Source organism: Acinetobacter sp. AC1-2 (genome assembly GCF_016124155.1).
Lineage (GTDB): Bacteria > Pseudomonadota > Gammaproteobacteria > Pseudomonadales > Moraxellaceae > Acinetobacter > Acinetobacter calcoaceticus.
Window position 1 is genome coordinate 1,384,114 of sequence record NZ_JABFFO010000001.1, and the last position, 57,671, is coordinate 1,441,784.

The window sequence follows — 57,671 nt, forward strand, 5'->3', positions numbered from 1 at the left end:
CTGTAATCAATATGATTGGTAAACAATCACCAGAGATTGCACAAGGTGTAGACCGTCAAAAACCTGAAGATCAAGGTGCCGGTGACCAAGGTTTGATGTTCGGTTATGCAAGCCGTGAAACAGATGTGTTAATGCCTGCTCCGATTTCTTATGCTCATCGTTTAATGGAACGTCAGGCTGAACTTCGTCGCTCAGGCGCACTTCCATGGTTACGCCCAGATGCAAAAAGCCAAGTTACTTTTGCATATGAAAATGGCAAACCTGTACGTCTAGATGCAGTTGTTTTGTCTACTCAACATGATCCTGAAATTACTCAAAGCCAGCTTAAAGAAGCTGTTATTGAAGAAATTATCAAGCCGATCATTCCTGCTGAAATGTTCCACGCTGCTACTAAGTTCCACATTAACCCAACAGGTATGTTCGTTATTGGCGGCCCTGTAGGTGACTGTGGCTTAACAGGTCGTAAAATTATTGTTGATACATACGGTGGTATGGCTCGTCACGGCGGTGGTGCTTTCTCTGGTAAAGATCCATCTAAAGTTGACCGTTCTGCTGCATATGCAGGCCGTTATGTTGCAAAAAATATTGTAGCAGCTGGTCTTGCTGACAAATGTGAAATTCAGGTGAGTTACGCAATTGGTGTAGCAGAACCTACTTCAATTTCAATTAATACCTTTGGTACAGCTAAAGTTTCTGATGAGTTGATTATTCAACTTGTACGTGATCATTTCGATTTAAGACCGTTTGGTATTACTCGTATGCTGGATCTTATTCAGCCAATGTATAAACAAACTGCGGCTTATGGTCACTTTGGTCGCGAAGGATCAGATACTGCATTTACATGGGAAAAAACTGATAAAGTTGAAGCTCTTAAAGATGCTGCTGGCCTCTAATACAAAGTCATAAAAAAGCCCGCCAATGAGCGGGCTTTTTTACAGTTCAAATTTCATAATATGTAGGGTTTACTCTTCTAGCAACCATCCTTGATGCCATATCATTTGTAGCTCTGATCAAAATTTATTGTCTTGTGGTTTTATCATCCTGATTTAATACATCAAGTAATGTTGACTGCGTCGGAGTATCTTGATGGTTCTGTACATATATATGGACAACTTTAAATACAATGACAACTGCTAGACAAGCCATCACACAAAACATCCACAAACCATACGGGCTTCGAATATGTTGCGAACCACAATATGGACATGATTTATCAGTTGATGCCACAACTTTGTCGCAACACGCACAATGGTATTGATATAGCATAGGTAACCCTCCTTCCCTCATTTCAACCGTTGTTTTTTTAATAGGTTTGCTGCATTTTTAATTTATACATCCTTTATATTTATCCTATGTGAAATGAAAAGATAATTCAATCTGAATGAACAATTGAGTCAATTAAAAAATATTTTTAAAATACAAAAAGATAAGTTAAATATTATTTTTTTGGCACTATTTTTCTTATTTTGATATTTTGTCAAATTTGTTAAAATAAGCGAATAATCTCACATTTTAGGTCAATGCATGTCAGATACACAGCTCATTAATAAAGGTGGCTTTCGCGAAAGAGCCAACCGAAGTCGAGGTTATCAACAATCTGAAAACAAGCAAACCGCTCTACCTTCAAATAAATATCAACCACAGTCGAAACCACAAGAAAAAACTAGATTAGAAATGGATGATATTGATTCATCGAATTCGGATTGCCAAAATAAATAATTATTTAAAAATAAAAAAAGCTTAAACCCATGAGGTTTAAGCTTTTTCATATTCAGAACACACTTATTAATCTTTATTTTTATGCTCTATTTTTTTGTGGTCTGGGGTAACGTCTCGCGCTTCACCATCAATAATGTTTGAATCATGGTATTGGCCTTGACCACCACCCTGCTGGTTCTGCATATCTTGCATTTGACGCATTAAATCAGCAAATGGGTTTTGTCCCGAAGCATTACCGCCCATACCACCCATCATTTTATTCATCATGGCTTGTTGGCGTTTTGCAAGAGTTCTCATCGCTACATTACGAAATGCGGTTTGAACACCAGGAATCAAAATTAAAACAGCCAAAACATCAGATACAAGACCTGGCAACATTAATAAGAAACCTGCAAAAGCGTAAGCAAGTTTTTTAGTTACAGTTGGGTCACTACCTAGCTGGCCTGTCATCTGCATTTGCTGTAATTGAGGCATAATACCGGCAGTACTTCTGCGAATAAGCCCCAAACCAATAAAGAAAGCAATAATGAACCAAAAGAACACATACCATCCACTGATGAACTGTGCTACGCCAATCCATACGGCAATTTCAACAATCGCGCCCAGAACTACAATAAGAAGTAAATTCATGTAAAACTTTATCTATCTCAAAAAGAAAATTCATTGCAGTTTGATTTGACCTAATCTTATCTAAGTTGCAAATAAGGATTAAGCATTCCTCTTAGCTCGGATTGTTCTGCATAATTTCTAAAAATTAACAAAAACTATCGCACCGGCAAGAGTCTGCAATACTGGAGTACATTTGATTTTAACTCGATAAAAACAAACATGCTTTATTATTAATGAGTGCTGTATCAACTTTATCAAGTGTCACTTCAATCAGATTTTAATTTTTTTACTTTATTTAAGTGAGAATTCGTTCAAAAAAGAACTTCTTTAGTCAAATAAAGTCTTATTTGCTTAGCAAAGTTAGGAGCATTCCTTTGTTTATGCTTTCCTTTTAGAGGACTTTAAAAGCAATACCTACATATAAACCTTTTTAGATAGCTTACATTTCACCTATCTAAAGACAATTCTATTCAAGTTAAATTAATTAGTAATACTTCAAATTAAACTTAGTCAGATTATGTATAAAAAAGCCCTTATCGCTGCAACAGCTACTCTATTTTTATCCGCCTGTTCTTCTAATTCAGTAAAACAACATCAAATACATACTATTTCTGCCAATAAAAATTCAGAAGAAATTAAATCACTGTTTGATCAAGCACAGACCACGGGTGTTTTGGTGATTAAGCGAGGGCAAACAGAAGAAATTTATGGAAATGATCTTAAAAGAGCATCAACCGACTATGTTCCCGCCTCTACCTTTAAAATGTTAAATGCTTTAATTGGACTTGAACATCATAAGGCAACTACAACTGAAGTATTTAAATGGGATGGGCAAAAACGTTTATTTCCTGATTGGGAAAAGGACATGACACTGGGTGATGCCATGAAAGCTTCTGCAATTCCAGTTTACCAAGAATTAGCCCGACGAATTGGACTTGACCTTATGTCCAAAGAGGTGAAAAGAATTGGTTTCGGTAATGCTAACATTGGTTCAAAAGTAGATAATTTTTGGCTCGTTGGCCCTCTAAAAATTACACCTCAACAAGAAACCCAATTTGCTTATCAATTAGCCCATAAAACGCTTCCATTTAGCAAAGATGTACAAGAACAAGTTCAATCAATGGTGTTCATAGAGGAAAAAAATGGAAGTAAAATTTATGCCAAAAGTGGTTGGGGATGGGATGTTGAACCACAAGTTGGTTGGCTAACAGGCTGGGTCGTTCAACCACAAGGAGAAATTGTGGCATTCTCACTTAATTTAGAAATGAAAAAAGGAACTCCTAGCTCTATTCGCAAAGAAATTGCTTATAAAGGCTTAGAACAACTGGGTATCTTATAAGTTGAAGCCTATAGCCCAAGCATAGACTGGGCTATTATTCTGTTTTTTAGAATGTGATGTTTTTATTTATCCATCGATTGGATGAAATGGTGTGCTCAAATTTAACTGATAAAAAGCAGCATCAAGCCATTCACCAAACTTAAAACCGACTTGTTTAAAAGTGCCTGCATGAATAAAGCCCATTTTTTCATGTAAACCGATGCTTGCCTGATTGGTCGCATCAATACAACCAATCAATACATGTAACTCGGCCTCTTGAGCTCGCTGAATCAGCTCTTGCATTAAAATTTTGCTTAGTCCGCTACCACGATGTTCATGATGAATATAAATACTATGTTCAACGGTATATTTATAGGCAGGAAAAGCCCTAAAGGTTCCCCAGCTCGCAAAACCCAATAACTTGTCAGTCTCATCAACAATACCAATTACGGGAAAACCATTTTGTCTTTTAACCGAGAACCAATTTTTCATCGACTCTTCAGAGCGCGGTAAATAGTCATATAGAGCGGTAGAATTGATAATTGCTTCATTCAAAATCTCTAAAATAGCCACTGAATGTTCTGCTTCATTACAATCAATTAAACGAAAATTAGAATCGAGGGCATAGGTCATAAAGATTCCTTAACGGCAGAGACAAGTTGACTAGAGACGACTAAGATATATCGAGCGACTTGAGATGAATTATTACTGTATATAACGGGCTGGTTTAGTTGCATTGCCAAACAATCCCCTGTGCTTAAAGCATAAGAAGATTCACCTAATTGAATATCAATTTTCCCTTCAACTACCCAAAGTTGCTGTTGTACCACCTTAGAGGTTTCACTAATTTCATAAGTAATTCGTGAGTGAGGGGGAAATTCAATTTCAACAATTTGAAATGAAGACTTCCAATTTGGAGGTGAAATTTGACGGCGAATATAACCTGTTTCCGGGTCTTTCCATTCTGATTGTTGACTACGCCGAACAATGGGCTGAGGTGCTTGATTACCTTGCTGGCTAGCGAAAAGTTGAGTCAAAGGCACATCTAAACCATTTGCTAGCTTTTCAAGAACAACCGCTGTTGGGCTGGCCTCACCTCTTTCAATTAACGAAATAGCAGAACGGCTCACCTGACATCGTATAGCAAGAACATCAAGTGTATATCCACGAGCTAAACGCAATTCACGTACTTGCTGTGCAATGCGAATATTAATATCTTCCATACACCCAAAAATTCCAATTCCAAAATTATAGATAAATATTCCACTAAACTAGAATCCTGTCAATTATTAAAGAATTTTATCTTTTTTAGAAATCTTGAAAACTCTTCTTTGTAGTAACCAAAATAGAATCTATTAAAAAACGAAAAATAACCATTCATAAGTGACTTGCTTAAATAACTCATGCAGATCATATTTTGGTATGTAACAATAGCTTTAAATTATTTATGTAAGCCTTCGCATGTCTTTGATTATTGGGATTGACCCTGGTTCACGCTTAACAGGTTATGGAATCATAGAAAAAGATGGTAGCAAACTACGTTTTATCGATGCAGGTACTATTCGAACAGAAACTAAGGAAATGCCCGAACGCTTAAAACGTATCTTTGCTGGTATTGAACGTATTGTTAAATTTCATGGTCCAACTGAAGCTGCCGTTGAGCAAGTGTTTATGGCCCAAAACCCCGATTCGGCTCTAAAACTTGGACAAGCACGTGGTGCAGCAATAGCCGCTTTGGTCAATTTAGATTTACAAGTTGCAGAATATACTGCCCGTCAAATTAAACAGTCTGTAGTTGGTTATGGTGCCGCGGATAAAGAACAAGTACAAATGATGGTCATGCGATTACTTAACTTGACCATTAAGCCTCAAGCAGATGCGGCAGATGCACTAGCAGCAGCAATTTGCCATGCTCATGCATCTGGAAGTATGAGCAAACTGTCTGTCCTTAATGCCTTAGGTGGCATGGCACGTGGACGAAGCCGCTCTAGCAGTCGTAGACGTTAAAGATTAGTTCACGACTTGTGTAATTACCTGATTCATCTTAAAGGCCTGTAAGCCCCGCATACCTTGTTTTGCAAGTTGGTCGCCAGCTTGAGCATGAAGGGTAACAATTTCATGTAATGCAATTGCTTTATGGAGTTGTGCTTTTAGACTTGCAATCATTCCTGCTAGTACATCGCCCATTCCTCCAGTTCCCATACCAGCATTACCTTGGGTACAAATATAAAGAGCATCTTCTAAAATTAGACTACCCGCTCCTTTAAGCACCCACTGCCCTGCATATTTTTGTTGTAAGGCATAAATCGCAGAGATTCGGTCATTCTCAATCTGAGTAGTAGAACACTCAAGCAATGTTGCAGCTTCTCCAGGGTGAGGTGTTAAATAAATATGTGCATTCAATTTTTGAGGTTGCGTTGCTAGGAACCATAAAGCATCTGCATCTAAAACAATTTCCAGATGTTCACTCTGATTTAATAAATTAAACCATTGTCGGTAGATCTGCTGTGCCCAATCATCACGCCCCAACCCCATTCCAAAACATACTGCATCAACCTGAGATAAAATATCTTTAATAGACTTTCCATTTAGGGCATTAATATCACGGAGCATAATATTTGGTGAACGAGCCAAAATAGCCTGATGATGGTTTTGGTGACAAACCACCGTGACTTTACCTGCTCCTGCATGAAAAGCAGCCTCGGCAGCCATAATTACAGCACCGCCCATTTGTTCATGCCCACCAACGACTAAAACATGTCCATAACTCCCTTTATGACCAAATGCCATACGCTTAGGAAGTTTAATATTTGTTGATGTTAAATAGGCTAACGGTTTCAGCTCTTGGTCTATAGGAATTAAATCAATTAAATGAAGCTCGCCTACGTATTCTTTGCCTTGACCTGTAAATAATCCAGCTTTAAGCCCTAAAACTGTAAATGTATGATCAGCCCTTATTGCACAAGGTAAAGTACATCCTGTATTTGCCTGCAAACCGCTGGGTATATCAACAGAAATTTTTAGGCCAGTTTGTTCATTAAATTGTTGAATAGCCTGTTGCCAATTAGTGTTTAATTCTCGATTTAAACCGATACCACATAAAGCATCAATATGACAATCAAAATGCTTTGCAAGTTCAAAACCTTGATGAATTTGCACCAGTTGATCTGTTGCAAATTGCACAGCTTGATGTAAATCTGCTGAAGCCCCTACTTCGGATGCAAAGATTTCAACATTCCAACCTGCTTGCTTTAAATAAGCTGCTATAAAATAACCATCACCAGCATTGTTGCCTTGCCCACACCAAACAGCAATATTTTTAATAGACTGCTCTTTAAAAAGTTCAATTAACTGTTGAGCAATTGACCAAGCCGCTTGTTGCATTAAACCTAATGATGAGTTTTGCGCAGCAAACCAGCGTTGCTCCCATGCTTGAATATCATCGCTATGGTAAACTAACGTCTGCATATTATTATCCTCTTCTGTTTTGGTTTATGACATCTTCCGATACATCACGCATTACGGTGCAACAACTTGATCTTCATGAATTAAAAGCATGGATCAAGGCTCAAGCTTTAGACTTGGGTTTTGCTGATTGTGTCATTGCAAAACCAGATGCTCAAGATCAAATGCCACGTTTTTTAGAGTATCTTGAACGTGGCTATCATGCAGATATGACCTATTTAGAGGAAAATCTAGAAAAGCGGGCTGATCCAACATTATTAGTTCCTGGCACAAAAAGTATTATCTGCGTTCGCATGAACTATCTGGTCGAATCACCAAAGCCACGTTATATACCTTTTGAACCGAACTCTGCCATTATCGCCCGTTATGCACGTGGTCGAGACTACCATAAGGTCATGCGTGGTAGATTGAAGACATTAGCCACACGAATTCGTGAAAAAGTTGGTGATTTTGAATCACGTCCTTTCGCTGATTCAGCCCCTATTTTTGAAAAATCATTGGCTGAAAGTGCTGGAATGGGTTGGACGGGTAAACATACTTTGCTCATTCACAAAAAGTCAGGTTCTTTTTTTGTATTGGGTGAACTATTTACATCACTCGATTTACCTTTTGATGGCCCAACGACCTCTCACTGTGGTTCGTGTAGTGCTTGTATTGATATTTGTCCCACACAAGCAATTGTAGAACCTTATATGCTCGATGCACGGCGTTGTATCGCATATTTAACCATCGAATATAAAGGAATTATTGCTGAAGAATTACGCGCAGGTATTGGTAATCGAGTTTTTGGTTGTGATGACTGTCAATTAATTTGCCCTTGGAACAGTTTTGCCAAAACTGCGTCCATTAGTGATTTCAATCCTAGAAATGGTTTAGACAGCATCAGCCTACTCGATATCTGGCAATGGGATGAAGCTACGTTTTTGGCTAATACAGAAGGCAGCCCAATCCGCCGGACAGGTTATCAATCTTTTAAACGTAATATTGCTATCGGTTTAGGAAATGCTCCTTATTCAAAGGAAATTGTAGCTCAACTACAAAATGGCAAGATTTTGCATGATGATATTGTCAACGTGCATATTGATTGGGCAATTGAACAACAACTTAATCAACTTCAGTCATGAAATTAAAAAAATGATGTTTTTTGCCCTATAGCTTTAATACGAATTCTGTATGATTATGTGTAGTGAATTAATGCCATCATCATGGATATGACAATGACTCTACGTAATGATTGGAATCGTGAAGAAATCCAAGCTTTATATGAACAACCCTTTTTGGATTTAGTTTTCAAGGCTCAGCAAGTACATCGCGAGCACTTCACTGCCAATGCGATTCAGGTCAGCACCCTTTTATCGATTAAAACTGGTAAATGCCCTGAAGATTGCAAGTACTGCTCACAATCAGCACATTACGAATCAAAATTAGAAGCAGAAAAACGTATTGCTGTAGAAAAAGTGATTAGCGAAGCAAAAGCTGCAAAAGATTCAGGTTCTTCTCGTTTTTGTATGGGTGCAGCTTGGCGTAACCCACATGAACGCGATATGCCTTATGTTTTAGAAATGGTACGTGAAGTAAAAGCTTTAGGTTTAGAAACCTGTATGACTTTAGGCATGCTTAACCAATCTCAAGCAGAGCGCCTACAAGTTGCTGGTTTAGATTATTACAATCACAACCTAGATACATCTCGTGAGTACTACTCACACATCATTAGCACTCGTACTTTTGATGATCGTTTAAATACCCTGGATTATGTTCGCCAAGCTGGAATGAAAGTTTGTAGTGGTGGCATTGTAGGTTTAGGCGAAAGCCGTGATGACCGTGTTGGTTTATTACATGAATTAGCTACCCTACCAATTCATCCTGAATCTGTACCAATTAACATGCTTGTTCCAATTGAAGGAACGCCGTTAGCAGATGTTGAGAAGCTTGATGTAATTGAATGGATCCGCACTATTGCTGTTGCGCGCATTATTATGCCGCATAGCTATATTCGTTTATCTGCTGGTCGTGAGTCCTTAAGTGATTCAGATCAAGCATTAGCATTTATGGCAGGCGCAAACTCATTATTCTCTGGTGATAAGTTACTCACTACACCAAATGCAGGTGAAGGTAAAGACCAAGCGTTGTTTAACAAACTCGGCTTAACCGCAGAAAAACCAAAACCAACAGTTGCTGACTTATCAGTAAATGCCATGAGCGCATAACTCAAGGCAGTAAAATAAAAAAGCCCTGATTCTTCAGGGCTTTTTTATTTAAACAGAAGTAACTAAAATTCCATAAGTGGCATTAAGAAATGTCCCGACTCGAATAATGTCTTTTCCTGCTGCATGTGTTACCGACAACTCTTGGCTCAATACATCAAAATTAAAAGAATCAAAAACATCTTGATGGTGTAAGAGCCAAGTCACTGTATCTGCTACATTATCATCCACAATATAAGTTAAGGCCTTAAAGTCTTTACTCATAAATCACTCTTAAAAATAAATTTTATGAATTTTATATGAGTTAACTCTACCTTAAAAGAGAATCTAAGCTGCTTTAGGGTTCACTAAAGAACGACCCGACAATAAGCTTGTCAAAGCTTGTGGTGAAAATTCCAATGAAAGCACATGATTCTTGAGATTAACAGAGTGTTTACTGATCAATGGAAGTAAACCTTCTTCTGTTTCAAAGACGTATTCATCTGCAATATTTAAGATACCCTCAAGATTAGTTGTACTCGAAGCAAGATCATGACTAAAGATGTCATAAATCGTTTGCAAGTTAAACGTTGTCTGCTGCTCCGTTGGGTGCTTAATGAGATAATCCTTTAAAAACAAAACTAGCTTATGAGCAAAGAAAAAGTAATTAGGTTTATAGCTATACTTCATACTATTCATGGAACGGAACTCCAGATTATCTTTTATTAAATTACAACTAAAACAGTAGGAATTGAATCTTAAAAAATTCTTAAAAAATAAATATATTCACAAGATAAATTAAAAAAATAATTTTATGATTAAAAAACAATAATTTACATCATGCATATGGGCAACTTTTATCTTAAATGTCTTAAAATTAGATTAATTTAATAAAATACAATTACTTAAATATTACGAATTTTTTATTTTATTTTAAATAATAAATCACACATTATTTTACCAAATGATAAAAACATATCTTCAAAATATTTATTAATAAAACAACTGATCAAAATATATATAAATATAATGTTTTTCTTGTTTTTTGGTTGAAAAGTGATATATTTCCTTCGCCTTACTTAAGCAGAATAAACTTGCTAAAAAGTAATGGATTTTATTTTAAAAGGCTATTCTGGGGATTTTATGAAAAGATTTATTTTTATGGCGGCGGTTTCTCTCTTAAATATAACAAATGCACAAGCTGCAGATGGCACAATTACTATTAATGGTCTTGTCACGGATAATACTTGTACGATTGATACTGGAGATAAAAATCTAACAATTAACCTACCTACAGTTTCATCTCAAACCTTAAAAAATACAGGTGATGTAGCTGGTCGCACCCCATTTCAAATTAATTTAACGAACTGTGCTTCGGCTGGTAAAGTAGCCACCTATTTTGAGCCTGGTGCTACCGTTGATTTTAATACTGGTCGTTTATTAAACCAAGCAACCTCGGGCGGGGCAACAAACGTGAATATCCAGTTGCTAGGCAGTAATAATGCTGTAATCCCTGTACTCGCTACAGGCACGAATGCGACTCAGGCCAACTCACAATGGGTGAATGTTTCGGCAGGTGGTGATGCTGACCTTAACTATTATGCTGAATACTATGCTACAGGTGCTTCAACTGCGGGTACGGTAACATCGCAAGTAAAATACACCATTATTTATCAATAAAATTAAAATTGAAGCTTCTATTTAAAGATAGAAGCTATCTCCTATCTATTATTCATTATTGAGAATATGACTCATGCTTTTTCGTGGTCGTAAGTTTTTCTGGGGATTAGTTTGTCTACAGGTAGCACTGACTACCACAGGCCATACTGAAATTGTTTTACATGGAACTCGTGTCATTTATCCTTCAAATGCACGTGAGATCACTTTGCAACTGAGTAATAACGGTACAGCTCCCTCTCTTGTTCAAGCTTGGATCGATGATGGAAATGCAAAGTCGACTCCCGATGAAGCAAATGTGCCCTTCATTATTACCCCCCCGATTTCACGAGTAGAAGCGACTAAAGGCCAGACCTTAAGAATTACAGCTCTGCCTAATACGTCTCAATTAAATCAGCAACAAGAATCTATTTTTTGGCTTAATGTTTTAGATATACCTCCTAAACCGGAAGGAAAAACTCAACAAGACCAAAACACCTCTATTTCTAATAATTTTTTACAGCTTGCTGTTCGTTCGCGCATTAAATTTTTTTATCGCCCTATAAATCTAAACGAAAATATTGAGCAACTAAGTGAGAAAGTTCAATGGAAAATGAATGATCAATATCTAGTAGTGAAGAACCCGACACCCTTTTTCCTGACTATTAGCTCCATTTTTCAAGGAAGTGAAGGCCATAAAACAGACTTATTACAGCAAGGATTAATGGTTGCCCCTTTTTCCGAAGATAAAATAAAACTAAAAAATAAAAATTTAGCAGACATGAGCTTTGTATATATCAATGATTATGGTGGAAGAGTTGAGCACCCAATAAAGTTCTAACCTTACTGTATTACTTAAGAAAACCTAAATACCTATCATGAATAGGCTCTAAAACTATGTCTAAATGGTTTATACCTTATATATGTTTAAAAAGCCCTTTTACTTGTTATGTGGCCTCAAGTATTGCGGTATTTATGCCTTTGGCTGCATATGCCGAAAATAGTACCGATGTTTCAGGTTTCTCAAAAGCAGAGTTTGATAGTAATTTTTTAGTAGGTAATGCGCAAAAAATTGATATTGGTCGTTTCAAATATGGAAACCCCATCTTAGCTGGTGAATATAGCTTAGATGTCTATATTAATGGTCAATGGCTGGGTAAACGACGTATGCGCTTTAATGCACACACTCCCAATGCAAATGCCGAAACCTGTTTCACAGAAGCCATGTTACTAGAATATGGCGTAAAAGCTGAGGTGCTTAGCCAACATTCTCATGCATCATCTCTTTCATGTGACGCACTAGGGGCTTGGATAGATAATGCTTTTTATTTATTTGATAGCTCCCGTTTAAGAATTGATATTTCTATCCCCCAAGCCACATTAGAAAAAAATGCACAGGGCTATATCGATCCACATTTTTGGGATCGAGGTATTAATGCAGCTTTTTTGACATATAACGCGACTGCTTATCGAATAATTAACGAACAACATGAAAGTGCATATGCTTTTATGGGGACTAATGTTGGAGCAAATTTAGCGAGTTGGCAATTTCGCCATAATGGACAATGGAAATGGCAAGACCATACTGATTTTCAAACTGATAATTCTTCTTATACTTCAACGAATACATATATACAAAAAGCATTTCCGAAAATTCACGGAGTTGTGACTTTAGGCGATTATTTTACTAATAGTGATTTTATCGACTCTTTACCGTATCGGGGCGTAAATATTTCAAGTGATGACCGAATGCTTCCAAACAGTATGCTCGGTTACGCTCCCAGAGTGAAAGGTTATGCAAAAACCAATGCGAAAGTCGAGGTTAGGCAACAAGGCAATTTAATTTATCAGACAACGGTACCACCTGGAAACTTTGAAATTAATGATCTTTACCCAACGGGGTTTGGAGGCGAGCTACAAGTTTCGGTAATTGAATCTAATGGAATAATTCAAAAATTCTCTATTCCCTATGCTTCTGTCGTCGAAATGCTACGCCCTCAAATGAGTCGATACTCTTTTACTTTAGGGCAGTTTCGAGATTCAAACCTTAGCCTAACTCCATGGCTAATACAGGGTAAATATCAACGGGGAATTAATAATTACCTCACAACTTACAGTGCGGTTCAAGCAACCCAGCAGTATCTCTCCTTCTTACTAGGCACAGCTTTTTCAACACCAATTGGAGCCGTCTCTTTTGATGCCACTCAGTCAAAAGCTGAGTTTGATCATCAATCTAAAATGACAGGGCAAAGTTATCGTTTAAGTTACAGTCGACTATTTTCTCCAACAAATACTAATTTAACATTAGCTACTTATCGCTATTCAACAGAGAACTACCTCAAATTGCGTGATGCAATTTTAATTCAAGATTTACAACAACAAAATATTGATAGCTTTTCCGTAGGAAAACAAAAAAGTGAATTCCAGATTACTTTAAATCAAGTTCTTCCAAAGCAATGGGGAAATTTTTATTTAGTGGGTTCATGGACAAACTATTGGAATCAACCCACGACCAATAAACAGTTCCAATTAGGTTATAGCAATCAATTTAAAGATTTAACTTATAGTTTATCCGCAATTAGCAGCGAGATTAATGAAGGTAGCAATCGTACAGGTCAAGATACGCAGTACCTTGCTTCTTTATCTTTTCCATTAGATTTTAAGAAAAATTCTCTGACTTTTAATAGTGTTATTGTTGAGGACAGCCAGACTTTAAGTTTCAGTGGCTTTACAGGAAATCGCTTAAACTACGGCGCATCAATTTCTAATCAGGATCATGGTCAAACCAACCTGAATATTAATGGTACCTATAAAACAAACTATACAACACTAGGTGCTTCATTAAGTCACGCAGATTCATACCAACAAGAAATGCTTAACTTCAGTGGCAATGTTGTTGCACATTCCCAAGGAATTCTGTTTGGGCCAGATCAGGCTCAAACCATGGTGCTGGTCTATGCACCAGATGCTACGGGAGCACAAGTCGGCAATACACCAGGGCTCAGTATTAACAAAAAGGGATATGCCGTTATTCCGTATGTTACGCCTTACCGTATGAATGACATCAGTCTTGATCCACAAGATATGTCCACACAAGTTGAACTTGGTGAGAGCAGTTTACGGATTGCTCCCTATGCAGGCTCGATCACTAAAGTTCAATTCTCAACAAAAAAAGGTTATGCACTTTTTATTAGTACAACAACATTAGATAGCTCATATCTACCTTTTGCCGCACAAGTTTACAACCAGAATAACGAAGTAATAGGTATTGTCGCGCAAGGCAGTCGCATTTATTTACGAACACCCTTAACCCATGACCGTTTATATGTGAAATGGGGAAATACGAGTACTGAAAAATGTGAAATTGAATACGATATAGCGGATCAAATAAAGCATAACAACCAACCAATTATTATGACAAAGGCAGTCTGTAAATGAATAATATTTTAAAAAAAATTGGATTTTTGGCAGTGAGTATATTTGCTTATAGCCATACAAATGCAAATTGTAATTTAAGTAAAGGATTTACTACCGTCGATATTCCGATGAATATAGGTAAAATCGTAGTAAAACCAAATGATCCAATAGGAACGATCTTACAAAAGAATACTTTTACAGTATCTCCTAATAATTCGACTGCAACTTGTAATCGAGCGAGTGATCAAATTATTGCAGCTCTCCCCTTAAATTATCCAATTAGTCCTATAGGGAATAATGTTTATGCTACCAATATTCCAGGTATTGGTATTCGACTTTATCGCGAAGCTGCCGATGCTTCAGATTTTTCAGGATATTATCCCTATAGACGTACATTAACACCCAATCAAACATATACACTTTCCCCTGGGTATTTTGTTATGGAAGTTATTAAAACTGCCATGACAACAGGCTCCGGAGCACTAGTCGCAGGCCGTTACAGTACCTATTACGTATCAGGACAACAGAACCGCCCATTTTTAACCACTACCGTATTAAGTAATGCCCCTATTCTTATTGCGTCTTCATCTTGTGAAATTCAAAATGGTGTAGATTCACCCGTTCAACTTCCAACCGTGATGAAATCTGGCTTTAGAGCGATTGGGTCAACCCAAGGGGAACAGAATTTTAATTTATCCATCTTATGTAATGGTGGCGAAAACAACTCTGGTATCGCTACGAGCAATACGATCAGCTTAAGTTTTGATTATAATTCTGATACCTCCAATAATCAGGTGATTAACAACAGTGCCGCGAATTCAATCAAAGCCAACGGTGTGGGTGTCGAACTGTTATGGAATATGAATGGAGCAAATCAGCCGATTCAAAAAGCAAGCAAACTAAATATAGGTATGGTGAGTTCCAACCAAACTGTTGAATATGATATACCTTTAACTGCTCGTTACTATCAGACTGCCACCAATGTAACCGCAGGTGAGGTTAAAGCCACAGCGACGGTGACGATTCAATATGATTAACTATTCTCTATAAAATTACTAAAAACAAATAAGCTCAATGCTACCAAGAGAACTCAAAAAACTAATTTTTCAAACTTTGTAGTTCTATTAAAAAATCACATAAAAAAATGCTCATAAGCAAAAATAGCAAATGAGCATTAGTGATAACCACTTAACCTGAAATACAAATTGTGGGAAATAGATCACAATTTGCATGGGTATAATTTCAAAATTCGGCTTAAAGATCAAGTATTTTTTTTAACAAAAATTTAAAAAACCATCATAACATATTGTTTTAAATAAATTAAATAAATAAATTTAATTTATAATCGCTATTTTATAGTGTTTCTAAAGAATTATCATTCTATTAATTAATAAAAACTTAATTTTAAGAATAATTAAAAAGACACCCATCAAGTTGAATAAATTAAAAATCAATTTAATTTCATGTAGTTATATTAAAATCATCAAAAAATTAAATTTTACAGAATTACATAATTTATAATAAAAAAAACATAAATAAATTTAGAAATCTCCTTCAATTGCCAATAATATCTTTAGACTTTTTATCAGAACGTAACATGCTCATTTTTTGGAAAATATTATGTATCTTATTACTAAGTCTAGGCGCTACAAGTATAGGTTTTGCGATTAGTAACATCGATCTTTTTCTTTTTTTTATAGGTTTGCTTTTATTAACCTCTTTTATCTTAGCTTTAAAACAAGCACGTGAAGATGCGGGTTTCTTTCCTGATCATTAAACTAATATAAGTTTCTGAGATATAGGATCAGCAATAAAATCATGATTGAATATGCGCTGTAGTTTATAGGGTAGTCATCAAATTATGTCTAAAAATTCTTCAGACGCTGGAATTTTTTTATGGATGACTTACGAGACTATGCAAAAGATGGGCTTAGATGCAGCATCTATTTTTGCAAGTGTAAATTTGCCTAATCAACCACCCGATAAAAATATTCGTAGAGATAATTCTACCCAACATCGTTTTTGGACAGCTGCTGAAGAAATCAGCCAAGATCCTGATATTGGCTTACACATAGGTAAGCAAATGCCGCCTTTCCGGGGTTTGGTCATTGAATATCTATTTTTGAGCAGCTCTACATTTGGTGAAGGATTGCAGCGCGCTATAAGATATCAAGCCCTACTTACAGATGTATTTAGCCTTTCCTTAACCATTAATGAAGATCAAGCAATATTATCGGGTTTTGAGCATCCCGTAAGACATTATCTAGAATGTGGGATTGGTATTTTCCTTAATTTTTTTAAATATATTACTAATAATGAGTTCAGACCTAGTCATATTACTCTACCTTATCAACAAGGTGCCTCGGCTGAAACTTATCAAGAGATGTGGGAATGCCCTGTCATTTTAGGCCAAACAAAAGGTGCTATAGTTTTTCCTAGTGTACTATTAAACAAGACCTCGCCAGCTGCTGAGCCAGAATTATTAAAAATCCATGAAACTCTTGCGGAACAACAGCTATTAACATTAGAAAAGCACCAACTCATTCATGCAATTGAACGTTTGCTTAGTAATGGATTACTTGAATCTGGGCAATTTGATCAAAAATTGATTGCAGAACAATTAAACCGCAACCCTCGTACTCTTCGCGCTGATTTACAAGCTATTAATACAAATTATGAAAAGATTCTAAATCAACATCGAGAAAAACTTGCCAGACGTTTGCTTGCTAATACACAAGAAACTATTGATCAAATTGTTTATTTAACCGGTTTTTCAGAGCCCTCTGCGTTCACACGTGCATTCAAACGATGGACCAATGAAACTCCAAGTGCTTATCGACAACGTAAACAAAAACAATCAAATTGATTCTAAAGGCAATTGTTCTACTGCCTATTAGGTCAAAGGGATAAAACGTTCTTCTTTTATAATGGCTTTAAATTGTAATTAAGAAGAAGTGACCAATATGCTTGGATTCCCTGTAGGTGTTTTTGTAGCAAATGGCTTGGAATGGTACTTTCATAAAGTTTGGCTGCATGAGTTTCCAAGCCAGTATCGTAATAGCCCATTTTTCACCCATATTGCACATCATAAACGTGCCCGTTTAAATGGCTTCCATGACGAAGGCTATGCCGAATCTATGCTTAAAAATGCTGAAATTTATAATGAAAAAACAGCCTTAATTGGATTAGCAGGTGCTGCTACCATTTTTTTACCTGTAGCTCCTTTTTTTACAGCTGGACTCTATTATGGTTTATGGAATTATTGGCGTGTGCATGCCAAGTCTCATTTAGACCCAGAATATGCAAAAAAACGTATTCCTTGGCATTATGATCACCATATGACAAGTAATCAGAATGCTAATTGGTGCGTTACCAGACCTTGGTTTGACTATATTATGGGAACAAGAGTAACTACTGAAGTATCTAAAACTGAAACTAATCCTTTAGGGATAAAATTACCTAAATGGGTAGAAAAACCTATTAATTCAGCTGCTAGACGTTTACTTGCTAAGTCTTTTGCCAAAATTGATTTAAACTCTCGTCAAGATCAATCTAATTTATGTGAAGGCATAGAAATTAGTTTGACCTAGCGTATTGATCTAACCAAACTCAAAAGAAGCTGCGGAAAAATGGCAGCTTCTTTAAACAGACGTCTAAGAGTTAGTATTTAACTAACCAAGTTTAAGTTCTAAAAGACTCGAAACAACTCACCAGAAAATCCATTACTACACGTATTGCAGGACTATGTCGTAGATCTTCGTGGGTTACCAACCAGATTTCAGCACTCATGGGATGATCATCTTGCAATCTGACCAAGTTACTCAGTGTTCCTAAAAAATCAGGTAACACAGCTAACCCAGCTTCGCCACATGCTGCTCTCCACTGAAGTTCAGGATGATTTGTAACCATTACAGGTTCTTTATTGCCTAATCTTTCTTTTAACTTCTGCTGTTTTTGACCATGTACCCCCCCGACCTCTACGCTGATCCATTCATAACTTTCAGAATCAGTTGAAGCTAAATAATTTGGAGCAGCATATATTCCAAAAGGAATTTCGCCTACTTTACGAGCAACTAAGTTTTCATCTTTAGGACGTCCAAATCGTACAGCAATATCAGCCTCACTATGCTGCAAAGAAACATAATGAACATCGCCGAGTACACGTAATTTTAATTGGGGATAATGTCGATAAAACCTTCCCAGATGAGGCATGATAAGATGCGCAGCCGTTAAAGGAGGCATACTAATAGAAACACTACCCATCACTTCTTGCTGACCAGCCTGAGTTAAACGTTCAATAGAAAACGTTTCTTCCATCATACGAGTAACTACTTGTGCAAGACGTTCCCCATCCGGGGTAAGTATGTATGTGCGTGGTCTACGATCCACTAATTTAAGTTTTAAGTTTTGTTCTAGCTGGGCAATTCTTCTGGATACAGTTGCATGGTCTACCCCCAACTTTCTTGCGGCAGCTGACAGTGACTTCTCTTCGGTAAAAACTGAAAAGTAATGTAAATTTTCCCAATCAATCATTGTGCAAATTTTCACATTAGAAGTGTATTAATACGGAATTGTACACCTTTATATAATTGCCCAGAATAAAACCTTTCTTAGTGGGAGCCTGTCGATGAACAGAACGGTGGTTTATGCCTATGCTGGTGTTGTATTAACGATGTTTTTTTGGGGATCGGCATTTAATGCAATGTCTTATATTATTCAACATATGCCTCCACTATCTGCCGCATCTGAACGGTTTTCAATTGCAAGCCTAAGCTTACTTCTGATCTTTTCAATAACAGGAAAACTAAGATGGGCAGCCTTAAGTCAAAATTTATTTATCTATCTTATTATTGGGGTTGTCGGCATTGCAGGATTCAACGTAGGTTGTTTTTATGGCTTACAGACTACATCTGCCGTGAATGGTGCTTTAATTATGGCAACCACACCGTTGATGACCTTATTAATGACAATTATTTTGGACGGTGAAAAACTTACCCCTAGTAAATTTTTAGGTGTTTTATTCGGCTTAAGTGGTGTATTACTCGTCATTAGTCAGGGGCATATAACAACTTTACTTCACCTGAAAATAGACATTGGAGATCTATTTATATTATTAGGGGCTTTTGGATTTTGCTTAGCAAATGTTCTATCTCGCCGCTATGTAAAAAATGCCACGCCTTTAGAAACAACGACTTTTTCTATGATGTTCGGGGCAATAACACTTGGCGTGTTAAGTATGATATTTGAAGATCCTCTTACAGCCATCACTTCTGCGCCTGTAAATGCACATCTGGCCATGGGTTATGTCATTATCTGCTCTACAATGATTGCTTATCTATTCTGGTTTAATGGCATACAAAAGTTAGGAGCCGGACGTGCTTCCGTCTTTTTTAACTTTGTACCTGTATTTAGTATGCTCATCGCTCTACTTACAGGACAGTCTCTCAATATCTGGCAATTAATAGGAACAGCTTTAGTGATGTTTGGTGTAATGAGTAGCGGAGGTTTTTTTAAAATTAAAGGCACGCCACTTATAGTAAAACATTGTACAAAATAGGAAATATGCTGCTACATTAAAAATCATATGTTTATCATGTAGCAGCATTTTCAAATAAAAAATAGAAAAAATATTTACTTAAAAAACTCTTTAATTTTATAAGTTTTATTTTTAAAAATATATTTTTACATTTTCAATTATTTATCACAAAAGCTCATCTTAATTATTGCGTTGTAACAAATAATATATGTTTCTTTAAAACTTAATAAAAGATTGCCATATATAGTTTTAAAACAACCTAAGGAGATATTAAAATGAAGCTGGATTTCACTACCATTGAAAAGCAAGCCCAATTGCTGCAAGAAGAGCAAGAAAAAATTGGACAACAAGATCATGATTTTCAGATCGCTTTAGATAAGCATAGAGAATCTTTAAAGAATTTATTTAAAGAGCTTTTTCATGATCAAGAAATTAAAACAGAAAATGGAGGCCATTGTTGCGTAACATTCGGAAATTTTAAAATTTCTTTATTAATTGAAACTGCTAAATTTGAGAATGGTGTTCCGGTAAAATTAAATTCAGTAAATCCTATTATTGTGAAATTTAAAAAAGATAAACCAGTTGCAAAAGCACAATTTACCGATGCAACTCAATATCTCGATAATCATTCAGAAGCTCCAAACTATCAGTATTATTATAAACAAGAAGATAAAACCCAACTCGTCCAATTTTCTGAACTTCCAACTTTTTTTCAAGCTATCTTAGACACTAATGTATAAAGTCAGGCCCTCAATAGAGGGCTTTTTTATATATTATTTTTCTATCATTTAAATCTATTAAAAATAATATCAGTCTAATTATTTTTCTATTTATCTATGAAATATTTAAGCCACTTTTAGGTTCTACAGCCTTAAAAAGTATTTGATTCTTTTTAAAATTACTTGTATATACATGTTTGTATTTGTTTGTACAAATGCAGACTTAATAAAAAATAGAGTGGACTCTTAAAGGACAAGGAGTAAGTGTAATGGACTCATCGGTTGAGAAACCAAATAGTAGTTTTATTGAAAACCGAAGCATTGATTTTATTCCAGAGAATGAAAGACATGGCGGAGTGTTTGCTCAATTCACCCTCTGGTTTGGTGCCAATTTACAAATCACGGCTATTGTGACGGGTGCTCTAGCAGTTGTATTAGGTGGGGATGTTTTTTGGTCGATTATTGGTTTATTTGTGGGACAGTGTTTTGGTGCTGCTGTCATGGCTCTACACGCCGCTCAAGGTCCAAAACTTGGGCTTCCCCAAATGATTTCAAGTCGTGTCCAATTTGGGGTATATGGTGCATGTATTCCAATCATACTCGTTTGTCTAATGTATCTAGGGTTTACTGCAACTGGTGAGGTACTCGCGGGTAAAGCTATTGCACATCTAGCACATGTCAGCAATACAACTGGCATCTTAATTTATGCTTGCTTTATTATCTTATTTGCAACGATTGGATATCGTTTAATTCATGTTGTAGGCAAAGTAGCTAGTATTATTGGCTTGATTGCTTTTGTTATTATTCTGACTCAAATTTTAGCTCTTTCTGATTTCTCAGAACTCTTAGCAGTACGTCATTTTAGTTGGTCTTCATTTTTGTTAGCAGTTTCACTTTCTGCTTCTTGGCAAATCTCTTTTGGACCTTATGTTGCAGACTACTCTCGTTATCTTCCAACTAAAACGTCTTCATCTCGCGTTTTCTGGGCCGTTGGCTTAGGTTCTTTAGTGGGTTCACAAATTTCTATGAGCTTAGGCGTTTTGATTGCCCAAGTTGCAAACGGGAATTTTGTTGGAAATGAGGTTCAATATGTGGTTGGAATGAACCCCATCGCCTTAGTTGTTACCTTCTTATATTTTAGTATTGCTTTTGGCAAAGTTACTCTGACGACCTTAAATGCTTACGGCAGTTTTATGTGTGTTGCTACGGTTTGGAACAGTTTCAAATCGACAAATCAAATCTCAAAAATAACAAGATTGCTCATTGTCCTTGCTATGGTCGTGATCTCGACCTTTATAGCAATTATTGGCGAGCACACTTTCTTAAGTGCTTTTAAAGCATTTATTTTGTTTTTACTTACTTTTTTTATTCCATGGAGCGCAATTAATCTGGTTGATTACTACTTTATCTCCAAAGAAGAATGTGATGTAGATGCACTCTATGATCCAAATGGCAAGTATGGTCGCTGGAATCGAATTGGTATTACTTGCTACTTTTTAGGTATTTTGATTCAACTGCCATTTATTGATAGTAAATTCTATACGGGGCAAATTGCTGCAATGTTAGGAGGGATCGATTTATCATGGCTAGTAGGACTTATCTCTACAGCACTGATTTATTATATTTTCGCAAAAAAAGCTCAACTAAAGTTTGTAAAACAGTTACCTCTCGAACAAGTTAAGTAAAGCCCAAACATAAGATATCAAAGTATGACTTTGATATCTTATTGAAATTGATAAAAAGCTATTCTTGTAATGCTTTAACCTGTGCTGAAGCAGGAAGCCCAAACAACTTATCAAAACTCCAATTAAAGATAAAAGTGTAGATGGGAATAATGATAATAAAAGCTACATCTAGCCAAAAAGCAGCGATTAGAGAAATATCCATCCACCATGCAATAAGAGGAATCAAAAATAAAACTAAGGTAAGCTGAAAACCAATTGCATGCCCAACCCTACGTTTGACTGTACGGATATTACTGCTTTGCCTAGCTTCCCACTTCTCATATAAAACATTGTAAATAAAATTCCAAGTTACAGCGATGGTCGTAATCATGACAGATAGAGGCCCAGTATGTTCCACACTATCACCTGCCAAAATAGCTAACCCTACTGATGAAATAATCATTCCAATCACTTCATAAGAAGAAACATATACGATTCGACGCTTTACACCTTGCATAATCAATGAACTCTGCTTAATTCTTTATATTTTAATTTCAGTTAAAATCATATATAAAGTTAATAGCTTTCAGTTTGACTGATATCAAAATGAATTTTAACAGTGAAAATATTGAACTCTTCATTACCGTACTAGATACGGGATCTTTCTCTGCGGCTGCTCGTAAACTAAATCGGGTCCCCTCAGCAGTCAGCATGGCCATTGCTAATTTGGAAGCCGAATTAGGTTATATCTTATTTGAACGAACCCATCGTAAGGTCATTCCAACCCCTACAGCATTAGCTTTAGAACCACAGGCTCGCATTATTTCTGAACAGCTTAGGCTATTTAGTACTCATGCCCATGAACTTTCTTTAGGGCTTGAAAGTAAATTACGTATTGGTGTTGTCTCTGATGTAAATACCAAATTATTATTCTATTCAATAAAAAAATTAGCCGATAAATTCCCATTACTTAATATAGAAGTTATTACTGCCCCTCAAGATGACATCGTCAATTTACTTTATAAGGAAGAAATTAGTCTTTGCTTAGCAGGTTCAGACCTAAATATAAAAATGCGTGAAAATCTACAATTGGTAATGACTGAAACAGTAGTTGCCACTATTTCGTCTAGTCATAGTCTTCTACAAGAAAAAACAAAGCCGTTTTCTATTGAAGAGTTAATCAATATTAGGCAAATTGTAGTAGCGAGTAGTGACCATGAAATGACAGATTCTCGTTCAATTATTGGTGCAATGTACTGGAAAACGAATAGTCTACAAACAGCAATTAATATGGTTGAAGCAGGACTCGGTTGGGGAAATTTCCCTTTATCATTAGTACAAGAAAAAATCGATCAAGGTCATTTAGTTCTTTTAAATTTTAAAAATACCAAAAATCATTTACCTCTATCCATTTATTTAATTTGGCTTCAAGACCGCCCATTATCTAAAGCGGCTCGAGAACTCATCCAAATTATTCAAGAAAATTTATAATTTTTTATACTTTAATTCCGAGTACATCTGATCTCTTTTTATAGTTTTACTTCAAATTAAATATGCTTGCTTTAAAGATTTACCCTATTGTTCAGCCCCGATTTCCGTCAATATTATACAAAGCAAGAAGCCTACTTAAAAAGCAGGCTTCTTACTGTATTTCAGGACTAAGCAATAGTTTTTTATTTTGGATAAAATACATTTATACTTTATTAAAACCTAGCATTTTAGTCAAGAATAAAATTAATAAAATACAATCATTTGTATTCCATGTGAAAGCAATCACACTTTAAGTTTTATATAGAAAACACATCAGGAAAAGAAAGAAATTTCAATGATAAAAATTTCTAACTTTTCCACTTAAAAGTTCTATGTTTTGAATAAAATGAGATAAAGCCCTTAATTTTAAAATAAGCTCACTTTTATTCATCTCTTTTTGTTTTTCATCTTTAAAGCTTTATTCATCCTATATATTAGATTATTTATTTTAAAAACTTTGACTCTCAATATTTTATAAGTAATTTTTCGATTATATCCAAACTTCCAAAAATTGAAGGAAAAGTCCTTTATAGGTTCTAAAAATAATTAATCCTAAATTTATAAATTGCATACGATACATACATGCACAAATCAGCTTGTGCTCTACTATTTTTCGGTAAACCGATCTAACTTAATCTTGTCAGTATTATTCAAATAATCTCCCACAACTTGGTTGTATTTTAAACAATATATATTTTAAAAGAATTAATAATTTGAATCGAAAAGACAATTAAGCCTCTACCACTATAAGTTTCTGGCTGGAATAAGTTCTAATTGATCGATAAATAACTTAGTTCACTTTACTCGCGAAGTACTCATACGCTAGAATCACTATCGCTTGTAATATTTAACCAAAACAACACAATATTTTTTGGGCTACGATGTGCCTACTTTAGAAAATGACTTGTGTTTAATTAAAAAATTGATTAGTATTGCACGCACTGAAAAGCCTTGAGATTAAAAGCTTTTCTTGCTTATAGGGCCTATAGCTCAGTTGGTTAGAGCAGCGGACTCATAATCCGTTGGTCCCGTGTTCAAGTCACGGTGGGCCCACCAAATACCAAACCTCATAAATTAAAAGTTTATGGGGTTTTTTAATATGTATTCAAATAGAATTTGGTTCACCGTTATAAACAATACTTAAAATTTAATTATCAAATTTTTCAGCTTTTTTAAAATAAATTTTCTTTGTGCACTGAATATTTGTACTTCATCTATTAAGCTAAGATTTGTTTCCGCATAGGTTCGGAATGTTCTAATTGAACATCCCAGAACTTTCCCCATAAATCACAATACTCTAAGCATATCTTTTCAATATAGTTATAATCTTCTTCTGTACAAGCTTGCATCAAGACATACCATAAGTCTTCTTCATGATCATCATCCGCGGCTTCGGCACTCTCATCCTCAGAAATACCATGTACATGATAATAACCACCACCCTCCACCTCCAAACCGACGGCTTTAGTTGCTTTACGTAAAGGTGGACTGTAAAGGATGACTTCTTCTTCCGCGACTGCTAATAAGGCTGAAACAGCTTTATAGTCATGATAAGCATTTTCTAAAAATACTCTAACTTGATCTGCAATATCACTTGGTTGATAAGTCAGACGATCTTCTTCCGTAATACCGAAATCATTTAATACATCTTCAAATAAAGGATAGTGAGCATATTCTGGGTTTCCCTGATAATAACCATCTTTGTCTAAACCGGGTCGAAATCCAAACTCATCGAAAATATTTAGGCTTAAAAGAAAACGTGGAAACATTTTTGCGCCAGCATGCAATCTTGGCTCTAATTGTTTAGTTTGAAATTGGGCCATGAGCAGTGCATCAGTAAAAGTTTGTACAATTGCGTGACGATATTCTAAGTGAATTTTTTTTAAATTTTCTTTATTAATTTTTCCGTTATTTAAAATATCAATTGCTCGATGATTTGACACGGCATGGTTAGCGATTTTTACTCTTAAACGGGACAAAAAGTCTGAATTTTTTTCCCATAGTTCAGCTGAAATGCTTTGCTTCATCCCTGCGAGTGCTTTCTTTCTAGGATTATTAAAATTCTCAAATTTCTTAGGCATATCCACTCTCATTAAACTTATTGAAGCCTGATCGATTTTTACATATTTTATTATAAAAACAATGACTTAAATTGATATTTAAATATGTTCCTTTATCAATCAATATTAGAATTAAAATCGTACGAAATCAAATAGAAATTTTCAAAAAAAACCCAGGTAATGATAATCATTATCACAATATAAACTTGTATCTAATCCCTTTTTTTATTATGATAATTCATATTAAAATTTTAATTTTTTAGATTAAGTTATAATTAGTTCTAACTATATGGAATAGTAATGTCAAAAAAAGAAGATATTATAAATACTGCTTTAAATTTATTTAATCAGATTGGATACAATGCTACTGGTGTTGACCGTATTATTGCTGAATCTAACGTTGCAAAGATGACATTTTATAAATATTTTCCTTCGAAAGAAAATTTAATTATGGAATGTTTGCAACATCGAAATTTAAATATTCAAAATTCAATTAATGAACAACTAAGTTTACGTCAAGATGCTAACCCGCTTGAGAAAATTCATATTATTTTTAATTGGTATATTGAATGGATCAATAGTGAAACATTTAATGGATGTTTATTTAAAAAAGCATTTATTGAAGTATCTAAACAATATACTTCAATTCGTGAACCATTTTATGAATATACGAAGTGGTTGACTCATTTATTACAAGAACAGCTCACTCAATTAGGGATAGAAAACCCTACTCCACTTACTCACATCATTATTTCTATTATTGATGGGATGATTATTGATGGAACAACAGATAAAGCGCTTATTAACTCTGAAAAAATTTGGCAATATATTGAATATTTAATTAATGAAGAGATACCTCAGCAGGTCTCTTAATTTTAAAATTATCTAAGTTTATTAAATTTAAAAGAAAAATAAAAAGAACTTTTTAAATCTTCTACAGCTTAGATAATCTTCATTTTTGATGCCACACTTTAGCTTTCATAATTTTTCTAGGCTTTTTTACAAACTCATATTAGAATCCTGAAAATTTATCACCTTGCACTGATCTATGAAAAAATTTCTAGGTAACTCTATCTTTAAAGCTGCTGGTTGGACCTATAATGTAGATCCCGAAATTCTTGAGAAAAAACAAGTTATTATTGGCTTTGAACATACATCAAATCTAGATGCAGTGCTATCTATTGCTCTCTTCCAAATTTTAGACATTAAGATTCATACTTTAATAAAGAAAGAACTTTTTAAGGGTCCTCTTAAACCAATTCTAGAAAAGCTTGGTGGCATTCCCGTTGACCGCAAAGCGAGTAAAGATATTGTTTCTCAAATGGTTGAACAATTTCAAAATCATGAAACTTTTAACTTGGTGATTGCTCCTGAAGCTACTCGTGCCAAAGATGGCTCTGAACGTAAACCTATCCGTACAGGTTTTTGGCATATTGCAAAAGCAGCTAATGTTCCTATTGTACTCATGTATGCCAACGCCCGAAGCAAACAAGGCGGAATCCTAGGAAAAATTTCCCCAACAGACTTACAAAAAGATTTGGAAACAATTAAAGAGCTATATGCGAAATTTGACATAGACGTCAAAATTAACTAAATCAAATTGGACTTGATTCGGCCTAATCTTACTCATTAGGTCTTAAGTTTATTATTCTTATTCAATTGGCTAACAAAACGCAGGGCAACAGTTTTCAACAAAACCAAGCCTATGCTAATATTCCAGCACTTTTGCATTTTCTTTTTTGGAGTTCACGTCCATGGCGGGTCATTCTAAATGGGCCAATATTAAGCATCGTAAAGCGAAACAAGATGCAAGTCGCGGTAAAGTTTTTACTAAATATATTCGTGAAATTGTGACTGCTGCCAGACTTGGCGGTGGAGATGCTGCTAGCAACCCTCGTCTGCGTGCAGTAGTTGAAAAAGCTCTTTCAGTTAATATGACACGTGACACCATCAACCGTGCAATCCAACGTGGTGCCGGTGGTGAAGATAATGATGATTTAAAAGAAGTAACTTACGAAGGTTATGGTGTTGGCGGTGTTGCTGTTCTTGTTGAAACAATGACAGATAACTTAAACCGTACAGTACCGGATGTACGTCACTGTTTTAGTAAAACAAATGGTAACCTAGGAACTGCGGGTTCTGTAGCTTATCTATTTACTAAACGTGGTGAAATTACTTTTGAAGATGTGTCTTTAGAAGACAAAATCATGGAAGTTGCTTTAGAAGCTGGCGCTGAAGATATTGAAGTTTCAGAAGATGAAATTTTGGTAATCACATCACCAGAAACTTTTGGTGAAGTTCAAGATGCTCTGACTGCTGCTGGTTTAAAATCTGACAATGCAGAAGTGGTTATGAGTCCATCAACAAAAGCTGAAATTACTGATGTCGACCAAGCAAAACAAATTCTTAAAATGATTGATATGTTTGAAGATCTCGATGATGTGCAAAACGTTTATACTAACGTTGAGTTCACAGATGAGGTTTTGGCTCAACTTGATGCCTAAATCAAACATTTGAATTAAAAAAACGCACCATTGGGTGCGTTTTTTTATAGTTTATTTAATAAGTTATAGCAGTTAAAAACATTATATTTTTTAATAACAAAACTGGAATGCAAAGCAACCACATTGTCAATTTTTCCAATACGTCTTAATAAAATTTCACTGTAGTCATCCATGTTGCGTGCTACAAGTTCCAAAATAAAATCGGCACTTTGCCCTGTCACTAGAAATGCATTGGTCACTTCTGGAATTGCTTCTATTTCAGAAAGAAACTTGTCAAATGTTTCAGTGTCATGCTTACTCAATGAAACTTGCAATAAGATGTGCAAGGTAAAGCCGAGTTTACTAAAATTAATTTCCCTTTTGAGCTGCCCCATAACGTTGGCTTCAATCAGGTGTTTAATCCGGCGATGCACAGAACTGACTGACAGATTGATCCGTTCTGAAAGTTCATTCAAATTTAAGTCTTCATGAGACAAAATTTCTAGAATTTGTTTATCAAAACGATCTAACTCCATTCCTATCTCCAGCCAGAATTTACAATGAGGACAGTATACCCTATACAACTCCGACGCATTGAAAAATACAAAGGTTTAAAAATAGCTAAAACATTTATTTCTTTTACATATTTTATTGCAGTTATGCATTTTAACCGTGCAAATAGTAGAGCACATGACTCATTTTAGAGAATCAATTTCATGCTCTCATTTATTTTTTTCAATGAAAGGTCTTATTTACACTTCTATTTTGACATAAATCAATGATAAAAATAGAAATTTGTCTATTTTTCTAAATTCTTAAAGTTGGCATTATTATTGTTATGTATTTGCAGGAAAATTTTTATCCATGTCGGGGAATGCCTGTGAATAAGATCAAAACACTAGTGCTAGCAATGAGTTCTTTAGGTGTAATTAGCGTGACAATGCCTGTGCATGCAGCTACAGATGCTGAAGTTAATGCGTTACGTGATGAGGTAAAGGAATTAAAACAACTTGTTCAGAAACTATCTGATCAACAAAAAACAGCTTTATCGGTCAGTGCTCCACCAGCACCTCCCGCAACACCTGCGGCTTCTACCTCTCCTGTATCAAAACCAGGTTGGATGGCAATGGCGGATGGCCAAACCCAAGTCAAGCTTTATGGTAGTGTCCGCGCAGATGCAACCTATGACTTTAAAGGTTCAAATGGTAGCATTTCAAATGGCGCTAACTACCCTTTAAATAAAGATGATCCAAAACAAGACTCACTAAATGTATCTGCTGCAACCTCAAGAATTGGTCTAGACATTACTCGACCTACCCAATACGGAGATTTGAACGGCAAAATTGAAGCCGATTTCATGGGTGGAAATGGTGATAATGGCAATGGAACCTTCCGTGTTCGTCATGCTTATATGTCTTTAGGTAAATGGCTAGCTGGTCAAACTACTTCACCTTTTGTGAACACCGATACATCGCCAGAAACAGTAGATTTTAATGGAGCAATTGGTACAGGTACTACGCGTACAGTACAGGTTAGGTACACTCAGCCAATTAATGCCCAACAGAAAATACTAGTTGCCTTAGAAGGCGGTGATGTTGAAAAAGCTGGTAATGCTGCCGGCGGAAGCCGCTTTCCTGCTTTAACGGCACGATATGATTTCAAAACTGCAGATAATAAAGGCCTATTACAGTTACATGGTCTTGCCCATGAAAACCGTGTAGCTCCAAAAGATAGCGCTTCTGAAGAAAAATTTGGTTGGGGTGTTGGGGTTGGTGGTAAATATGATTTAACTCCTCAAGATAGCTTAGTTGCTAATTACTATCACGTTAAAGGAGATGGCCGCTATTTACTTTATAGCAATTCTGCTTATGCCTATGACACAACAACACAAGATATTAATTTAGGTGAATTTGATAGTGCCGTTATTGGCTATCAACGGAAATGGAGCCCTATCCTCCGCTCTACTTTTGCAATAGGCGGTATTCAATATAAAGATGATAGCGTTTACGCAGATAGCAATTTAACCAGTACCAGTTATAACAAAGAAATTTATAATGCCTTGGTCAATTTAATCTGGAATCCAGTTAAAAGTATTGATTTAGGTGCAGAATATACTTATGGCCAACGAGAAACTTTCGCAGGCGATAAGGGTGATTACTCTCGTATTAATTTATTAGCAAAATATAGTTTCTAAAAATTGGATGTAAAAAAAGAGCCTTTCAAAAGGCTCTTTTTTATTACCGGTATTAGTGCATGGCTTGAATTTTTTCTAAGAAAAGCTTCGCACGTTCGTGGCGAGCATCTAAGTTATCAAAGAATTCATGCGTTGGGCAGTCTTCTAAAATCTTACCTTCATCCATAAAAATTAAACGGTTAGATACTCTTTTAGCAAAACCCATTTCATGTGTAACACACATCATGGTCATACCTTCATGTGCAAGTTGCACCATCACTTCAAGTACTTCACCGACCATTTCAGGGTCAAGTGCAGAAGTTGGTTCATCAAACAACATACAGATTGGGTCCATGGACAAGCCACGTGCAATCGCTACACGTTGCTGCTGTCCACCAGACAATTGACCCGGAAACTTATCTTTATGCGCAAGCAAACCTACACGCTCTAAATATTTCAGACCTTTTGCACGAGCATCAGCAACTGAACGCTTTAACACTTTGACTTGAGCAATTGTTAAATTTTCCAAGACAGTCATATGTGGGAAAAGTTCAAAGTGCTGAAAGACCATTCCCACTCGTGAACGGAATTTAGCAAGATCCGTTTTGGGATCTTTCAGAGAAACGCCATCAACAATAATGTCGCCTTGTTGAAATGGTTCTAACGCATTTACTGTTTTAATGAGTGTTGATTTTCCTGAACCAGACGGCCCGCAAACAACAACGACATCACCTTTTTCAATACTCGTCGTGCAATCTGTTAAAACCTGAAAATCACCATACCATTTAGAGATATGTTGGATGTCTATCATTGGCATTTAAAATCTCCAATTAGCGAATGATGGCAATTTTTTGCTGTAAGCGTTTGACTAATTGCGATAGCACAAACGAGCTACAGAAGTACACTACAGCGACGATTAAATAGAATGTTGCTTTCGTTTCAGGACCATAAGTATTAGCCAATGTATCTGCACGACCTAAAAAGTCTGGTGCACTAATCACATACACTAATGAGATATCCTGAAATAAAATAATTGTTTGAGTTAACAATACTGGGAGCATGTTACGAAAGGCTTGAGGTAAAACCACATAGCGCATTGATTGACCATAGGTAAAACCTAGCGCGTAACCTGCATTTACCTGACCTCTTGAAATAGACTGAATTCCGGAACGTACAATTTCCGAGAAAAATGCAGCCTCAAAAATAGCAAAAGTCACAACACTCGAAAACAACGGTCCCCAATATGTATCAGATTGAAACTCAAATATTTTTGGCAACAAAAAGTAGAAAATAAAGATCACCTGAATCAATGGAATACCACGAAACAGATCGACATAAAATTTTGCGAAATTACTTGCGATGGCATTGCTTGATAAACGCATCATTGCCAATGGGGTTCCGATCAGGATACCACCCAGCATCGCCAATACAGTCACGGTAAGGGTAAAAACGAAACCTTCTTTGAGTGCCGCGATCACGTCAGGATTGTGTAATAAAGAAAAATCCATAATTACTTCCCTCCCGAACCTAAGCCAGGTACAGCCATTCGTTTCTCAATCCATGCCATTACAAATTTAATGCTATAAGTAATGATCAAATAAACAGGTGTAGAGAGAATAAGAATGATGATGTCCTGAGAAGTTTCTTCCCGCATGGTTTTTGTATAAGCGAAGAAGTTCAAAACGCTCAAAGCATATAAAACAGCTGAGTTTTTGAAAACGTTCATTGCTTCAGAAGTAATCGTGGGCCACACTGTACGATATGCAACAGGTAAAATGACATAACGATAGCTTTGTGCAGTGGTAAAACCTACTGCGGAAGCAGCAAATTTTTGTCCTGTTGAAACAGTATTAATACCAGCACGTATGTGCTCAGATACACGCGCAGCTGTGTAGAGACCTAATGCAAAAACACCAATAACCGCAGGTTGCTGATTTAAAAGATTTTTCCACCATCCACCAGCGACAACATCTCCACTGCCTGCACTTATGCTATCCGGCAAAAATTCCGGAAAAACAAATGCCCAGAAGAATAGCTGCACAATAAGTGGAATATTACGGAAAATTTCAACGTAACAATTGCCAATAAATGCGAGAGGTTTGTTAGGTAATGTACGAATTACCCCTAGGAGAGAACCTAATAAAAATGCGATAAGAAAGGCTATAACAGCTGTCCAAACCATAGTAAAGACGCCTGAACCTAACATTTGTAACCATGTGGGCGCTTCAGCATGAGCATTGTAGCTTGAGCTACCAATTACTCTACAGACTGATTCTGCCCATGCGGCTTTATCGACACCATATTCATTAGACTCCGCACAGAATATAGTCCAGTTTAGCGAGCCGACTGACATGTTTGCCCCTTAAATGAATATCTTTAGGAAAATAGACCGCTTAAGCAAGTGAGTCTCACTTGCTTAAGTAAATTTAGGACAAAAAGATCTTGTTAGATCCCTGCATCTGTTGGGTGAGCTTTTAATTTTTTATAAGATGAACTTTGTGGCATGTTCAAATTTGTATTTTTTGGTGGAATTGGCGATAAGAACCACTTCTTATATAAAGCGTCCATTTGACCAGTTTTCCATAGATTATTTACAGTACGGTCAGCAATCGCTTTAAATTTTGTATCACCTTTAGCAAGCATAATGCCATAAGGCTCTGATGAAAGTACTGGACCAACAATTGCGAAAGCTTTAGGTGTAGAAGACTTGGCAACTAAGCCAGCTAAAATATTATCATCCATGACAAATGCAGCAGCACGACCTGATGCCATCATTGCAAAAGAGTCAGAGTGATCTTTACCATAGATGTTTTGGATATTAAGAGCTTGGCCTTTTTCATTCATCTTGATGTATTTATCAGATGTTGTACCTTGAGTTGTTACAACAGCCTTGCCATTTAAATCTGCCAAACTCTTAATGCCAGAGTTCGCTTTAACTGCCATACGTACTTCAGTCGCATAGTAGTTTGTTGAGAAACCAACTTGTTCTTGGCGTTGCTTAGAGTTTGTGGTCGTACCACATTCCATATCGATATTGCCTGCTAAAAGTTCAGGAATACGAGTTGATGAAGTTACTGCCTTGTACTCAACTTTTAGCCCAGGCATTTTCAATTCTTTTTTAATGTCATTTGCAAACTGGTTACAGATATCGACTGCATAACCTACTGGTTTACCTGCAACAACATATGAAATTGGGTCAGAAGATTCTCGGTGGCCAATGACGATTTTTCCGCTGCTTTTAATTTTAGCTAATGTATCTGCTGCCTGAATTTGAGAAGTAGCACCAACCGTACAAAGCATAAATGTTGAAATAATGAGAGAGGTTGCAGAACGTTTCATAAGAACTCCTTGATGATCATTCTCTCTATTTATCTATAGAATCATTCATATAGAGAAATAGAGTGATTTATTATTAAATTGCAATTATCGCGCCAACTTTTCCAAGTAGGACACATCCATTTGCTTCACTTATTTTATTCAATCTGTTTTGCAGAATTAATACCTTTAAAACTGCTCACATGTTTCTACTTTAATCTATATTTTAATCTTCTGTCTATTATTAAGCTCACCTAATTACACTTAAATGTGGCAATTATTGATTACATTGTAAACACATGCACAATAAAGAGGCTTAACTTCTTCTAAAAACTGTTTTTAGAAAAATTATATTTTCTGGAAAATTATAAAAATTAAACTTATTAGAGATTTAGCTAAACATTAAATTCACATTGTAAAAAGCAACTTAAGCATCAAAATAATATATGCAAATGGTTTAATAAAAATCATTTAGAAAATTGATAGTAATATTTAGATAAATGAGTGAACTTAGAAATATTACAAAAATGCCCTGAGAAAATCAGGGCATTTTATAAAGTTTAAATTCCTCGCCAATCTACGCGCGCGTTTCTTTCGGTTTGATATATTCTTAAAACATATTGGCCTAGAGGCAAATCAAGTAAATATTTTTGATAGTTGCTCCATTCTGCAGAAACTTCTTCAGCCTCTTCACGCTCCCATGGCGTACCTTTTACCTCTAATAGTGGTGCAAGCATCGAACAGACAGAAATATCGGCAAGACTTAATCGGTCGCCCACCATATAGCGCGCTTGATTTTCTATTAGATAGTGGTTTAGTCCATTGATGAGTTCGTCCATTTTCTCTTTGGACTGGCTCACTAACTCCTCTTCAAGCTTATAGTTCTTCTTTACGAGTGTTTTGAGAAAAGGTTTTGATATTTTTTCAAACTGACGTAAATAACCTTGTTCACCCATCATAATTTCTAGAGCATGATCCCCTTGGGCTAAATTATGTGCTAATGCCCAACGGCGCACATGTATCCCAAGATCATCAGCCAAACTATCAATTTTCAGTGTTTGTTGTCTAAGTTGCTCATCACGACGTAAAAGCACATGTTCTGGGTAGGTATCATCCAGATAAAGTGCAATTTTGGTTGATTCAGCAATCCATTGATGATCATCTTTCAAAATTGGCAGCAAATTTTGCCCTGTTTTGAGTTGTGCGAAAGCACGATGAAACCCTGGAATCAAGTTATGAGCCACATAATCAAGTTCTTTATGGTCTAACAACCAGCGAGCTTTTTCACAATAATGGGACAAAGGGAACTGATACAAAACCCGCATAAAATCTCCACGTTTATTTTTATTTGACTATTTGTACAAAAATGGTCGATGGTAAGTAGATACTTTAGAAGCTATTTTTAGTGAAAACAATGGATATTGTGCTCATTTTTGCTGACAGTTAAGTCTATTTTTTTTATATCTTTTTTTACCGTACTTATTGCTCTTTTTCATATTAAAACTAATTTTATGATTAATTTTTTGCATAAAAAAAACAACCAATTGATTTTTAATAATTTTTAATATCTTTATTTTTCCATTAAAAATCAAAAAAAATGCTTTGCACTTTATTTCATAAGCTGAGCATAAGTCCTCGTTTAGTGGAAAAATATTTCTTTTGTAAGGTAATGACAGCAATACAAGGTGTCATTATGTCTAATTCTCTATCTAAAACGACGGCGTACGTCCAAGTCATTCAAAATGATCAACAAGCCATTAATGCCGCTTACCAAGTGGCGGATTATGCTTTAGAGGGTCGTAATACACGTGATCAACAACGCTTATTACCGCATGAGCAAATCGAAAGCTTTAGTCAAAAAGGCTTAGGCGGAATTCGCATTGCAAAAAAATACGGCGGTGCTTTTGTTTCCAATAAAACACTGGCACAAGTTTTCCGTATTTTAAGTAAAGGTGATGCGAACGTTGGTCAGATTCCACAAAATCAGATTAGCCTTTTAAACCTGATCGAAATCTTGGGTACAGAACAACAAAAACAATTTATCTTTTCAGAAATATTAGCAGGAAAACGTCTTGCCAACGGTGGCCCAGAACGTAATACACATGACTCAAAAACACTAAGAACCACGCTCACCATTGAAAATGGCAAATATATTTTAAACGGTGAGAAATTTTATTCGACTGGAACAAGTTTTGCGCATTGGCTTGCAATTAAGGCCGTTCATCCTGAAGGCCATGTCGTTTTAGTGATTGTTAACCGAGATACTCAAGGCATTGAAGTCATTAATGACTGGAATGGCTTTGGTCAACGTACAACTGCGAGCGGTACAGTTAAATTAAATGATGTTGAAGTTAATCCTGAACTTATTTTTGATGAACGCTTATTAACACAAGCTCCAACCTATCGCGGTGCTTATTCGCAGTTATTACAAGTTGCAATTGATGTTGGAATTGCAGAAGCCGCTTTTGAAGATACCTTATCGACCATTCATAAAGCACGCCCGATTATTGATGCAAATGTTGAAAAAGCCAGCTTTGAGCATTACACCCTGCAAGAGGTTGGTAAGTTAAATATTGTGCTCGATGCTGCAATTTTATTGCTTGATGAAGCTGCTGAATATTTAGATGAACTGGATCAACTTGAAAATATGACTGATGAACAAGTAGCGAAAGCTTCAATTTTGGTTGCTGAAGCGAAAGTCTATGCCAATGATGCCGCTCTACAAATCTCTGAAAAACTGTTGGAACTTGGCGGTAGCCGTTCAAGTTTAAGCCAACACAATTTAGATCAACATTGGCGAAATGCCCGTGTACATACGTTACATGACCCTGTTCGTTGGAAATTACATGCCATTGGCAATTATTACCTGAATGGTCATTTCCCTGCCCGCCATGCTTGGATTTAAGGAGAAATTGTCATGACTTCATATCAATCGGTTCAAACTAAACAAACATCGGCATCAAACCAAGCACACATTATTCGAAATGATGCTGAAGCTTTGGAAATTGCTAAACAATTTGCTGAGCAATTTAAAAAAACCGCAGTAGAACGCGATACCAAGCGAATTTTACCGTATACCGAAATTGATGCTTTGAGCCAGTCTGGGCTATGGGCAATTACAGTGCCAAAGCAATATGGTGGTGCCGAAGTTTCAAGCCATACTGTAGCTAAAGTAATTGCCCTTTTAAGTGGCGCAGATGGTTCAATCGGACAAATTCCACAAAACCATTTCTATGCTTTAGAAGTCTTACGCAATACGGGAACAGAAGCTCAAAAACAACGCTTATATGGCGAAGTGTTAAATGGGACTCGCTTTGGTAATGCGCTCGCTGAATTTAAAACAAAAACTTCGACTCACAAACAAACCAATATCCGTCCGCACGAAAATGGTTATCTCATTCAAGGTGAAAAGTTTTACTGCACAGGAAGCTTATTTGCTCACCGTATTCCAACCTTAGTTTTAGATGATGCAGGCCGAGAATATCTGGCGTTTGTAAAAAGTGGTTCGCAAGGATTAAAACTTGTGGACGACTGGTCTGGCTTTGGACAGAAAACCACAGGTAGCGGCACAGTTAAATTCGATCAGGTTTTTGTCGATGCAGATGATGTTATTCCTTTTGATACCGCATTTTTACAACCGACCTTAGTGGGCCCTTTTGCCCAAATTATGCATGCATCGATTGAGGTAGGCATTGCACGTGCAGCCTTTGAAGAAAGCTTACAAAGAGTACATCAAGCTCGCCCATGGATTGATTCGCAAGTTGCAACGGCAAACCAGGATCCTTTAACGATTTATGAATTAGGACGCATTGCAGTAGATGTACGAGCAAGTGAAGTTTTATTAAAACAAGCAGCTCAATCAATTGATGCCGCAAAAATTGAAACCACACCTGAAAGGATTGCTAAAGCTTCAATTGATGTTGCCAAAGTACGTGCTCATAGTAGCGATATCGCATTAAAAGCGTCGTCGAAGTTAATTGAACTTGCTGGTAGCCGTGGTAGTCAAGCACAAGAAGGCTTAGACCGTTTCTGGCGCAATGCACGCGTGCATACGTTGCATGATGCTGCACGCTGGAAATATTACTTTATTGGGAACTATGTTCTTAACGGTGTTCTACCACCTCGTCGGGGGACATTGTGATGACTGATTTTAAAGCGAAAGAAATTTTACTCAATGCTTTTGATATGAACTGTGTTGGGCATATTAATCATGGCTTATGGACACATCCACGTGATGAATCACACCGCTTTAATGAACTGAGCTATTGGACAGAACAAGCTAAAACCTTAGAAAGTGGTTTATTTGATGGCTTGTTTATAGCCGATATTACAGGTGTGTATGACGTCTATCAAAATGGTATTGATCTGACTTTAAAAGAGTCCATTCAGCTCCCGAGCCATGACCCATCCACACTCATTTCTGCTATGGCAGCAGTCACTCAAAACTTGAGTTTTGGAGTCACTGTGAACCTGAGCTATGAGCATCCATATCAATTTGCTCGTCGCTTTGCGAGTCTTGACCACTTAACTCAAGGTCGTATTGGCTGGAATATTGTTACTGGTTATCTAGATAGTGCTGAACGCTTGATTGGTCAAAAAGGTTTAAAAGACCACGATGCACGTTATGAACAGGCCGAGGAGTTTTTAGAGCTTTGCTATAAATATTGGGAAGGTTCATGGGAAAACGATGCTGTTAAAAAAGATAAAGTAAAACGTGTTTTTACAGACCCATCTAAAGTTCACACCATCCACCATCACGGAAAATATTACCAAAGTGAAGGTGTATTTCAGGTATCTCCTTCCGTGCAACGCACCCCAACATTATTTCAAGCTGGTGCTTCACCGAAAGGTATGCAGTTTGCGACTCGTCATGCCGAATGTGTATTTATTGGCGGCGACAAGCCCGAAAAAATTCGTGAACAAGTGAAAAAGATCCGCGCTCTTGCTGAACAGCAAGGACGTGCAGGTGATGACATCAAAATCTTTGTCGGCATAACCGTTGTCGTTGCTGAAACACATGATTTAGCTGTACAAAAACTTAATGAATATCGTCAGTACGCAAGTCCTGAAGCAGGCTTAGCTCATTATGCAAGTTCAACTGGTATCGACTTAAGTAAATTTGCCGACGATGAAGCGATTCCTTACCAAAAAAGTAACAGCATTGTTTCGATTACCGAAAAATTTAAAGAACAGCAAATCACTAAAAATGATTTAAAAGCTCAACATGTTTTGGGTGGTCGTTATCCACTCATTGTCGGTAGTGGCGAAGAAGTTGCTGAATATTTAATTCATCTTTTAGATGAAACCGATATTGATGGCTTTAATTTGACGCGTACTGTTGCACCTGAGTCTCACCACGACTTTATTCGCTTGGTCATTCCTGAGCTGCAACAACGTGGTCGCTATAAAACTGCATATAAAACGGGTTCACTACGGAACAAAATCTTTAATCGGGGTGATCAATTACCGAAACAGCACCCTGTTCAAGCGTTCCGATGTAGTCCCTATAACAACAGCAAAAACTTAACAAAAATTGAAGAAATAACTGCTTAAATTTGGAGATAGACATGGCTCAAACAGCCTCTAAAAAATGGCTAGGCGTAGGCTTAGTCGTTGTAGTCCTTTTTGTTGCTTTATTCTTTTGGAATAAACACCGTCAAAGTGGCTCAAATGAACTTGTAATTGGCATTAGTCCACCATTTGCAAAAACTTTACAAGCTGCTGCCGATGAAGCAAAGCTACAGGGTTTAAATGTGAAACTGGTTGAATTTTCTGACTGGAATACACCAAACATTACTTTAAATCATGGGGATATTGATGCGAACTTTTTCCAGCATCAACCGTTCTTAGACAATGTAATTAAAGAAACTGGCTTTAAATTAAAGGCATTTGCAGTGGGTGCAGCATCACATGTGGGACTTTATTCAAAGAAATATAAAAGCCTTGATGACTTGCCACAAAATGCACGTGTAGTCATTCCAAATGATCCAGTGAATCAAGGTCGTGCCCTACTACTGTTACAGCAAGCTAAATTAATTACGCTTAAAGATTCAAACAATCATTTATCTGCACTCAAAGATGTTGTTTCAAACCCTAAAAACTTGCAATTCATCGAGGTTGAAGGACCACAGACTGCTCGTGCAATTGACGATGTTGACTTGGCTTTTGGCTACCCACATTACTTACGCTTAGCAAAAACAGCTGACCCTGAGAGTGCACTTTTACTTGATGACAATACCAATAAACGTTATGCCATTTTATTTGTAGTACGTGATGACTATCAGGACAAGGGCGACAAATTGAAGAAATTTGTTGAGATTTATCAGAACTCGCCAAAAGTTAAAGCTGTCTTAGACGCTGAGATTGGGCCAACACTTTGGTTCCCGGGCTGGAAGTAATAACGGAAAGATTATGGCTATTCAGTTCAAACAATATAAGCCTTGGTTACTCGGAATTACGATTTTAATCGTGATTCTGGGTCTCATCGGTTATCGCTATATTAAAAATAAGCAAACCGATGATGTTTTAACGATTGGCATTAGCCCACCTTATGCTGAGCTATTACAAAGCGTTGCCAATGAAGTTGAAAAGCAAGGTGTTCACGTCAAGCTTGTTGAATTTTCTGACTGGCGAGCACCGAATGTTGCCGTACAAAACGGCGATATTGATGCAAACTTTTTCCAGCAAAGCGTATTTCTACGTAATGCTGTCAAAGAAACTGGTTATGACTTACATGCATTTGCCGTGGGTTCAGGAAGTCACGTAGGTTTATATTCAAAAAAATATAAAACACTTGATGATTTACCTTTAAAAGCACGTGTTGCTATTCCAAATGATCCTGTCAATTTAGCTCGCGCTTTAATTCTGTTACACCGTGCTGGCTTAATTCAGCTAAAAGACAGTAACAATGAACTTTCAACGACCCAAGACATCATTGCGAATCCTAAACAGCTAAATTTTGTTGAAGTTGAAGGCCCTCAAACTGCACATGCATATAACGATGTCGATTTAATTTTCGGCTTCCCCCACTACTTAAAAATGGCAAAGGTAACCGACCCGCATAGCGCATTATTTTTAGATCCAATCGATAAAAAATATGCAATTTTGTTTGTGACCCGTCGCGATTACCAAGATAAAAACCAAAAACTTGCAACCTTTGTTAAAGCATTCCAGAACTCAAAACAAGCACAATACATTCTGGATAAAGACTTTGGCAAAGGTATGTGGTTTCAAGGCTGGAAATAAGGAGAATGACGATGGTGAGTTTTGGATCACAAGTTGATTTTTCTCTACCCCATATCAAAATTCGCAGTTTAAATAAATTTTACCAATCGCAGGGTCAAAAACTGCATGCTTTAAAAGAAATTAACCTTGATGTTCCTCAAGGTAAAATCTTAGGCATTATTGGTAAAAGTGGTGCAGGAAAATCTTCCTTACTTCGCACTTTAAATGGCTTAGAACAAGTGAATACTGGCAGTATTCATATTCATCAACAAAACATTGCTGAATTGAGTCATGCCGAGCTCATCCAAACCCGTCAACGGATTGGAATGATTTTTCAACATTTCAATTTAATGTCTGCAAAAACAGTTTGGGAAAATGTGGCATTGCCCTTAAAAGTTTCCAATTACAACAAAGCAGATATCGACCAACGTGTAAATGAAGTTTTGGCACTGGTGGGATTGGCAGATAAGTCTGGCTATTATCCGTCACAACTTTCTGGTGGGCAAAAGCAACGTGTCGGTATTGCACGCGCACTGGTTCATCACCCTGAAATTTTACTTTGTGATGAAGCGACTTCAGCACTTGATCCAGAAAGTACAGCCACTATTTTGGCTTTACTTAAAAAGATTAATCAGGAGCTTGGCTTAACTATTGTATTAATCACTCACGAAATGCAGGTCATTCGAGAAATTTGCGATCAAGTCGTAGTGATTGATCAAGGTGAGATTGTAGAGGCTGGACAAGTTTGGTCCGTGTTTTCACGACCAGAGCAACAAATTACTCAAGAATTGCTGAATCTTGAACAGATCACCCTGCCTTTTAAGATCAGTCCGTTACCGGATGAAAATTCGACTCATATTATTATAAAACTTAAATATGAGTCTGAAGCTCATCAGGTTCCTGATATTCAAGAGCTACTTGCTAAGTTTAAAGCGCCAGTTAATTTATATCAAAGTCAGGTCGACACCATTCAAGGGCACATTATTGGCTCACTTTTAGTGGGTATTCCTAATGTAGAAATTGATATTTCATCCATACGACAAGACGCATTAACAGCAATTGCACAATTTGAGGTACTTGGCTATGCCCGACCAGCTCATTGATCTATTAATTAGTGGAACTGTAGATACCTTACTGATGGTGGGTGCATCTGCGTTTATTGCTTTTTTAATTGGCTTACCGATTGCTGTAGTTCTAGTAAGTACTTCTGAGCATGGCATTCACCCATCACAAAAGATTAATCAGGCTTTGGGCTGGGTAATCAACATTACTCGTTCTGTACCTTTTCTTATTTTAATGGTTGCCCTGATTCCGCTTACTCGCTGGATTGTGGGTACGAGTTATGGCGTTTGGGCAGCCGTTGTTCCCTTAACTATTGCAGCAATTCCTTTCTTTGCGCGTATTGCAGAAGTCAGCTTACGCGAAGTCGATCAAGGCTTAATTGAAGCAGCACAAGCAATGGGTTGTAACCGTAAACAAATTATTTGGCATGTGCTTTTACCGGAGGCTTTACCAGGTATTGTGGCAGGCTTTACCGTGACTATTGTTACCATGATCAACTCCTCTGCTATTGCTGGTGCTATTGGTGCTGGTGGCTTAGGAGACATCGCTTATCGTTATGGCTATCAACGTTTTGATATGCAAATTATGGTCGCTGTAATTTTAGTGTTGATTGTTTTAGTCATGTTAGTGCAAGCGACTGGTGATGCATTAGCCCAGCAACTTGATAAACGTAAAGTTTAAACGCAAGAGAACCCTGCTCTAGCCATGACTTTGTCATGGCTTTCATGTAAAATCAGCGACAATTTTTAATTTACACATTTGTGAGTGGTTTTCATGGGTTTTAATTGCGGTATTGTTGGTCTGCCAAACGTAGGGAAATCTACCCTTTTCAATGCATTAACGAAAGCAGCAATTGCAGCGGAAAACTTCCCTTTCTGTACCATTGAGCCAAACACAGGTATTGTTCCTGTACCAGATCCACGTTTAGACAAACTTGCTGCGATTGTTAAACCGCAACGTATTTTGCCAACTACAATGGAATTTGTAGATATTGCAGGTCTTGTTGCTGGTGCATCAAAAGGTGAAGGCTTGGGTAACCAGTTCCTTGCTAACATTCGTGAAACTGATGCAATTGCTCATGTTGTACGTTGTTTCGAAGATGAAAACGTGATTCACGTAAATGGTAAAATCGATCCATTAGACGACATCGCAACCATCAATACTGAACTTGCACTTGCAGACCTTGAAACTGTTGCTAAAGCAATTTTACGCTTAACTAAAGTTGCTAAAGGCGGTGACAAAGAAGCTGTTGCAACTAAAGCTGTTTTAGAAAAAATCCAACCATTACTAGACGAAGGTAAACCAGCACGCGCTGCTGATTTGTCTGATGACGAACGTAAATTAGTTCGTGGTTTTGGTTTAATGACTTTAAAACCAACGATGTATATTGCCAACGTTGCTGAAGATGGTTTTGAAAATAACCCACATTTAGATGCAGTAAAAAAACTTGCTGCGGAAGAAAATGCAATTGTTGTTCCTCTTTGCAACCAGATCGAAGCTGAAATTTCATTATTAGAAGATGAAGATCGTGCTGAGTTCCTAGAAGCAATGGGCATGGAAGAACCAGGCTTAAATGTGGTTATTCGTGCAGGTTATGCACTTTTAGGTTTACAAACTTATTTCACTGCTGGTGTACAAGAAGTACGTGCATGGACAGTAAAAGTTGGTGCAACCGCTCCTCAAGCAGCTGGTGTTATTCATACTGACTTTGAAAAAGGCTTTATCCGTGCTGAAGTTGTTGCATATGATGACTTCGTACAATATAACGGTGAAAACGGCGCTAAAGAAGCTGGTAAATGGCGTTTAGAAGGTAAAACTTACATTGTTCAAGATGGCGATGTAATGCACTTCCGTTTTAACGTTTAAGTTAAAGCTTAAGAAAAAGCCCCAACATATTGGGGCTTTTTTTATATTTATAAGGAATGGTTCAGATCCATCATCTCTCGTTTACTACGTGCTTCTTTCAAAATTCGCTCATGCAATGGTTTTCTAAAACCCAGCATAAATATAAATTCTGCCAATACAAATAACGGCCCAATCGCAAGTCCTATTACATCATCCACAAAAGCTGGTTTTTTCTTTTCGAAATAATGCCCAACAAACTGAAAGACCCACCCCACCACAAAGAAGCCAATACTTGCTGCTAACCATTCTCCCCAAGATAATTGAGCAATTTGGCTCGCCAGTGGATAGACAGCGACTAAAAGAATCAGCATGAGTAAACCAAATACTTTATCTAAAATAAAATAATAAATCGTACTAGCTGCAATCAACACCATGGCTAAAGTCAGTTTAAAATCACTAATATCTATCCCAGCTCTTGCTGTTAAACATAAAATTGAAAACACGATGAGTGGAATACCAATAAAATGCGTCAAAATATTTTTATGATTTAAGTGGTAAGCCGCATATTTGCTAAGCTGTTGCTCCAGATTCGACATGAGTTGTTCCCTATTCATCTATCTATAGTCATACTGTACAAATAAGGAAAACTTAAAGTTGTCAGCTATTTGACAAAGTAATGATTTTTTTCATGGATGGCCCCAATATTGGACCTTATTTATATTAACCGACTAAAAGAAAATACATGGTTTAGTGTGCTTCCAGAAGCATTCCAAAACTTTATTCTAGAACATGGTAAGCAAAGAACTTTTGAAAAAAATAGTTATGTTTTCCGTACCCAAGATGTGTTTGATGGCATTTATACCGTGCTTGAAGGCTCAATTAGCTTAGGTTATGTCGATGTAAATGGTAATGAAGCACTTTCTGCAATTGCTGAACCAATTATGTGGTTTGGTGAAATATCCCTCATTGACCATGAACCGCGCTCGCACGATGCGATTGCTTTGAAAAAAAGTACGGTTCTGCATATTCCTGCGAAGCCCTTAAATGAGCTACTCAAAGAAAACCCCTATTACTGGTACTATTTTGCACGTTTAACCAGTCAAAAACTCAGGTATGTCTTCTTAGAACAGATAGCTATACAAACACGCAGTATTTCTCAAAGGCTTGTTCAGCGTCTTCTATTTATTTTAGAGGGTTATGGTAATCATATTCTCATTCAAGATCATCACATTCATATTTCTCAAGAACAATTGGCAAATATGCTAACGACATCTAGACAGACCATCAATCATGAACTAAGCCTGCTCGAAAAACAAAAGATCATCAAAATTGCTTTTAAAAAAATTGAGATTTTAGATATTGAAAAATTGAAAGTAATTGCTCATGCCCATTCGTGATTCTTGCTAAGGCAGCTATATAACAAAAACTTAAAATTAAATTAAAAAATTAGATAACGCTGCAAAACAAAACATTGTTCAAACTCTATTTCACAAAATAAATGTTTTAAAGCAGATATTTTCATTTTACACTCATGCTGAGCAATAATACTCAACAAGGCGCTGATTAACATGAAAAAATTATCAACAATTCTTACAGCAGGCGTATTGGCTATGCTAAGTGTTTCGGCATTTGCATGTCCAAAAGGAACTCAATTACAAGGCGGTACAGGACCAAATCATAAAGGCGGAAAATGTGTTGCTGCACACGGCAAAGCAACTGCTAAAAAAGAAGTAGCAAAAGCAAAACAAGATGTTAAAAAAGATATGACTGAACAAAAGCATGAAGCCATGACGAAATCTATGCATGCTCAGCATGATGCAAATCAAATGAAACATGACGCAATGAAACCAGCAACAAAACCTTAATTAACATTTACTCATTATCGTTTAAAAGCAAAAAAGCGAGATTGATCATCTCGCTTTTTATATTTGTCTGCTTTATTTTGGAGAAGTATTTCCAAGACTTGGCTTCTCAATTGCATCCTTACATTGAGCTTTATCTCGCTCATAATCTGCCTGCTTCTTAGCAACCGAATCATTATTTTCAAGCGTTTCACGAGCCCACACATCTAGACTAGTGAGAGCTTTACGACAAAGCGCGTATTTCCCTTCTGTCACTGAGTCAGTCATTTTCACATTGATACGCCAGTCCGTACTCAATTGACGTAAAGGTTTACGAACTTTGTCATCGATTTGACTCAGTTGCTTTTCATAAACCAAATGCTCAACCGTATTAATTAATGTCCATGCTTTTTGAGCATAAACAGTTGCATCATTGGTTAGTTTCGGTGCTGGTTTAATTTCTACTTTTTTTTCTGCACCCTGATTACCATTGTCACAGCCCTGCAATGTAAAAATACCTGCACTCAACATGGCGATATAAACTAAACGAATCTTTGCGTTGAACATATCAAACTGCCGATTAAACATTTCGGCACTATGCTATTAAATTCGGCTACAATACTCAATCTTTCAAGTATTTTTATCATTTGGTTTATTGCCAAGGTGCATTGTGTCCAAACAACAATTGATGGCTAATCAAACGGCAACTTTTTGGCAAGGTGCCAAAGATAGTCAAGCTATCGTACTCACCTATTTACCCGTTTCTTTTGCCTTCGGTGTTTCTGCATCTCAGTTTGGTTTTACACCATGGGAAGCTTTTTTCCTATCTTGCTCAATGTATGCTGGAGCCAGTCAGTTCTTGGTTGTCGCACTTTTGGCTAGTGGTTCATCTATCTGGTTAACTGCATTAACAGTCATTGCACTAGATATTCGTCATGTGCTTTATGGACCAGCGCTATATAACCTTATTCCCAACAAGTTAAATCTTAAAAAAACGGCGGTTTGGGCATGGGGCTTAACCGATGAAGTTTTTGCAAGTGGCATGATCCAACTTTCACAACGTCGTCAGCAATGGTCAGAGTCTTGGATGTTAGGACTTAGCCTATTTAGTTGGATGGCTTGGGCAACTGGCTCTTTACTGGGCGGATTATTTGCAGATCAGGTCACTCATCTTCCAAAATTTTTACAAGCAGCATTAGACTTTTTACTTCCAGCTTTATTTTTGAGTTTTTTGTTAGCCGCATTTGAGCGAAAGCATAGCCTTGTAGTTGCTGTATCTTTAGTCGTTTCAGCTTTAGCCTGCTATTGGATTAACTTATCTGCTGCCATTTTTATTGGTATTCTTTCAGGCATTTTAGCAGGCCTGTTTAAACATTATGTTTTAAGACAACAAGAAGAGGTCGAAGTTTAAAATGAACCTAGAGATTATTCTGGTCGGCATAATTGTGGGTATTGCTAATTTCGCCTCACGTTTTGGACCATTCTTTGTTATACAAAAGCTGCAAGGTACACAGCAAAGACGCGGTTCAGTCTGGTTAAAAATTGCTTTGGGCTGTATTGGTATATCTGCAATTAGCGCCATGCTTGTTGTTGCCACTCTTCCACCACTTCTTGAAAATCCAGATAAGAGTTTCGCCATGCTTATCGGTTTTCTGGTTTTAGCAGGCCTTTATTTTAAATTTAAGAAAATTGTTCCAGCAACTTTAACTGCCGCAATTGTTTATGGCCTGATCTATACTTATTTACCTTTATAAATAGATAAACTCATTTTCCTTATATAAAATAAATCACAGCCAGAGGTCTTTAAACTTCTGGCGTAAAAACTAATTTTTTGAATTGATTAAAAAGATAACTTCATCTACCCATTAGAGATAAAAATGTCACAAGTTAAAATTTACGCAAATGAACAAACGATTATGCAATATCGAGAATTACTTTCTCATGCCATACATCAAGCACTCATTGAAGAATTGAAATATCCGGTTGAGAAAAGATTTCAACGTTTTATTAGCCTTAAACCAGGAAACTTTATTTATCCTTCTGACCGTAGCCAACACTACATCATCATTGAGCTTTCAATGTTTATAGGTCGTAGTACAGAAACGAAAAAGAGACTTATCCAAACATTATTTCGCAATATTGAAGAACAATGCAAAATAGCACCTCAAGATATCGAAATTACGATTTTTGAAACACCTAAAGAAAATTGGGGTATTCGCGGTAAAAATGCAGATGAGCTACTTTTAAACTATCAAGTTAATGTCTAAATAAAGTACATTCTTAATTGTCCGACAAAATTCATTTTTTATGCGTTATAAGGCTTAACTCCACCATAAGTTCTGCTATGCTTAAAAAAATAATTTTGTCAGGATGATTCGCATGAGCGTGACACTCGGTACCCCACTTCAATCTTCTGCATTTAAAGTTTTATTGTTAGGTTCAGGAGAGCTTGGCAAAGAAGTTGTAATTTCCTTACAACGTCTTGGTGTAGAAGTACATGCAGCCGACCGTTATGATCATGCGCCAGCCATGCAAGTTGCACATTTTTCTTATGTGTTAAATATGGCTGATCCTACTCAATTAAAACAACTTATCGAAAAAATTAAACCGAATTTAATTGTTCCAGAAATTGAAGCTATCGCTACAGAAGTTCTCGTTGAAATTGAAGCGAGCCAAACTGCAACTGTTATTCCTTCTGCTAAAGCTGTAAACCTTACAATGAACCGTGAAGGTATTCGTCGTCTTGCTGCTGAAGAACTTGGTTTACCTACCTCTGCTTATCGCTTTGCTGACTCACTAGAAAGCTTCCGCGCCGCTTCTGATGATATTGGTTATCCAAATTTTGTAAAACCAGTGATGTCATCTTCAGGTAAAGGCCAATCTCGTGTAAAAAGCTTCGATGAAGTCGATGCTGCTTGGGAATATGCGATGCAAGGTGGTCGTGTTAACCAAGGTACGGTCATCATTGAATCTCAAATTGATTTTGATTTTGAAATTACATTACTTACCGTTCGTGCAAAAAATCCTGAAACTGGTGAAATCGAAACTCACTACTGCGACCCAATTGGTCACCGCCAAGATGCTGGTGATTATGTAGAAAGCTGGCAGCCTCAACCAATGACACCTGCTGCACTTGAAGAAGCAAAACGTATTGCAAATAAAGTGACAACAGCACTGGGTGGCTGTGGTATTTTTGGTGTAGAACTGTTTATTAAAGGCGATAAAGTCTGGTTCAGTGAAGTATCACCTCGCCCACATGATACAGGTCTAGTAACTCTAGCATCGCAATTTCAAAGCGAATTTGAACTGCATGCTCGTGCAATTTTAGGATTACCAGTGAACACAGCTCGCCATAGTGTTGCCGCTAGTGCAGTTATTTATGCAGGAGTGGATGCCAACAACTTAAGCTACAGTGGATTAAATACGGCGTTAGCCAACCCAAATACTGACCTACGCCTGTTTGGTAAACCAGAAGGTTTCAAACGACGTCGTATGGGTGTAGCAACTGCTCGTGCAGAAAATACTGATCTTGCTCGTACTTTAGCGAAAGAAACCGCTGATCAAGTAAGCGTAAAAACCAACTCTTAATATTTACTTATTGGTAGACCCATTTTCATGATCAATACATCGCCATTGCTGAACTACGTTACAAGCCATCATGATATTAAAGCCATTAATCAATGGCGAACGGATGTAGAAAAGCAATTGCAGGATTCATATGAAAATGGGCAATCGATTCGAGAAGTCATTAAAGCGCGCTCAGACCTAGTTGATGAAGCACTGATCTTTTTATGGAAACATGCCGAACTCGACCAGACAGGATTAGGTCTTTTTGCTGTAGGTGGTTATGGGCGCCGTGAAATGTTGCCCTATTCCGACGTTGATATCATGATTTTGTCAGAACATGAAATTAACGAAGAAAACGAAAAGCGTATTTCTACATTTATTTCCTCTTTATGGGATGTTGGTAATTTTAAACCCGGAATTAGCGTTCGTACCATCCAAAGCTGTGTTGAACAAGCTGCGACAGATCTAACCGTTGCAACGACTTTAATTGAAGCTCGTTTAATTACGGGTAATAGTCAACTTGCAAAATGGCCGCGTCGTATTGTTTCGCAAACGTGGACAGACAAAACATTTTTTGATGCAAAAATGGCTGAACAAGCTAAGCGTTACCACCAACACAACAATACTGAAAGCAATTTAGAACCCGATATTAAAAATGCACCGGGTGGCATTCGTGACATTAACCAGATTGGCTGGATTGCCAAGCGTCATTTCCGCGTAAACCGCATTTATGACTTAGTACATTTAGGTTTTATTTCAGAGTTTGAATTAACAGTTTTAGAAGAAGCTGAAAGTTTTCTTTGGGAAATTCGCCACCACTTACACCGCTTAGCGAAACGTGATGAAAACCGTCTTTTGTTCGATCATCAAAGAGAAATTGCAGCTCAATTTGGTTATGTCCGTCAAGAAGGTCAACCTGTAAATTACGGTGTTGAGCAGTTCATGAAACGCTACTACCGTACCGCACAACAGGTTTCTACCCTCAATGAAATGTTGTTGGCCTATTTTAGCGAATCAGTCATTACTCCTCGCTTACCAAATTACGAACGTAAAATTGAAGAAGTTAATAATCATTTTAAAATCGTTGATAACAAGCTTGCAGTACAGCACCACAAAATATTCGCAGAACACCCAAGTGCTATTTTAGAATTATTCTATATTTTGGCTAATCGACCAGATATTGAAGGGATCCGCGCTCGCACTCTACGCTTACTTATTCTTGCTGCAAAACGCATTAATCAAAATTATCGAGATAATCCTGAACATCAAGCGCTATTTATGTCGATTATTCGCTCACCCTATCGTCTATACGATACTTTGGTTGCGATGAAGCGCTATGGTGTTTTAGGAAACTATATTCCAGCATTTGGCCAAATTATGGGTCTTATGCAATATGACCTATTCCATATCTATACGGTCGATGCTCACACATTATTATTGCTACGCAACTTAAACCGTTTTAAAGAACCTGAGTTTGCTAAAGAGTTCCCTGTTGTAAGCTCTGTTTTCCAACGTCTCGCACGTCAAGATATTGTATTTATCGCTGCATTATTTCATGACATTGCTAAAGGCCGCGGTGGAGACCATAGTGAACTCGGTGCAGAAGATGCAATCGAATTTGGACGTGCGCACGGTTTTACAGAGCGTGAATGCAAACTAATTGCATGGCTCATCCACAACCATTTGCTCATGTCACTGACCGCTCAGAAAAAGGATATTTCCGATCCGGATGTTGTTAAAGATTTTGCTGAAAAACTTGGCGATATGGAACATCTTGATTATCTATACACCTTAACGGTTGCCGATATTAATGCAACAAATCCAAAACTATGGAACACATGGCGTGCTTCACTTATGCGTCAACTTTATACGCATGCCCGTGATGTAATTCGTACAGGTTTAAGTCGTCCTGTTGATTATCAAATGCTGATTGAAGACACCAAATTTGCAGCAAGTGAATTACTGGTGAATAACTTCTCATTAGCAGACGTCGAAAAAGTATGGCAAGAACTTGGTGATGAATACTTCATTAAAGAATCAGCAGATGAAATTGCATGGCACACTCAAGCAATTTTGAAACACGGTGATAATCCAGAGCCATTAGTACTGTTGCGTGCTCACCGTAAAGCTGCCCAAGATGCAGTGCAAATCTTTATATATACACGTGACCAACCCAACCTTTTTGCCACCACTGTAGCAGTTTTGGACAAAATGAATTTAGACGTTCAAGATGCAAAAATTATTACGGCAAGTACGGCATTTAGCTTGGACACCTATGTTGTACTTGATCGTTTTGGTACATTGCTGACCGACCCTGAACGCGAAGAAACAGTTAAAAATGCATTAGTAAAAGCGCTTAGTCAGCCAGACCAATATCCAGGACTCATGCAACGCCGAATTCCACGTCAACTACGTCATTTTGATATTGAAAATACAGTCGACGTTACATTGAATGAAGCGTTACAGCAAAACATGGTCGAAATTTCAACACTTGATCACCCTGGCCTACTTGCACGCGTAGGTGGCTTATTTATGATGCAAGGTTTAGACATCCATTCAGCTAGAATTGCAACTTTAGGTGAACGTGCAGAAGATATTTTCTTTGTCACGAAAAAAGATGGAAAACCGTTAAATAACGAAGAGGTCAAACTCTTCTCGGAAAAGCTTAAAGCTGCATTAGATGAAGCATCTAATCAAATTTGTCAGCACTGAAACTCAACTAATTGGTAACTGTTTAATGAACTCTAGCTTGTCGTTATTGCACCCATATCCATTTGAAAAGTTAAACCAGCTTTTTAAGGATATCACTCCTGCTAATCTTCCATTGATTCCACTATCAATTGGTGAACCTAAGCACCCAGCACCAGAGTTTGTTAAACAGGCAATCATTGACAACTTTAACCATCTATCAACTTATCCGAATAGTAAGGGTTTGCCAGAGCTTCGCCAAAGTATTGCAGAGTGGTTAACCAAACGCTTCAAACTGAATAGCATTAGTGCAGAAAATCATATTTTACCCGTATCAGGTACTCGTGAAGGGATTTTCTCATTTGTTCAGGCGCTCATTAATCGTGAAGACGCGCCGTATGTAGTAATGCCGAATCCGTTTTATCAAATTTATGAAGGTGCCGCGCTACTCGCTGGTGCAAAACCTTATTTCATCAATTGCACCGAAGAAAATGGTTATTTAGGTGATTTTGATGCTGTACCAGCAGAAGTATGGGAAAAAACAGCCCTTCTTTTTGTATGTACACCAGGTAACCCAACAGGTACTGTGCTTTCTAAAGAGCAATTCAAAAAGTTAATTGCCTTGTCTGATCAATATAATTTTGTTATTGCTTCTGACGAATGCTATTCAGAGCTTTGGTTCGATCAAGCACCTACAGGTTTGCTAGAAGTTTGTGCAGAACTTGGTCGTGATGATTATAAAAACTGTGTCGTATTCCATTCACTTTCTAAACGCTCAAACTTACCGGGTTTACGCTCAGGTTTTGTTGCTGGTGATGCAGAATTATTAAAACCATATTTGCAGTATCGTACTTATCATGGTGCAGCAATGCCTGTTCAACATCAGCTTGCATCAATTGCAGCATGGAATGATGAAAACCATGTTGAAGAAAACCGTAAGCAATATCGTGCAAAATTTGATTTATTCCAAAGCGAATTAGGTCACTTATTACCTCTGCAAAAGCCAGATGCTGGTTTTTATTATTGGTTAAAAGTTGATAATGATGAAACTTTTGCCAAGATGTTAATGGAAAAAGCACATATTAAGGTTTTACCTGGCCGTTATTTATCTCGTGACACAGATCAAGGTAACCCTGGGGAAAATCATGTGCGTATGGCTTTAGTTGCCGATTTAGCGCAATGCGAAGAAGTGGTTAAGCGTTTAAAAGCAATTCTCTAAGCATAAGTAAATTGTACAGCCTTTAGTAATATTAAAGGCTGTACACTACATTAACTATAAATAACCAGCAGTACTGCGAAAAATATAAAAGCCAAACTAGAGCAATAATATAGGCCCTTAGCAGAACGTTTAATCTGTTCTAGAACCCGATTTTGAAGCAATAAGCGAACCAATAATAAGTTCCAAGCAAGCACAACCCCAGTCATCCACGTACTCATCAGCAATTTTTGAAACAGACTAAAGTCATGCTGAATGAGCAACATTAAGCTGCTATAAAACATAATATTTTTCGGATTAAGAAGACTAGATTGTATTCCTAACATTAAGCTCTTAACTTTATCCTGCTGTTGATGCCCTTGATCCATCAAACCATTTTTTTCAATAGCAAAAGTTAAGGTGCCAGACCGAGCAGCACTAAAACAAAGGTAGCTCAAATAAACCAAATACCCCGCCCCAAGCCATTTAAGTACTAAAAGAATGTTCGTACTCAAATTTCCAAGCACCATAAATCCAAACATACACGCCATCAAAATCAAGGCATTACCAAAAGTAATTCCCACAATGACACCATATGTATAGCGCAAACCTTTTTGCAAAAGGCTGGTGAGAATCAGAAAGAAGTCAGGTCCCGGAGATAACAAAGCTAAAAAATGGGTAAAGGCAATAACTAAAAAAACTTCCATAACGGCTTCATCTGTAAAACAGTATGGAATAGCTTAAAAATAGAGAAAAATAATTTCTTGTAAATTATTGCGCGGCAACGAGTTGGAACTGACGAGGAGTGATTCCTGTATGGGCTTTGAAAGCTTTATGAAAATGGCTCTGATCACTAAAGCCTAAATTTACAGCCAGCTCTGCGAGTGGAATGCCTTGTTTTAATTGTGCTCTGGCCTCATTAATCTTTAAATTAATTTGAAATGCATGGGGTGTTAAGCCCACATTGGCTTTAAATAGGCGAATAATTGCATATCGACTAAGGCCCACCTGTTGGGCAAGCTCTTCTAAAGAAATAAATCGTTCGGATGATTTAATAATATGAATTAAGTCCAAAAAGCTTTCATACAAATATTGAGTTTTCTGTATTTCTTCTAATATAAAATGAGGTAATAACAACTGTGTAAGGCAATAGATCAGCGACTGTTCTTTTTCGAGAATTAATTTTTGAGAATCAAATAAAGTTTCATTCATATCAGAAAAAGCCTGATATAAATTTTCATCTTTAATAATGAGAGGTCTATGCTGGGGCAAATTTAAATCAAAGCCCTCTTGTTGAAACTCGGCATACCATTGATTAAGCCAAGATATATCCAGATGTAGCATCTGGTAACTCCAAGCCTGATCAGGCAGCGGGTTACAAGAATGTTCAATGTGGGCAGGCACAATGACTAATGTGCCGGCAGAAATCTTTTGTGCTGTACCAAATGAGCTTTGAAAAACGCTATTCCCTTCGTCTATAGCTCCAATTGAAAATGTTGGATGACTATGAGACTTATAACATGTTCGGCTAAAACAAGACCTTCTGGTTTCAACATAAGGCATTCGCCCATCTTGCCAAAACTCAAAAGCTTGGGGAATAGCGTTCATTGAATTCATTAACTTGCTAATGCTTTTTCAATATCAGCTTCTAAAGCTTCTGGTTTAGTCGTAGGAGCATAGCGATTTAACACAGCGCCATCTCTTCCCACCAAAAATTTGGTAAAGTTCCATTTAATCGTGCTACTACCTAAAATACCTTTAGCTTCACGTGTTAAATATCTAAAAATCACATGAGCTTCCGGTCCTTTTACATCAACTTTAGCAAACATCGGGAATTTCACCCCATAGTTGCGCTGACAGAACGTACCGATTTCTTTATTGTTGCCTGGATCTTGCCCCCCAAACTGGTTGCAGGGAAACCCTAAAACTTCCAAGCCTTGATCTTTATATTTCTCATAAAGTTTTTCAAGGCCAGCAAATTGTGGTGTAAAACCACATTTACTCGCAGTATTTACAATTAGTAAAACTTTACCTTTGTAATCAGCTAATTGCTTAACTTCACCCTCTAACAGTTCAGCTTCAAACTGATAAATATTACTCATGGATAGGTTTCCTCATCATTTTTTTCTTGTGATTTCAGTTGTAATGATGCCGAGTTTACACAATAGCGCAAACCAGTCGGCTGTGGTCCATCTTCAAAAACATGCCCTAAATGGGCTTCGCAATCATGACAAACAATTTCAGTTCTGACCATACCATGCGATAAATCGTCATGTTCTTCAATTGCAGTTGGCTCAATCGGTTTAAAGAAGCTAGGCCAACCACAACCACTGTCATATTTAGTATCTGATGAGAACAATTCTGCGCCGCAGCAACGGCAGACATAGGTACCATGTTGCTTAGTATTCCAGTATTGCCCCGTAAATGCAGGTTCAGTGCCCTTTTGTCGTGTAATCCGATACTCTTCTGGTGATAACTCTCTTTGCCATTCCCGGTCTGTTTTATTGACTTTTCCCATGACATGCACCTTTATTCTGATGTAAACATTTCTGATGATTGAGTTTTTATATTTACGCCATTCATCACAAAAACACTAGTCTCTGAACGTAAAATTTGTTGGAATTTAATCATCTAAGCAATAGAAAGCAAAAAGTAAGCAAAAATCAAAATCAAAAGTAAGCAAATTTATTTTTTATTTTCTTCCAAGGAAGCAAAGATGGTGCTATTCTTGTTTGGCACGGTTGTATAGGACAAAACATGTCTCAGAAAAAAAGTGTGCTTTTCCAGCAACTATTACCAGTTATCAAACAGTATCAGCAATCGGGCTTTACCCATGAAAAAATTGTTGAATTACTAAAAGATCAACACGATCTGAATTTGGTAACAGTTAAAACATTTAAAAGTTATTTATACCGATATGCAAAAGTGAATCCAGCTATGTCTAAAAATACTGCTACCCTCCAATCCATGCCAACTTCTCGAGAAATAAAGAAATCATCGAAGCTTGAGCATGTTTGTTATGACATTCGCGGACCAGTATTACGAGCCGCCAATGAAATGGAAGAGCAAGGACATAAAATCATTAAGCTAAATATCGGCAACCCTGCTCCATTTGGTTTTGAAGCCCCACAAGAAATTATTAATGATGTTGCTTTAAACCTACCAAATGCAATTGGTTATGTTGATTCAAAAGGTATCTTCCCTGCTCGTAAAGCAATTTGTCAGTATTACCAGCAAAAAGGGATCTTAAATATGCATGTCAATGACGTGTATATCGGTAATGGCGTTTCTGAACTCATTGTCATGGCGATGCAAGGCCTACTTGATGATGGCGATGAAATGCTAATTCCGATGCCAGATTACCCTCTCTGGACAGCAGCTGTTAATCTTTCAGGTGGTACAGCAATCCACTATAAATGCGATGAAGAAAATAGCTGGTATCCAGATATTGCTGATATTGAAAGTAAAATTACGCCAAACACACGCGGCATTGTCATTATTAACCCGAACAACCCGACTGGTTCAGTATATCCACGTCATGTGCTTGAACAAATTGTCGCACTTGCAAAGAAACATGACTTAATTTTATTTGCTGATGAAATTTACGACAAAATTATTTATGACGGCATTGAACATGTTTCTGTGGCATCATTAGCTGGTGACCAGCTATGCGTATCTTTTAATGGCTTGTCAAAAGCTTATCGTATCGCAGGTTTCCGTTCAGGCTGGATGGCAATTACTGGTGATAAAAGCCGTGCTGCTGACTATATCGAAGGTTTAGATATGTTGGCATCTATGCGCCTATGTGCAAACGTTCAAGCTCAATATGCGATTCAAACCGCCCTCGGAGGATATCAATCAATCAATGACTTGATTCGTCCGGGTGGTCGTTTATACGAACAGCGTAATATTGCTTGGGAAATGCTAAATGAGATTCCCGGGGTAAGCTGCGTGAAACCAGAGGGAGCAATGTATTGTTTCCCTCGCCTCGATCCAAACATCTATCCAATTGAAGATGACGAAAAGTTAATGCTTGATTTGTTACGTGCAGAAAAAGTGTTATTGGTGCAAGGTACGGGCTTTAATTGGCCAACTCCAGATCATTTCCGCGTGGTTTTCTTACCTGCTGAAAATGAATTACGAGAAGCAATTACTCGTTTAGGTCGTTTCTTAGCCAACCGTCGTTAAAAAAATGCATATCAAAAAAGGCATCTTAAATTGGATGCCTTTTTTGATAATTCTATTTTATTATTTAAAAAAAATAATTATCGCAAATACTTTCACCTTTCTACCCCTTAAAGAACAACACTTTGAAGTTAAATGTTTTTCATTGGAAATTTAATTCTTTTTATCTTTAAATTCACTTTAATAATTCATTTATATATTTTTTACCATACGTTTA

General features: G+C 36.9%; 60 protein-coding genes and 1 tRNA gene (1 of these 61 running past the window's edge). 39 read left to right on the top strand and 22 right to left on the bottom strand.

Annotated features, from left to right (window positions below; all coding sequences use genetic code 11):
- Positions 1–893: the 3' portion of a methionine adenosyltransferase gene (gene metK, locus HL290_RS06395; protein ID WP_198495949.1), read on the top strand. Its footprint begins 274 nt before the window's first position; only the last 893 of its 1,167 coding nucleotides appear in the window; the start codon falls outside the window, past its left edge; it ends in the stop codon at positions 891–893.
- Between the two features lie 124 nt (positions 894–1,017).
- On the opposite strand, the gene HL290_RS06400 is transcribed toward metK, so the two are convergent.
- Entirely contained in the window at positions 1,018–1,266 is a 249-nt protein-coding gene (locus HL290_RS06400) for a hypothetical protein (RefSeq protein WP_198078646.1), read from the bottom strand.
- A 258-nt stretch (positions 1,267–1,524) separates the two neighbouring features.
- Between HL290_RS06400 and HL290_RS06405 the strand changes: the two genes are divergently transcribed.
- Positions 1,525–1,719, top strand: coding sequence for a hypothetical protein (locus HL290_RS06405; RefSeq protein WP_198495950.1), 195 nt, complete (start codon positions 1,525–1,527; stop codon positions 1,717–1,719).
- Positions 1,720–1,785: 66 nt separating this feature from the next.
- Here HL290_RS06405 and HL290_RS06410 read toward each other — a convergent pair whose 3' ends face one another.
- Positions 1,786–2,349 carry an FxsA family protein gene (locus HL290_RS06410; RefSeq protein ID WP_151744081.1) on the bottom strand — a complete coding sequence of 188 codons (564 nt, stop codon included), beginning with the start codon at positions 2,347–2,349 and terminating at the stop codon, positions 1,786–1,788.
- A 496-nt stretch (positions 2,350–2,845) separates the two neighbouring features.
- Here HL290_RS06410 and blaOXA point away from each other — a divergent pair, with 496 nt between their 5' ends.
- Positions 2,846–3,667, top strand: coding sequence for an OXA-213 family carbapenem-hydrolyzing class D beta-lactamase (gene blaOXA, locus HL290_RS06415; RefSeq protein ID WP_198495951.1), 822 nt, complete (start codon positions 2,846–2,848; stop codon positions 3,665–3,667).
- A gap of 66 nt (positions 3,668–3,733) precedes the next feature.
- Here blaOXA and HL290_RS06420 read toward each other — a convergent pair whose 3' ends face one another.
- Positions 3,734–4,279 carry a GNAT family N-acetyltransferase gene (locus tag HL290_RS06420; RefSeq protein ID WP_198495952.1) on the bottom strand — a complete coding sequence of 182 codons (546 nt, stop codon included), beginning with the start codon at positions 4,277–4,279 and terminating at the stop codon, positions 3,734–3,736.
- A complete protein-coding gene (locus HL290_RS06425; RefSeq protein ID WP_198495953.1) occupies positions 4,276–4,869 on the bottom strand; it encodes a helix-turn-helix domain-containing protein in 594 nt (197 codons plus the stop codon). Before HL290_RS06425 ends, HL290_RS06420 begins: the two co-directional genes overlap by 4 nt.
- 238 nt (positions 4,870–5,107) lie before the next feature.
- On the opposite strand from HL290_RS06425, the gene ruvC reads away from it, so the two are divergent.
- Positions 5,108–5,653 (top strand): crossover junction endodeoxyribonuclease RuvC, encoded by a 546-nt coding sequence (gene ruvC, locus HL290_RS06430; RefSeq protein ID WP_003651385.1) that lies wholly within the window; start codon positions 5,108–5,110, stop codon positions 5,651–5,653.
- A 3-nt stretch (positions 5,654–5,656) separates the two neighbouring features.
- On the opposite strand, the gene HL290_RS06435 is transcribed toward ruvC, so the two are convergent.
- Positions 5,657–7,114, bottom strand: a complete 1,458-nt coding sequence (locus HL290_RS06435) for an NAD(P)H-hydrate dehydratase (RefSeq protein WP_198495954.1) — start codon at positions 7,112–7,114, stop codon at positions 5,657–5,659.
- Between the two features lie 26 nt (positions 7,115–7,140).
- Here HL290_RS06435 and queG point away from each other — a divergent pair, with 26 nt between their 5' ends.
- Together queG and bioB are read left to right on the top strand one after the other, a co-directional pair.
- Entirely contained in the window at positions 7,141–8,235 is a 1,095-nt protein-coding gene (queG, locus tag HL290_RS06440) for a tRNA epoxyqueuosine(34) reductase QueG (RefSeq protein ID WP_198495955.1), read from the top strand.
- Between the two features lie 93 nt (positions 8,236–8,328).
- Positions 8,329–9,318, top strand: coding sequence for a biotin synthase BioB (bioB, locus tag HL290_RS06445; RefSeq protein ID WP_004642579.1), 990 nt, complete (start codon positions 8,329–8,331; stop codon positions 9,316–9,318).
- A 48-nt stretch (positions 9,319–9,366) separates the two neighbouring features.
- Here the strand turns inward: bioB and HL290_RS06450 are convergent, their stop codons facing one another.
- The gene (locus HL290_RS06450; protein ID WP_198495956.1) at positions 9,367–9,579 is read right to left on the bottom strand and encodes a hypothetical protein; all 213 of its coding nucleotides are present in this window, start codon (positions 9,577–9,579) and stop codon (positions 9,367–9,369) included.
- Between the two features lie 63 nt (positions 9,580–9,642).
- The gene (locus HL290_RS06455; protein WP_133746198.1) at positions 9,643–9,993 is read right to left on the bottom strand and encodes a hypothetical protein; all 351 of its coding nucleotides are present in this window, start codon (positions 9,991–9,993) and stop codon (positions 9,643–9,645) included.
- A 408-nt stretch (positions 9,994–10,401) separates the two neighbouring features.
- Between HL290_RS06455 and HL290_RS06460 the strand changes: the two genes are divergently transcribed.
- The 7 genes from HL290_RS06460 (at position 10,402) to HL290_RS06490 (ending at position 17,957) form a co-directional block, all read left to right on the top strand.
- Positions 10,402–10,974, top strand: coding sequence for a fimbrial protein (locus tag HL290_RS06460; RefSeq protein ID WP_198495957.1), 573 nt, complete (start codon positions 10,402–10,404; stop codon positions 10,972–10,974).
- A gap of 73 nt (positions 10,975–11,047) precedes the next feature.
- On the top strand, positions 11,048–11,791 hold the full coding sequence (locus HL290_RS06465; RefSeq protein ID WP_198495958.1) for a molecular chaperone: 744 nt from the start codon (positions 11,048–11,050) through the stop codon (positions 11,789–11,791).
- Between the two features lie 140 nt (positions 11,792–11,931).
- Positions 11,932–14,388 carry a fimbria/pilus outer membrane usher protein gene (locus HL290_RS06470; protein WP_198496398.1) on the top strand — a complete coding sequence of 819 codons (2,457 nt, stop codon included), beginning with the start codon at positions 11,932–11,934 and terminating at the stop codon, positions 14,386–14,388.
- Positions 14,385–15,404: a fimbrial protein gene (locus tag HL290_RS06475; RefSeq protein WP_198495959.1), complete on the top strand. Its 1,020-nt coding sequence runs from the start codon at positions 14,385–14,387 to the stop codon at positions 15,402–15,404. Before HL290_RS06470 ends, HL290_RS06475 begins: the two co-directional genes overlap by 4 nt.
- Before the next feature lie 560 nt (positions 15,405–15,964).
- Complete coding sequence (locus HL290_RS06480; protein ID WP_003651366.1) at positions 15,965–16,144, top strand: hypothetical protein; 180 nt, start codon at positions 15,965–15,967, stop codon at positions 16,142–16,144.
- Between the two features lie 84 nt (positions 16,145–16,228).
- Positions 16,229–17,233 carry an AraC family transcriptional regulator gene (locus HL290_RS06485; protein ID WP_198495960.1) on the top strand — a complete coding sequence of 335 codons (1,005 nt, stop codon included), beginning with the start codon at positions 16,229–16,231 and terminating at the stop codon, positions 17,231–17,233.
- Positions 17,234–17,330: 97 nt separating this feature from the next.
- Positions 17,331–17,957: a sterol desaturase family protein gene (locus tag HL290_RS06490; protein WP_198495961.1), complete on the top strand. Its 627-nt coding sequence runs from the start codon at positions 17,331–17,333 to the stop codon at positions 17,955–17,957.
- Between the two features lie 91 nt (positions 17,958–18,048).
- Here HL290_RS06490 and HL290_RS06495 read toward each other — a convergent pair whose 3' ends face one another.
- Positions 18,049–18,900, bottom strand: a complete 852-nt coding sequence (locus HL290_RS06495) for a LysR family transcriptional regulator (protein WP_198495962.1) — start codon at positions 18,898–18,900, stop codon at positions 18,049–18,051.
- A 94-nt stretch (positions 18,901–18,994) separates the two neighbouring features.
- On the opposite strand from HL290_RS06495, the gene HL290_RS06500 reads away from it, so the two are divergent.
- The 3 genes from HL290_RS06500 to HL290_RS06510 all read left to right on the top strand — a co-directional run bounded on the left by HL290_RS06500 (position 18,995) and on the right by HL290_RS06510 (position 22,307).
- Positions 18,995–19,924, top strand: coding sequence for a DMT family transporter (locus HL290_RS06500; RefSeq protein ID WP_198495963.1), 930 nt, complete (start codon positions 18,995–18,997; stop codon positions 19,922–19,924).
- Between the two features lie 254 nt (positions 19,925–20,178).
- Entirely contained in the window at positions 20,179–20,643 is a 465-nt protein-coding gene (locus HL290_RS06505) for a hypothetical protein (protein WP_003651360.1), read from the top strand.
- 248 nt (positions 20,644–20,891) lie between these two features.
- Positions 20,892–22,307: a purine-cytosine permease family protein gene (locus tag HL290_RS06510; protein ID WP_198495964.1), complete on the top strand. Its 1,416-nt coding sequence runs from the start codon at positions 20,892–20,894 to the stop codon at positions 22,305–22,307.
- 58 nt (positions 22,308–22,365) lie between these two features.
- Here the strand turns inward: HL290_RS06510 and HL290_RS06515 are convergent, their stop codons facing one another.
- Positions 22,366–22,803: a PACE efflux transporter gene (locus tag HL290_RS06515; protein ID WP_198078660.1), complete on the bottom strand. Its 438-nt coding sequence runs from the start codon at positions 22,801–22,803 to the stop codon at positions 22,366–22,368.
- Positions 22,804–22,892: 89 nt separating this feature from the next.
- Here HL290_RS06515 and HL290_RS06520 point away from each other — a divergent pair, with 89 nt between their 5' ends.
- On the top strand, positions 22,893–23,777 hold the full coding sequence (locus HL290_RS06520) for a LysR family transcriptional regulator (RefSeq protein ID WP_198495965.1): 885 nt from the start codon (positions 22,893–22,895) through the stop codon (positions 23,775–23,777).
- 1,018 nt (positions 23,778–24,795) lie between these two features.
- A tRNA-Ile gene (locus HL290_RS06525) sits at positions 24,796–24,872 on the top strand.
- A 161-nt stretch (positions 24,873–25,033) separates the two neighbouring features.
- On the opposite strand, the gene HL290_RS06530 is transcribed toward HL290_RS06525, so the two are convergent.
- A complete protein-coding gene (locus tag HL290_RS06530) occupies positions 25,034–25,897 on the bottom strand; it encodes an iron-containing redox enzyme family protein (protein WP_198495966.1) in 864 nt (287 codons plus the stop codon).
- 279 nt (positions 25,898–26,176) lie between these two features.
- Here HL290_RS06530 and HL290_RS06535 point away from each other — a divergent pair, with 279 nt between their 5' ends.
- From HL290_RS06535 to HL290_RS06545, 3 genes are all read left to right on the top strand, one after another.
- Positions 26,177–26,749 carry a TetR/AcrR family transcriptional regulator gene (locus HL290_RS06535; RefSeq protein ID WP_045125357.1) on the top strand — a complete coding sequence of 191 codons (573 nt, stop codon included), beginning with the start codon at positions 26,177–26,179 and terminating at the stop codon, positions 26,747–26,749.
- Between the two features lie 175 nt (positions 26,750–26,924).
- A complete protein-coding gene (locus HL290_RS06540) occupies positions 26,925–27,470 on the top strand; it encodes a 1-acyl-sn-glycerol-3-phosphate acyltransferase (RefSeq protein ID WP_198495967.1) in 546 nt (181 codons plus the stop codon).
- A gap of 160 nt (positions 27,471–27,630) precedes the next feature.
- Positions 27,631–28,380, top strand: coding sequence for a YebC/PmpR family DNA-binding transcriptional regulator (locus tag HL290_RS06545; RefSeq protein WP_045432830.1), 750 nt, complete (start codon positions 27,631–27,633; stop codon positions 28,378–28,380).
- Positions 28,381–28,424: 44 nt separating this feature from the next.
- On the opposite strand, the gene HL290_RS06550 is transcribed toward HL290_RS06545, so the two are convergent.
- A complete protein-coding gene (locus HL290_RS06550) occupies positions 28,425–28,895 on the bottom strand; it encodes an Lrp/AsnC family transcriptional regulator (protein ID WP_004642558.1) in 471 nt (156 codons plus the stop codon).
- 344 nt (positions 28,896–29,239) lie between these two features.
- Here HL290_RS06550 and HL290_RS06555 point away from each other — a divergent pair, with 344 nt between their 5' ends.
- Positions 29,240–30,553, top strand: coding sequence for a DcaP family trimeric outer membrane transporter (locus tag HL290_RS06555; RefSeq protein ID WP_198495968.1), 1,314 nt, complete (start codon positions 29,240–29,242; stop codon positions 30,551–30,553).
- Positions 30,554–30,605: 52 nt separating this feature from the next.
- Here the strand turns inward: HL290_RS06555 and HL290_RS06560 are convergent, their stop codons facing one another.
- From HL290_RS06560 to HL290_RS06580, 5 genes are all read right to left on the bottom strand, one after another.
- Positions 30,606–31,349, bottom strand: a complete 744-nt coding sequence (locus tag HL290_RS06560) for an amino acid ABC transporter ATP-binding protein (RefSeq protein ID WP_042896581.1) — start codon at positions 31,347–31,349, stop codon at positions 30,606–30,608.
- A 13-nt stretch (positions 31,350–31,362) separates the two neighbouring features.
- A complete protein-coding gene (locus tag HL290_RS06565; protein WP_004642556.1) occupies positions 31,363–32,040 on the bottom strand; it encodes an amino acid ABC transporter permease in 678 nt (225 codons plus the stop codon).
- Between the two features lie 2 nt (positions 32,041–32,042).
- Positions 32,043–32,885 carry an amino acid ABC transporter permease gene (locus HL290_RS06570; RefSeq protein WP_004642555.1) on the bottom strand — a complete coding sequence of 281 codons (843 nt, stop codon included), beginning with the start codon at positions 32,883–32,885 and terminating at the stop codon, positions 32,043–32,045.
- A gap of 92 nt (positions 32,886–32,977) precedes the next feature.
- Positions 32,978–33,871 (bottom strand): amino acid ABC transporter substrate-binding protein, encoded by an 894-nt coding sequence (locus HL290_RS06575; protein ID WP_004642554.1) that lies wholly within the window; start codon positions 33,869–33,871, stop codon positions 32,978–32,980.
- A 536-nt stretch (positions 33,872–34,407) separates the two neighbouring features.
- Positions 34,408–35,172, bottom strand: a complete 765-nt coding sequence (locus HL290_RS06580) for a glutathione S-transferase family protein (protein ID WP_198495969.1) — start codon at positions 35,170–35,172, stop codon at positions 34,408–34,410.
- Positions 35,173–35,516: 344 nt separating this feature from the next.
- Here HL290_RS06580 and HL290_RS06585 point away from each other — a divergent pair, with 344 nt between their 5' ends.
- The 8 genes from HL290_RS06585 to ychF all read left to right on the top strand — a co-directional run bounded on the left by HL290_RS06585 (position 35,517) and on the right by ychF (position 43,999).
- Positions 35,517–36,752 carry an SfnB family sulfur acquisition oxidoreductase gene (locus HL290_RS06585; protein ID WP_198495970.1) on the top strand — a complete coding sequence of 412 codons (1,236 nt, stop codon included), beginning with the start codon at positions 35,517–35,519 and terminating at the stop codon, positions 36,750–36,752.
- 12 nt (positions 36,753–36,764) lie between these two features.
- Positions 36,765–37,988, top strand: coding sequence for an SfnB family sulfur acquisition oxidoreductase (locus HL290_RS06590; protein ID WP_198495971.1), 1,224 nt, complete (start codon positions 36,765–36,767; stop codon positions 37,986–37,988).
- Positions 37,988–39,400: an LLM class flavin-dependent oxidoreductase gene (locus tag HL290_RS06595; protein ID WP_198495972.1), complete on the top strand. Its 1,413-nt coding sequence runs from the start codon at positions 37,988–37,990 to the stop codon at positions 39,398–39,400. Before HL290_RS06590 ends, HL290_RS06595 begins: the two co-directional genes overlap by 1 nt.
- A gap of 14 nt (positions 39,401–39,414) precedes the next feature.
- Positions 39,415–40,245, top strand: a complete 831-nt coding sequence (locus HL290_RS06600; protein ID WP_198495973.1) for a MetQ/NlpA family ABC transporter substrate-binding protein — start codon at positions 39,415–39,417, stop codon at positions 40,243–40,245.
- Between the two features lie 13 nt (positions 40,246–40,258).
- On the top strand, positions 40,259–41,092 hold the full coding sequence (locus tag HL290_RS06605) for a MetQ/NlpA family ABC transporter substrate-binding protein (RefSeq protein ID WP_198495974.1): 834 nt from the start codon (positions 40,259–40,261) through the stop codon (positions 41,090–41,092).
- A 5-nt stretch (positions 41,093–41,097) separates the two neighbouring features.
- Positions 41,098–42,174: a methionine ABC transporter ATP-binding protein gene (locus HL290_RS06610; RefSeq protein WP_198495975.1), complete on the top strand. Its 1,077-nt coding sequence runs from the start codon at positions 41,098–41,100 to the stop codon at positions 42,172–42,174.
- Entirely contained in the window at positions 42,155–42,814 is a 660-nt protein-coding gene (locus HL290_RS06615; RefSeq protein WP_080026837.1) for a methionine ABC transporter permease, read from the top strand. Before HL290_RS06610 ends, HL290_RS06615 begins: the two co-directional genes overlap by 20 nt.
- Positions 42,815–42,907: 93 nt before the next feature.
- Positions 42,908–43,999, top strand: a complete 1,092-nt coding sequence (gene ychF, locus HL290_RS06620; RefSeq protein WP_017390507.1) for a redox-regulated ATPase YchF — start codon at positions 42,908–42,910, stop codon at positions 43,997–43,999.
- A gap of 47 nt (positions 44,000–44,046) precedes the next feature.
- Here the strand turns inward: ychF and HL290_RS06625 are convergent, their stop codons facing one another.
- Entirely contained in the window at positions 44,047–44,574 is a 528-nt protein-coding gene (locus tag HL290_RS06625) for a DUF962 domain-containing protein (protein WP_127491517.1), read from the bottom strand.
- A 96-nt stretch (positions 44,575–44,670) separates the two neighbouring features.
- Here HL290_RS06625 and HL290_RS06630 point away from each other — a divergent pair, with 96 nt between their 5' ends.
- Positions 44,671–45,375: a Crp/Fnr family transcriptional regulator gene (locus HL290_RS06630; RefSeq protein ID WP_198495976.1), complete on the top strand. Its 705-nt coding sequence runs from the start codon at positions 44,671–44,673 to the stop codon at positions 45,373–45,375.
- A gap of 171 nt (positions 45,376–45,546) precedes the next feature.
- A complete protein-coding gene (locus HL290_RS06635) occupies positions 45,547–45,843 on the top strand; it encodes a hypothetical protein (protein ID WP_003651320.1) in 297 nt (98 codons plus the stop codon).
- 72 nt (positions 45,844–45,915) lie between these two features.
- Here the strand turns inward: HL290_RS06635 and HL290_RS06640 are convergent, their stop codons facing one another.
- Positions 45,916–46,386 (bottom strand): hypothetical protein, encoded by a 471-nt coding sequence (locus HL290_RS06640; RefSeq protein WP_026056091.1) that lies wholly within the window; start codon positions 46,384–46,386, stop codon positions 45,916–45,918.
- A 121-nt stretch (positions 46,387–46,507) separates the two neighbouring features.
- On the opposite strand from HL290_RS06640, the gene HL290_RS06645 reads away from it, so the two are divergent.
- From HL290_RS06645 to dapC, 6 genes are all read left to right on the top strand, one after another.
- Positions 46,508–47,230: an AzlC family ABC transporter permease gene (locus tag HL290_RS06645; protein WP_198496399.1), complete on the top strand. Its 723-nt coding sequence runs from the start codon at positions 46,508–46,510 to the stop codon at positions 47,228–47,230.
- A 1-nt stretch (position 47,231) separates the two neighbouring features.
- Positions 47,232–47,573, top strand: coding sequence for an L-valine transporter subunit YgaH (ygaH, locus tag HL290_RS06650; protein ID WP_017390502.1), 342 nt, complete (start codon positions 47,232–47,234; stop codon positions 47,571–47,573).
- A gap of 123 nt (positions 47,574–47,696) precedes the next feature.
- Entirely contained in the window at positions 47,697–48,086 is a 390-nt protein-coding gene (locus HL290_RS06655) for a tautomerase family protein (RefSeq protein WP_005041253.1), read from the top strand.
- Positions 48,087–48,189: 103 nt separating this feature from the next.
- Complete coding sequence (purT, locus tag HL290_RS06660) at positions 48,190–49,407, top strand: formate-dependent phosphoribosylglycinamide formyltransferase (RefSeq protein WP_080632523.1); 1,218 nt, start codon at positions 48,190–48,192, stop codon at positions 49,405–49,407.
- 27 nt (positions 49,408–49,434) lie between these two features.
- Positions 49,435–52,098, top strand: coding sequence for a [protein-PII] uridylyltransferase (gene glnD / locus HL290_RS06665; RefSeq protein ID WP_198495977.1), 2,664 nt, complete (start codon positions 49,435–49,437; stop codon positions 52,096–52,098).
- A gap of 25 nt (positions 52,099–52,123) precedes the next feature.
- On the top strand, positions 52,124–53,293 hold the full coding sequence (gene dapC / locus HL290_RS06670; protein WP_198496400.1) for a succinyldiaminopimelate transaminase: 1,170 nt from the start codon (positions 52,124–52,126) through the stop codon (positions 53,291–53,293).
- A 50-nt stretch (positions 53,294–53,343) separates the two neighbouring features.
- Here the strand turns inward: dapC and HL290_RS06675 are convergent, their stop codons facing one another.
- From HL290_RS06675 to msrB, 4 genes are all read right to left on the bottom strand, one after another.
- Positions 53,344–53,976 (bottom strand): LysE family translocator, encoded by a 633-nt coding sequence (locus HL290_RS06675; protein ID WP_198495978.1) that lies wholly within the window; start codon positions 53,974–53,976, stop codon positions 53,344–53,346.
- A gap of 64 nt (positions 53,977–54,040) precedes the next feature.
- Entirely contained in the window at positions 54,041–54,886 is an 846-nt protein-coding gene (locus HL290_RS06680) for an AraC family transcriptional regulator (RefSeq protein WP_198495979.1), read from the bottom strand.
- Complete coding sequence (locus HL290_RS06685) at positions 54,886–55,371, bottom strand: glutathione peroxidase (protein ID WP_003651303.1); 486 nt, start codon at positions 55,369–55,371, stop codon at positions 54,886–54,888. The genes HL290_RS06680 and HL290_RS06685 overlap by 1 nt, the downstream gene beginning before the upstream one ends.
- Entirely contained in the window at positions 55,368–55,787 is a 420-nt protein-coding gene (gene msrB, locus HL290_RS06690; protein ID WP_004792889.1) for a peptide-methionine (R)-S-oxide reductase MsrB, read from the bottom strand. The genes HL290_RS06685 and msrB overlap by 4 nt, the downstream gene beginning before the upstream one ends.
- A 239-nt stretch (positions 55,788–56,026) precedes the next feature.
- Here msrB and HL290_RS06695 point away from each other — a divergent pair, with 239 nt between their 5' ends.
- A complete protein-coding gene (locus HL290_RS06695; protein WP_132070211.1) occupies positions 56,027–57,457 on the top strand; it encodes a pyridoxal phosphate-dependent aminotransferase in 1,431 nt (476 codons plus the stop codon).
- Positions 57,458–57,671 lie beyond the last annotated feature (214 nt).

Bases quoted from the DNA above. Each gene is read 5' to 3' on its own strand.
- HL290_RS06455 (WP_133746198.1), bottom strand. From the start codon at position 9,993: ATGAATAGTATGAAGTATAGCTATAAACCTAATTACTTTTTCTTTGCT.
- HL290_RS06485 (WP_198495960.1), top strand. From the start codon at position 16,229: ATGTCTAAAAATTCTTCAGACGCTGGAATTTTTTTATGGATGACTTAC.
- purT (WP_080632523.1), top strand. From the start codon at position 48,190: ATGATTCGCATGAGCGTGACACTCGGTACCCCACTTCAATCTTCTGCA.
- HL290_RS06630 (WP_198495976.1), top strand. From the start codon at position 44,671: ATGGCCCCAATATTGGACCTTATTTATATTAACCGACTAAAAGAAAAT.
- HL290_RS06640 (WP_026056091.1), bottom strand. From the start codon at position 46,386: ATGTTCAACGCAAAGATTCGTTTAGTTTATATCGCCATGTTGAGTGCA.
- HL290_RS06685 (WP_003651303.1), bottom strand. From the start codon at position 55,371: ATGAGTAATATTTATCAGTTTGAAGCTGAACTGTTAGAGGGTGAAGTT.
- HL290_RS06480 (WP_003651366.1), top strand. From the start codon at position 15,965: ATGCTCATTTTTTGGAAAATATTATGTATCTTATTACTAAGTCTAGGC.
- HL290_RS06410 (WP_151744081.1), bottom strand. From the start codon at position 2,349: ATGAATTTACTTCTTATTGTAGTTCTGGGCGCGATTGTTGAAATTGCC.
- HL290_RS06520 (WP_198495965.1), top strand. From the start codon at position 22,893: ATGAATTTTAACAGTGAAAATATTGAACTCTTCATTACCGTACTAGAT.
- HL290_RS06495 (WP_198495962.1), bottom strand. From the start codon at position 18,900: ATGATTGATTGGGAAAATTTACATTACTTTTCAGTTTTTACCGAAGAG.
- HL290_RS06505 (WP_003651360.1), top strand. From the start codon at position 20,179: ATGAAGCTGGATTTCACTACCATTGAAAAGCAAGCCCAATTGCTGCAA.
- HL290_RS06570 (WP_004642555.1), bottom strand. From the start codon at position 32,885: ATGTCAGTCGGCTCGCTAAACTGGACTATATTCTGTGCGGAGTCTAAT.
- HL290_RS06605 (WP_198495974.1), top strand. From the start codon at position 40,259: ATGGCTATTCAGTTCAAACAATATAAGCCTTGGTTACTCGGAATTACG.
- HL290_RS06545 (WP_045432830.1), top strand. From the start codon at position 27,631: ATGGCGGGTCATTCTAAATGGGCCAATATTAAGCATCGTAAAGCGAAA.
- ruvC (WP_003651385.1), top strand. From the start codon at position 5,108: ATGTCTTTGATTATTGGGATTGACCCTGGTTCACGCTTAACAGGTTAT.
- HL290_RS06625 (WP_127491517.1), bottom strand. From the start codon at position 44,574: ATGTCGAATCTGGAGCAACAGCTTAGCAAATATGCGGCTTACCACTTA.
- HL290_RS06610 (WP_198495975.1), top strand. From the start codon at position 41,098: ATGACGATGGTGAGTTTTGGATCACAAGTTGATTTTTCTCTACCCCAT.
- HL290_RS06645 (WP_198496399.1), top strand. From the start codon at position 46,508: ATGGCTAATCAAACGGCAACTTTTTGGCAAGGTGCCAAAGATAGTCAA.
- HL290_RS06695 (WP_132070211.1), top strand. From the start codon at position 56,027: ATGTCTCAGAAAAAAAGTGTGCTTTTCCAGCAACTATTACCAGTTATC.
- bioB (WP_004642579.1), top strand. From the start codon at position 8,329: ATGACTCTACGTAATGATTGGAATCGTGAAGAAATCCAAGCTTTATAT.
- HL290_RS06575 (WP_004642554.1), bottom strand. From the start codon at position 33,871: ATGAAACGTTCTGCAACCTCTCTCATTATTTCAACATTTATGCTTTGT.
- HL290_RS06515 (WP_198078660.1), bottom strand. From the start codon at position 22,803: ATGCAAGGTGTAAAGCGTCGAATCGTATATGTTTCTTCTTATGAAGTG.
- blaOXA (WP_198495951.1), top strand. From the start codon at position 2,846: ATGTATAAAAAAGCCCTTATCGCTGCAACAGCTACTCTATTTTTATCC.
- HL290_RS06490 (WP_198495961.1), top strand. From the start codon at position 17,331: ATGCTTGGATTCCCTGTAGGTGTTTTTGTAGCAAATGGCTTGGAATGG.
- HL290_RS06400 (WP_198078646.1), bottom strand. From the start codon at position 1,266: ATGCTATATCAATACCATTGTGCGTGTTGCGACAAAGTTGTGGCATCA.
- ychF (WP_017390507.1), top strand. From the start codon at position 42,908: ATGGGTTTTAATTGCGGTATTGTTGGTCTGCCAAACGTAGGGAAATCT.
- HL290_RS06425 (WP_198495953.1), bottom strand. From the start codon at position 4,869: ATGGAAGATATTAATATTCGCATTGCACAGCAAGTACGTGAATTGCGT.
- HL290_RS06580 (WP_198495969.1), bottom strand. From the start codon at position 35,172: ATGCGGGTTTTGTATCAGTTCCCTTTGTCCCATTATTGTGAAAAAGCT.
- HL290_RS06655 (WP_005041253.1), top strand. From the start codon at position 47,697: ATGTCACAAGTTAAAATTTACGCAAATGAACAAACGATTATGCAATAT.
- HL290_RS06595 (WP_198495972.1), top strand. From the start codon at position 37,988: ATGACTGATTTTAAAGCGAAAGAAATTTTACTCAATGCTTTTGATATG.
- HL290_RS06460 (WP_198495957.1), top strand. From the start codon at position 10,402: ATGGATTTTATTTTAAAAGGCTATTCTGGGGATTTTATGAAAAGATTT.
- HL290_RS06435 (WP_198495954.1), bottom strand. From the start codon at position 7,114: ATGCAGACGTTAGTTTACCATAGCGATGATATTCAAGCATGGGAGCAA.
- HL290_RS06420 (WP_198495952.1), bottom strand. From the start codon at position 4,279: ATGACCTATGCCCTCGATTCTAATTTTCGTTTAATTGATTGTAATGAA.
- HL290_RS06550 (WP_004642558.1), bottom strand. From the start codon at position 28,895: ATGGAGTTAGATCGTTTTGATAAACAAATTCTAGAAATTTTGTCTCAT.
- glnD (WP_198495977.1), top strand. From the start codon at position 49,435: ATGATCAATACATCGCCATTGCTGAACTACGTTACAAGCCATCATGAT.
- HL290_RS06565 (WP_004642556.1), bottom strand. From the start codon at position 32,040: ATGGATTTTTCTTTATTACACAATCCTGACGTGATCGCGGCACTCAAA.
- msrB (WP_004792889.1), bottom strand. From the start codon at position 55,787: ATGGGAAAAGTCAATAAAACAGACCGGGAATGGCAAAGAGAGTTATCA.
- HL290_RS06465 (WP_198495958.1), top strand. From the start codon at position 11,048: ATGCTTTTTCGTGGTCGTAAGTTTTTCTGGGGATTAGTTTGTCTACAG.
- HL290_RS06680 (WP_198495979.1), bottom strand. From the start codon at position 54,886: ATGAATTCAATGAACGCTATTCCCCAAGCTTTTGAGTTTTGGCAAGAT.
- HL290_RS06450 (WP_198495956.1), bottom strand. From the start codon at position 9,579: ATGAGTAAAGACTTTAAGGCCTTAACTTATATTGTGGATGATAATGTA.
- HL290_RS06510 (WP_198495964.1), top strand. From the start codon at position 20,892: ATGGACTCATCGGTTGAGAAACCAAATAGTAGTTTTATTGAAAACCGA.
- HL290_RS06475 (WP_198495959.1), top strand. From the start codon at position 14,385: ATGAATAATATTTTAAAAAAAATTGGATTTTTGGCAGTGAGTATATTT.
- HL290_RS06615 (WP_080026837.1), top strand. From the start codon at position 42,155: ATGCCCGACCAGCTCATTGATCTATTAATTAGTGGAACTGTAGATACC.
- HL290_RS06535 (WP_045125357.1), top strand. From the start codon at position 26,177: ATGTCAAAAAAAGAAGATATTATAAATACTGCTTTAAATTTATTTAAT.
- HL290_RS06675 (WP_198495978.1), bottom strand. From the start codon at position 53,976: ATGGAAGTTTTTTTAGTTATTGCCTTTACCCATTTTTTAGCTTTGTTA.
- HL290_RS06500 (WP_198495963.1), top strand. From the start codon at position 18,995: ATGAACAGAACGGTGGTTTATGCCTATGCTGGTGTTGTATTAACGATG.
- HL290_RS06540 (WP_198495967.1), top strand. From the start codon at position 26,925: ATGAAAAAATTTCTAGGTAACTCTATCTTTAAAGCTGCTGGTTGGACC.
- HL290_RS06600 (WP_198495973.1), top strand. From the start codon at position 39,415: ATGGCTCAAACAGCCTCTAAAAAATGGCTAGGCGTAGGCTTAGTCGTT.
- HL290_RS06635 (WP_003651320.1), top strand. From the start codon at position 45,547: ATGAAAAAATTATCAACAATTCTTACAGCAGGCGTATTGGCTATGCTA.
- HL290_RS06560 (WP_042896581.1), bottom strand. From the start codon at position 31,349: ATGCCAATGATAGACATCCAACATATCTCTAAATGGTATGGTGATTTT.
- dapC (WP_198496400.1), top strand. From the start codon at position 52,124: ATGAACTCTAGCTTGTCGTTATTGCACCCATATCCATTTGAAAAGTTA.
- HL290_RS06530 (WP_198495966.1), bottom strand. From the start codon at position 25,897: ATGCCTAAGAAATTTGAGAATTTTAATAATCCTAGAAAGAAAGCACTC.
- HL290_RS06405 (WP_198495950.1), top strand. From the start codon at position 1,525: ATGTCAGATACACAGCTCATTAATAAAGGTGGCTTTCGCGAAAGAGCC.
- ygaH (WP_017390502.1), top strand. From the start codon at position 47,232: ATGAACCTAGAGATTATTCTGGTCGGCATAATTGTGGGTATTGCTAAT.
- HL290_RS06590 (WP_198495971.1), top strand. From the start codon at position 36,765: ATGACTTCATATCAATCGGTTCAAACTAAACAAACATCGGCATCAAAC.
- queG (WP_198495955.1), top strand. From the start codon at position 7,141: ATGACATCTTCCGATACATCACGCATTACGGTGCAACAACTTGATCTT.
- HL290_RS06585 (WP_198495970.1), top strand. From the start codon at position 35,517: ATGACAGCAATACAAGGTGTCATTATGTCTAATTCTCTATCTAAAACG.